Genomic DNA, 57,104 nt, shown 5'->3' with positions numbered 1-57,104 from the left:
GGGTCACCGTCCGGCGGCTGCCGCCGGGCTCGGGGGTCGTGTTCAAGGCGGGCCCGGGTGTCGGCACGGTCACCCGCCCGGGGCTGCCGCTCGATGTGGGCGAGCCCGCCGTCAATCCGGTGCCGCGCCAGATGATGCGCGAGCACATCGCCCGCGTCGCCGAGCGCCACGGCGCGGGCGCGGACGCCGAACTCACGGTCGCTGTCGACCACGGCGAGGAGATCGCCCGCTCCACCTGGAATCCCCGGCTGGGCATCCTGGGCGGCCTGTCCATCCTGGGGACGACGGGCGTTGTGGTGCCCTACTCCTGCTCGGCCTGGATCGACTCGATCCGGCGCGGCGTCGATGTGGCGCGGGCTGCCGGGCGTACGCATCTGGCCGGATGCACCGGGTCCACGTCGGAGCGGACCGTCGTCGCCGAGTACGGGCTCCCCGAGGACGCCCTGCTCGACATGGGGGACTTCGCGGGGGCCGTGCTCAAGTACGTGCGCCGCCACCCGGTGGACCGGCTCACCGTCTGCGGCGGTTTCGCCAAGCTCTCGAAACTGGCGGCCGGGCACCTCGATCTGCACTCGGCCCGCTCCCAGGTGGACAAGGGATTCCTGGCCGGTCTGGCGCGGCGGGGCGGCGCCGCCGAAGCGCTGGCCGCGGAGGTGGCCGGGGCCAACACCGGGCTGGCCGCGCTGCAGTTGTGCCGCGCGGCGGGGATCCCGCTGGGCGACCTGGTGGCGGTGGCCGCCCGTGACCAGGCGCTGTCGGTGCTGCGGGGCGCGCCGGTCGCGGTCGATGTCATCTGTATCGACCGCGCCGGCAACGTCGTGGGCCGCAGCGCCGTCGGGGCGTAGCACAGGGCGGGGCGTAGCACAGGGCGGGGCGTAGCACAGGGCGGGGCGCGGCACAGGTTGGTCCCGGCACAGCCCGGTCCGAACGCCGTCCGGTCCGGGCACCGCCGGGGCGCAGCACCGTCCGGCCGTCCTCAGGACACCAGGCCGCGGGCGAAGCCGAGCGAGGTGGTGAAGATGTCCTCCACCTGGTCCGCGGGCAGCCCCGCCCAGCCGTGGTCCGCTCCCGGTATCAGCCGCAGGTCGACGTGCGCCCCCGCCGTGTCCAGTGCCGCTGCGAGGTCTCTGCTGTGCGAGCAGCTGACCATGGTGTCCTCCTCGCCGTGGGCGATGAGGAAGGGCGGCGCGCCGGAGTGCACGCGGGAGAGCGGGCTTGCCGCGCTTGCCTGCTCGGGGAGCGCCGCCGGGGCGCCGCCCAGCAGCAGGGCCTCCGGGGTGGCCGGGTTGTCCGGGCCGTAGCCGCCGCGTGGGGTGGTGAGGTCGCTGGGCCCGTACCAGACGACCGCTCCGGCGAGGGGCGGACCGGTGTGGGTGAGGGCCAGGAGCGCGGCGAGGTGTGCCCCGGCGGACTCGCCCCACACCACGGTCCGGCCGCTGTCGACACCGAGCTCCGCCGAGCGGGTCGCCAGCCAGCGCAGTGCGGAACCCAGGTCGTCGAGCGGGGCGGGGAAGGCCGCCTCACCGCTGAGCCGGTAGTCGACGCAGGCGACGGCGAAGCCCTCGGCCGCGATACGGGCCTGCGGCCCCGGAGACCATTCACGGAACCGGAACCCCAGGTCGTCGCGGCGGCCCCGCATCCAGGCGCCACCGTGCACGAAGAGCACCAGGGGGGCCGCTCGCGAACCGGTGTTCCGGGGCAGCCACAGGTCCAGCTCCAGCGGGCGGGTGCCGTCGCGGAGGGCGTAGGGGACGCCGCGCAGCACCCGTGTGCCGGTTTCGAAGGGCACGGCATGCGGCAGCGGGGCGACATCCGGGTGCGGCGCGCGGAGCCGCTCGGGAAGGGACATCCCCGCGTTCACCGGTCCGCCCTCCACTGGTGGCCGGGGAGGAACCGCACGTCGTACTCCTGGGGGATGGTGGCGAACTTCTCCGGCGCGGGGACGACGGGCTCGTGCGGCAGGCCGAGCTGCTCGGTGGGCGCGCCGAAGTTCTCGAAGAACCGCTCGAAGGTACCGCCGGGGCCTGCGGCGACGCCGACGACCTGGCTGTGATGGCGCTCGATGCGATAGGCGTGCGGGCAGTTCTTGGGTACGAAGCCGAAGTCGCCCGGGATGAGGAGTCTCTCCTGCTGGTCGCCCCCGGTGTCCTCGACGAACACGCGGACGGCACCGGCCGTCACGTAGAAGACCTCGTAGGTGTCCGGGTGCAGATGGGCCGGGATGATGTCGCCCTTGGGGCCTTCGACAGTGAAGAAGTTGAAGGCGTTCTCGCTCTGCTCGCCGCCCGCGTAGACGGTGACCAGGTCGCCGAACAGGTGGGCGCGGTCCCCTTCCCCCTTCTCTATGAAATAGGGCCTGCCCGGCTCGGGCGGGATGCGTGAGGCCCGCCGGTAGGCGGTGGCGTACTCGATCGTCATGGATTCCTCCCGGGCTCGGATCGAATGTCAGGTAGCCTGACATGACAGTTCGCCGCAGGGCAACCCGCCGGTCCCGGACCATGGACCGCCCCGGCCCGACCTGCTGTGAGGAACAGAGGAACAGATGGACACCGCCGGCCGTACGCTCCCCCAACTGCTGACCGAGGCCCGGCGCTGGTTCGAGGAGGGTCTGCTGGCGGCCATGGAAGAGGCCGGTGCGGCACCGGTGTCCCCGGCCCAAGCCCAGCTCTTCGCCGTACTCGACGAGCGGGGCACCACGGTGTCCGAGCTGGCCCGGCGGATGGGGGTGACCCGGCAGACCACGCACCAGGCCGTCCACGGCCTGGTGGTCGCCGGGCTGCTGGAGCAGGTGCCCGACCCCGCCTCGGGCCGGCGGCGGCTGATCCGGCGCACCGCGCGGGGCGAGCAGACCCACCGGCAGGCGGAGCTCGTCCTCGAACGGGTCGAGGACGAGCTCGCCGCGCGGATCGGCCGCCCGGCCGTGGACGCCTTGCGTGCCGCCCTGGAGACGCCCTGGGGGCCACCGCCCCAGCTGCGGCCGTGAAGGGTGACCCGCCCCCGTCCGCCGCACGATGCACGAGAACGCAAGGGGCACGCGACGGACCGTGGCACGCCTGTCAGCAGGCGTGCCGCTCCCGCTCAGGTGAGTAGAGGTGGCTGTCGCCGAACTGTTCGGCGCCGAGTGTGCGGCCGACCATGATGACCGCCGTACGCAGGATGCCCGCCTCCGCGACCTGCCCCGCGATGGTGTCGAGGGTGCCCCGCAGGACGACCTCGCCGGGCCTGCTGGCCAGCGCCACGACAGCGGCCGGGCAGTCCGCGCCGTAGTGCGGCAGCAGCTCCGCCACGACCCGCTCGGCATGCTGCACCGCCAGGTGCAGCACCATCAGCGCGCCGCTGCGGCCGAGGGTGGCGAGGTCCTCGCCGTCCGGCATCGCGGTGGCGCGCTGGGCGACGCGGGTGAGGATCACGGTCTGGCCGACGGTGGGGACCGTCAGTTCGCGCTTCAGCGCGGCAGCCGCCGCGGCGAAGGCGGGAACGCCCGGCACCACCTCGTAGTTCACCCCTGCCGCGTCCAGCCGGCGCATCTGCTCGGCCACCGCGCTGAAGACCGAGGGGTCACCGGAGTGCAGACGGGCCACGTCCTGGCCGGCCCGGTCGGCACGTACCAGTTCGTCGGTGATCTCATCCAGGTCGAGCTGCGCCGTGTCGGTCAGCCGGGCGTCCGGCGGGCATTCGGCGAGCAGCTCACGCGGTACCAGGCTGCCCGCGTAGAGGCAGACACCGCAGGACGCGAGCAGCCGGGCGCCGCGCACCGTGATGAGGTCCGCGGCGCCGGGCCCGGCGCCGATGAAGTACACGGTCATCTGTCTTCTCCAGGAAGGGGTGGGAGCGGGTTCTTCTCGACGGCCCACTGCGTGACCGGCATGGCCTGCCGCCAGCCGGTGAAGCCTCCGACGGGCACGGCGTGCGCGACGGCGAGGCGCACCAGGTCGCCGCCGTGTCTGCGGTAGCGGTCGGCGAGGAGCGCCTCGGACTCCAGCGTCACGGTGTTGGCGACGAGCCTGCCGCCGTCGGGCAGTGCGTCCCAGCACGCGTCAAGGAGGCCCGGAGCGGTGAGCCCGCCCCCGACGAACACCGCGTCCGGCGTGGGCAGTCCGGCCAGGGCGTCCGGGGCGGCGCCCGTGACGACTCGGAGGGCGGGGACGCCGAGCCGGGCGGCATTGCGGGCGATGCGCTCGGCACGCACCGGGTCGCGCTCGACGGTGATGGCGCGGCAGGACGGGTGGGTGCGCATCCACTCGATGGCGATGGAGCCGGAGCCGCCCCCGATGTCCCAGAGCAGTTCGCCGGGGGCGGGGGCGAGCGCGCCCAGCGTCGCGGCGCGGACATGGCGCTTGGTGAGCTGGCCGTCGTGTTCGTACGCCTCGTCGGGCAGCCCGGGTGCGGCGCCGGTCCTCGGAGTGCCCGGGGTCCGGCGGCAGTCGACCGCGATCACGTTGAGCGGATCGCCGGGCGGGTGCGTCCAGTCGGCGGCGGTTCCCTCGGTGGTGTTCTCCCGCTCGCCGCCGAGCTGTTCGAGTACGCGCATCCGGCTCGGCCCGAATCCGTGGCCGGTCAGGTGCGCCGCCACCTCGGCGGGGGTCGCGGCGCCCGCGCTGAGGACCAGCACGCGCCGGCGGTCGTGCAGGGCGGCGGTCAGCCGGGCGGTGGGCCGGCCGACGAGGGTGACGACCTCGGTGTCCTCGACCGGCCAGCCCAGCCGGGCGCAGGCGTACGAGACCGACGAGGGATACGGCAGGACGACGAGCCGGCCCCCGCCCTCGCCGAGCACCTCGGTCAGCGCCCGCCCGATGCCGTGGAACATGGGGTCACCGCTGGCCAGTACGGAGATCCGGCGCCCGGCATGTGCCGCGAGGATTCCGGGGACGGCGGGGCGCAGCGGCGAGGGCCACGCCACCCGCTCGCCCGGGCACCGTGCGGGGAGCAGGGCCAGCTGGCGGGCGCCGCCGACGAGCACCTCGGCGGTCAGCAGGGCCTGCTGCGACGCGGCCGGAAGTCCGTCCCAGCCGTCGGCTCCGATTCCGACGACGGTGACGGGCGCCGGGGCGGGATGTGGGGGCGGTGCGGGGGCCACAGCCGGGTTCCTCACGGGTCGGATCGGTCCGAGTGTGTTCGGACCGGATCAGGTCAGATCGACATCAGGTCGGATCGAAATCGGGTCGGTCGGATTCGCATTCTGGCCGCACGCCTGTGACATGCACAAATTCCCGTCGGAAACCCCGCCGGTACGCACGCCGCCACACCCGTCGCGCCCCACCGCGCCGCGCCCCACCTGAACGCGCGGCGGCGGGGAGCCGCATGTATGTGCTCCCCGCCGCCGCGTCAGCGTCCCGCCGCGTCAGCGTCCCGCCGTGTCAGCGTCCCGCCGTGTCCGTATGCCCCGGGCGGCCCGGCCGCCGGCGCCCGCGTTCGAACGTCCTGAGTACATGCACGACCCGTACCAGCGCGAGCACTCCGCCGACCGCCGTCCCGGTCAGCAACAGCGCTGTGATGACGCGGTGCGGCAGATCCCACACGGCCGCAGGACCGGCGATCACGCCGAACACCACCGCACCGAGGAAGCCCGCACTGACCAGGGCGTAGCCGATCTCGACGGTCCTGGCGTCCCGGTCGGCCCGGCTTGCGCCGCCCATCAGCCGGCGCTCCTGCCCAGCGTGTAGTGGCCGGCCACCCGGGCGGCGCTGAGCACCCCGGGGTAGACCGCTGTCTCGTCCAGGTCCCCCTTGAAGAAGTCACTCGTGGGGCGCGAGGGCCAGCCGCTCAGGGCGTCGCCGCCCACCCGCCAGTAGCCGCTGGACGTCTCGCTCTTCGTCACGGTGTTGCTCTGCAGGAGGTGGCCGTCGACGTAGAGGCGCATTCCGGTCGGGCCCTGCGTGGCGACGGCCTGGTGCCATTTCCCGTCGTTGTACGCCTTCGGACTCACGAGCGTCTTGAACCCGCTGCCGCTCACTCCGAAGACGAGCTTGCCCGCATTGGTCATGTACACCTGCTTGTCGTACTTCTTGCTGGCGGCCGTCGTGTTGTCGCCGAACCCGATCAGTTTGCCGCCCGACGTGCTGGTGGTCCTGAACCAGGTCTCCAGGCTGTACTTGGCGGGTGCGGTGTACCGGCGGTCGCTGTATATCCACTGGTTGGTGCCGTTGAACCCGATCGCGGTGGACGGGCCGCCGACGGCTCCCGGAGTCCGGCGCAGCGAGGGGGCGTTGACGTCCACTCCGGAGCGGTTCGCGCTCGACGTGTCCGCCACGAACGGCGCTGTGTGGTCGTCGTAGCGCCAGTACAGCGAGGCGCCGTCGCCGAGGACCGCGGCCGGGTAGGGCTCCGCCGCGGCCGTCGCGGTGGCGCTGACGGCCGCCGACTTGGCGCTGGTGTTGCCCGCGGCGTCGGACGCGGTGATCCGGTAGCTGTAGCTCTTGCCCTTGGTGACCGAGGTGTCCGTGACGGACACCTGGGGCCGGGCCCACATCAGCGAATCGGCCTGCACGGTCGCCATGGGTGTGGTGGATCCGTCACGGTAGACCTTGTACGTCAGCTTCGAGTCGTCCGTGTCGAAGCTCGCGCGCCAGCTGACCCGCACCTGGCCCGGCTTCGCACTGGCAGCGGCGCCCACCGGAACGGTCGGTGCCCCCTTGTCGCCGGTGGATGCGAACCGGGTGAGGCTCTGCGCCGCCGAGCCGTTGACGGTGGTGAACTCGCCGCCCGACCAGAGGTACTGGGTGGAGCCTGCTGTCGCGATGGTCAGGGCGCGGGGGCCGATCCCCTCGCCGTTGCCGTCGTTGGTGTCCGGGGTCCAGCCGAGCTTCCCGGTGCCCGTGGTGGGCTCCGCCAGGAAGTGGTGGCGCGGCCCGTTGGGGAACTCGCCGACGCTGGAGCAGTCGTGGGCGTGCGAGGCGCTGTAGAGCACCCCCTTGTACGACTTCACGGACTGGGTGGCCCCGAGACAGGTGTCGCGCCAGCGCTGGTCGAGGCTGCTCGCGTCGAGGGCGATCCGGCCGTCGAACACGGCGAAGCCGGTGCCCTCGTTGCCGGTGTAGATCCCGGTGGCGTCCGTGTCGAGGGTCTTGACCACCGAGTTGGTCTCGATGAAGCCCGGGTAGGCCTTCGTCACCTTGCCCGACTTCGCGTCCACCACGGCCAGGGCGTGCGACGTCGTTCCGTTGACCTTGAAGAAGTCCCCGCCGAGCACCGCGTTCTTGCCGTCCGGGGTCAGCACGAGGGCACGGCCCGGCTCGTCCGCGTCGGCCGTGAAGGGCAGCACCGCCCCGTCGGACGCCTTGACCGCGGCGAAGCGCTGGCGCTTCTGCCCGCTGACGGTGCCGAAGTCACCCCCCGCGTACACCGTGTCCTTGGTCACCGTCAGCGCCCGGACGGTGGCGGCGAAGGCGGGCCGGAACGAGGTCTTCGGCTTGCAGGTGGCGATGTCGATCGCCGCCAGCGACGACACCTTGGTGCCGTTGACCGCGCCGAAGTAGCCGCCCGCGTAGAGCGTCTTCTTGTCGGGCGAGACCGCCAGGGCCCGCACGGTGGCGGTACCGCTGCCTACCGTGAAGGAGAGGGTGCAGCCGGCGGGCGCGCCGGTCGAGGCGTTGAACGCGGCGAAGTTCACCGCTGACCGCGCCTTGCCCGCGACACCGGCCGGCGGACGCAGCGCGGAGAACGTACCGCCCGCGAACACCACCCCGTCGCTCTGGGCGAGCGCCCAGACGATCCCGTTGGTCTGCCAGGTCGGCAGCGCGTCCGCCGTGAACGCCACCGGTGGCGTGATCGCGGATGCCCCGGGTGCCGCGATCACCCCCAGACCGGCCGTGGCGAACGACATGGCGAGAGCGACCGACAGCGTTCTTGATCTCTGCATGAACCCCCCAGAAGAAGAACCGGGCTCCTTCCGGAGGACCGCGGAACATCCTGAATACGACAGTTCGGGGACGAGTGGAACGGATCGCCCCACCCCAACCACCCCGTATCTCACCGTACTTGCCGAAAGGCCGTCGTACCCGCCACTCCCCCCGGGTGGCCGGAACCGGATGAGACGGGAGGCATCGGCAGTGAATGCTTTCAGCCATCGGAAGAACGGCCGTCCGGTTCGCCCGGCCAGGGCCTCGGCACACCATGGCGCCGGTTCGCCGGAGTTCGGTCAGAACTCTTGACAGCCCGGATGGGCGACCCTAGCTTCCCGGTTCGTGAAACGATTCATTGCCGAGTCGTGACGGAGCCGAACATGATCAGCAGAAGACGACTGCTCAGCACCACCGGCGCGGCCCTGGCGGCGGCCGCGGCAGCGGGAACGGCCCCGGCCGCCCGCGCCGCCGGCGCTTCCGGAGCCGCCGGGGACCGCAAGGGCGCGGCAGACGCCGTCCGCGTCACCGGGCCGACCGTGGAGTACGCCGGGCGGCCGCTCGGACTCGACGTGGCACGGCCGCGGCTGAGCTGGCCGCTCGCGTCCGGCGGTCACGACCGGGCACAGACCGCGTACCAGATCCGGGTCGCGACCGACCCGGGCCGGCTGGCCGATCCTGATGTGTGGGACAGCGCCAGAGTGACCTCGTCCGATTCGCTCCTGGTGCCGTACGCGGGGCCGCCGCTGCGCTCCCGTACGCGCTACCACTGGTCGGTACGCGTCTGGGACGACCAGGGCGAGGCCTCCGAGTGGAGTGAACCCTCCTGGTGGGAGACGGGGCTGACCGACGCGTCGGACTGGTCCGCACAGTGGATCGGCGCACCGGCCGCGCTCGTCGCTTCCCCCGCACTGGACGGCGCGTCCTGGATCTGGTTCCCCGAGGGCGACCCGGCGAACAGCGCCCCGGCGGGGACCCGTTGGTTCCGCGGCGGCGTGGACGTGGCGGCCGGTGTCACCCGGGCCCGTCTCGTCATGACCGCGGATGACGGGTTCACGGCGTATGTGAACGGCACTCAGGTCGCTCACACCGTGGCGTACGGTCCTGCGAACAACTGGAGCCGTCCCCTGGTCGTCGACGTCACGGAACTGCTGCGCCCGGGCGCCAATGTGGTGGCCGTCGCGGCGGTCAACGCGCTGGCGGGGCCCGCCGGGCTGCTGGGCCTGCTGGAGGCCACCGGCGAGGACGGCACCCGGACATCCGTGACCGGCGACGGCTGGCTGACGGCCGCTCAGGAGCCCGCGCCCGGCTGGAACGCGGCCGGTTTCGACGACAGTTCCTGGCAGGCCGCGCGGGTGCTCGGTGCGTGGGGTACGGGTCCCTGGGGCGAGGTGGCCGCCTCGGTGGCCCCGGCCGTCCAGCTGCGCCACGAGTTCCGGCTGCGGGGCAAGCCGGTCGCCCGCGCCCGGCTGTACTCCACGGCGCTGGGTGTCTACGAGGCCGCTCTCAACGGCGAGCGGGTGGGCGACGACCAGCTCGCGCCCGGCTGGACCGACTACCACCGGCGCGTCCAGTACCAGACGTACGACGTGACCGCACTGCTCGTCCCGGGTGCCAACGCGCTGGGGCTGACGGTCGCGTCCGGCTGGTACGCGGGGCACGTCGGCATGTTCGGTCCGCGCCAGTACGGCGAGATCCCCGCGGTACTGGCCCAGTTGGAGGTGGTCTACCAGGACGGGACGACCGATCGTGCCGGGTCGGGGGCCGGCTGGCGTGTCACGACCGGGCCGGTGACCGACGCCGATCTGCTGATGGGTGAGACGTACGACGCCCGCCGGGAGACCCCGGGGTGGACACGGGCCGGTTTCGACGACTCCCCCTGGGTGCCGGCCGCCGTCGTGGACAAGGTCACGGCCCGGCCGGTGGCGGAGGCCGACGCTCCGGCGCGCGTGGAGCGTGAGATCGCGGCCCGCGGGGTCACCGAGCCGGAGCCCGGTGTCTTCGTCTTCGACCTCGGCCAGAACATGGTCGGTTCGGTCCGCCTGCGGGTCTCCGGCAAGGCGGGCACCACGGTGCGGCTGCGCCACGGTGAGGTGCTCAACCCCGACGGCACGCTCTACACGGACAATCTGCGCACCGCCGCGGCGACGGACACCTACACCCTGGCGGGCCGGGGCACCGAGACCTACGCGCCGCGTTTCACCTTCCACGGATTCCGCTACGTCGAGGTGACCGGCTACCCGGGCCGGCCGCCGCTGAGCGCTGTGGTCGGCCGGGTCGTCCACACGTCGGCGCCGTTCACGATGGAGTTCAGGACGAACGTCCCGATGCTCAACCAGCTGCACAGCAACATCACCTGGGGCCAGCGCGGCAACTTCCTCTCGATCCCCACCGACACTCCGGCGCGTGACGAGCGCCTCGGCTGGACGGGCGACATCAACGTCTTCGCGCCCACCGCCACGTACACCATGGAGTCGGCGCGGTTCCTCACCAAGTGGCTGTCCGACCTGCGCGGCAACCAGACCGCGGAGGGCAGCTTCACCGATGTGGCTCCCGCCGTCGGCTCCGTCGGCAACGGTTCGGCGGGCTGGGGCGACGCCGGGGTCACCGTGCCCTGGGCGCTCTACCAGGCGTACGGGGACACCCGGGTCCTGGAGGAGTCGTGGGACTCCATGGTCCGGTGGATCGGCTGGCTGCGGCAGCACAGCGACGGACTGCTCCGCCCGGCGGAGGGGTACGGGGACTGGCTCAACGTGGACGACGAGACTCCCAAGGACGTCATCGGCACGGCCTGTTTCGCACACAGCGCCGACCTGGTCGCCCGGACCGCGGACGCGCTCGGCAAGGATCCGGCGCCCCACCGCGCCCTCTTCGAGCAGATACGCGCCGCCTTCCGCACCGCGTACGTCTCCGCGGAAGGACGGGTCAAGGGCGACACCCAGACCGGGTACGTCCTCGCCCTCTCCATGGACCTGCTGGCGGACAGGGAACGCGGACCGGCCGCCGGCCGGCTGGTCCAGCTGATCGAGGCCAAGGACTGGCACCTGTCGACGGGCTTCCTCGGTACGCCGCGGCTCCTGCCCGTCCTCACCGCCACCGGGCACACGGACGTCGCCTACCGGCTGCTGCTCCAGCGCACCTTCCCGAGCTGGGGCTACCAGATCGACCGGGGCTCCACGACCATGTGGGAGCGCTGGGACTCGATCAGGCCCGACGGCACCTTCCAGGACGCCGCGATGAACTCCTTCAACCACTACGCGTACGGCTCGGTCGGCGAGTGGATGTACGCGAACATCGCGGGCATCGCCCCTGGCGAACCCGGATTCCGCAGAACGGTCATCAGGCCGCGCCCCGGCGGCGGGGTGACGGAGGCCGAGGGCCGTTTCGACTCGCGCTACGGGCCGGTCACCACGCACTGGACGACCTCCGGAGGGTTCCGCCTCACCGTGTCGCTGCCCGCCAACACGACGGCGGAGGTGTGGGTTTCCGCCGGCCGGGCCGCCGATGTCGGCCACGGGGACGCGGAGTTCCTGCGGATGGAGGACGGCTGCGCCGTCTTCCACGCCGGATCGGGAACCCACCGGTTCGCCGTCCGGGCCCCCGGCTGAGTTCCCGGCCCCCGGAAGCGGGACCGGAGCGCCGCCGGACGGACGTGTTCCGGTCCCCCGGCGGCGCTCCACAGGTCGGCCGGGTACGTCAGCTGCGTACCGTGAAACCGTCCACGATCATGTACTGCCCGCTCTTCATCGTGCCGGTGAGGGTGTGCACCCCGGCCGGCAGGCCGCTGACCGAGTAGAGCTTCTGCTGGTACTGGCGGGAGCCGCTGGTGGCGTCGACGGTCTCCCGGTGGACCCCGTCGACGGCGATGTCGATCGTTCCCTCGTCCGCGTTCAGCTCGGTGAGGAAGTCGGCTCCGGTGCCGTTGAAGGTGAAGGTGAAGGAGTCGCCGGCGGCGGTGGTGGCGTCGATGTCGTTCTGGAACGAGCCCTGGCCGCCGGCCCCGGCGCCCCGCCACCCCCAGCCGCTCCCGGTGTAGGTCACGCCCGCCGTGTTGTTGTACTGCTGCGCACCGCCGGGCTTGACGACACTCACCGTGGTGGAGGCCTGCGCACGCCAGATGCCCAGGGTCACGGTGCTGCCGGGGGCGAGCGTGTTGTAGACGGTCCAGAAGCTGTCGCGGTCCGTCACGCCGGTCCCGTTCACGGACCGGATCACGTCGAGGGGGCGCAGCCCCTGCCCGTGGGCGTAGGAGGCGGAGGGGACGACCGGGAGGTACAGCCCGTCGAAGTCGCCGAGCCCGACGGCCGACTGGGTGGCCTTGTCGTACACCTGCCGGGCGGTGGCGCCCATGAGCGGCTCGGGCTGGGTCTCGATCACGGTGTCGGGCTGGGGGGCGGCCGGCCAGCCGACCGCGGGGGGCGTGGCCTCCCCCGGCCTTCCGGTACCGAAGCGGTTCATCGGGAAGTCGACGAATCCCAGGGCCTTCGCGGGCGAGTCCGCAGCCGGCGTGTAGTCGGTCATACCGGGCGAGTCCCACGGTGATCCGCCGGCGAACCGCGGATCCGCGGTCACCGAGTGGGTGTCCAGGTGGCCCGCGCCCCAGACGTCCGGCAGGGTGACCGGCCGGCCGTTGTCCCAGAACAGGTTGTTGTCGGCGGTGTACCGGGCCGCGGCGGGATCACTGCCGGTGAGCGAGTAGGGCGAGTCCGCCAGGATGATGTTCCTGGCGATGGAGTCGCCGTTGTCGCGGTGCGAGATCTGCTCGTAGACCGATCCGCCCACGACGATGTTGTTGGTGACCGTCCGCTTGAATCCGTCCCGCAGCTTGATGCCCGCGCCCAGCAGCAGGTTGTTCTTCACGACGTAGTTGCTCGAACCGTCGTCCAGGTCGACGGCCCATTCGCTGTTGTGCCAGATCCGGTTGTTGCTGATCGTGATCGGCCGGACGACGTCGAGCAGCGAGTAGCTCTTCTGCAGGGCGTCGGACTCCGCGCTGGGGTTGGTGCTGGGCCCGGCGATGGGCCAGTACCTGTCGCGTCCCCAGGCGTTGACGGGCCCGTGGTCCGACGTCTCCTTCACGCAGTCGAAGATGTCGTTGTACTGGATCCGGTGCCCGCCCCAGGTGCCGTCGTTGACGTTGACGCAGGAGCGCGGGCTGCCGTGGATGGTGTTGTGGGCGACGGTGACGCTGCTGCTCATCGAGATGTTGACCCCGGCGCTCTGCTTCTCGAACCGGCCCATGTCCGCCATGCTGTTGCCGCTGACGTCGATGTCGCGCGGATAGTCGTCGGTCCTGGGGCCGGGGGTCAGGTCCGTGGGCGGATCGACCATGTGCGCCCAGGTCGAGGGGTTCCGGACGGCCCGGGTGGAGCCCACCACCTGCACGTCGCTCGCGCCGGAACCCGTGAAGGTGTTCCCGGTGACGGCGTCGCCCTTGTTGTAGCCGTCGATGAAGACGCCGTTGCCGCCGGCCTGGACGAAGGCGGAGCGGGAGACGGTGATGTTCCGGGCGTTCTTGATGTGGACGGCCCCGGCCCGCGCCACCGCCCAGTCACCGAGCTGCAGCGGCTCGTACGGGGTGTCGAAGAGGGTCCGGTGCGTGGCGGTGAAGGTGAACCCGTCGAACGTGAGGTCGTGGACGGGGCGGGAGGCGGACGCGCCCTCGACCCGGACGAGTTCGTCCAGTTCGGCGGTGTCCACCGTGGTCCTCGACAGGTCGGTGCCGGCCGGCGGGATCATGTACAGCTTCCCGGCGTCCCTGTCGTAGAACCACTCGCCGGGCGCGTCGAGTTCCTCGAACACGCCCTCCGCGACGACGTGCGCGGTGTCCACGTCGCCGCCCCGGTTGTTGTCGCCGACCCATTTCAGCTTGAGGCCGGACGCGTCCCGCCCGGTGATCGTGTAGTCGTTGCCGCCCCAGTGGGCGGAGTGCAGGCCGCGGATGTCCCCGGTGGACGGGTTCTTCCACTGCGCCGACCGGGCGTTGAGGGCCGCCATGGTGGTCGAGCCGTTGAGTACGGCCGTGCCCGCGTCGAAGTTCGGGTAGCGGGCGAGCACTTGCCGGGTGCCGCCCACGAACAGCCCGTCGATCTTCCGGTGCGCCCCGATGTCCGCCACCCGGATCGCGCTGTCGTGCGGGTCGGTGGTCCACGCTGCCGTCACCCTGCGGCCCCCGCTGAGGACGGCCCGCTCGCCGGGGTACGAGGAGTAGGTCACCGGGGCGGACGCGCTGCCCGAGTCGGCGGCGCCGAACTTCAGGGTGGCTGCGGGGTGGTAGGTGCCGCCGCGGACCCACACATGGACCGGGTGCCCCGCCCCGGACGCCTTTCGCGCGGAGCTCTGCGCGGCCGCCAGGGTCAGCAGGGGGCTGCGCGTGGACTGCCCGGAGTTCCGGTCGCTGCCGGACGCCGATACGTAGATGTTCCTGGCCGCCGGGGCGTGGTCCGCCGCGGCCGCGGTGCCCGCGGTGAGGGCGGGGGCCGCGCCCACGGCGACGGCGGCGAGGAGCGCCGTCGTCGCGAGCCGCCGTTTCGGGGCGGCTCTGCCTCCTGGTCTGTCGTCTGAGCTGCGGTGCACGTCTGACTCCCTGACACGGTAGGGGGCGAACTGTCCAGCAGATGCGTCGATCGCGATGTTCTTTCATCCGATGTATTGATGGATTCGCGATCGGGCGGAACTCTGCTATCCACTTCATCCAGGTGTCAAGACAGCAGACAGAACCCGGCCAACTCAAGTCCGATCAGCTGGTGTACGGAGACACAACCCCCTTCGCGTTCTGTGCAGTTGTCCGATGTATCAGGGAGAGCGCGGAAGGGGGCGGTCATGTCGACCGCCCCCTTCCGTGGCACACCCCGGCCGAGGTCACTGCCGGCGCACGCCCCCCAGCTCCCGCGCGATGTCCCCCACGGCCGCCCAGCTGAAGGCCATGGCGGGGCCGATGGTCGCCCCCGGTCCGGGATAGGTCTCGCCCATCACCGCCGCGGACACGTTGCCCGAGGCGTACAGCCCCCTGATGGCGCTGCCGTCCTCGCGCAGGACCCGCGCGGACCCGTCGGCGACCAGTCCGCCCTTGGTGCCGATGTCCCCCGGGTGGACGGGAATGGCGTAGTACGGGGCCTTGTCGAGCGGGGCGAGGTTGGGATTGAGCAGCGTCGGGTCGCCGTAGTACCGGTCGTAGACGCTGTCGCCCCGCCGGAAGTCCTCGTCACGGCCCGCCCGCGCGAAGCCGTTGAAGCGGTCGACGGTGGCGCGCAGCCGCTCCGGTCCCGCTCCGATCAGGGCGGCCAGCTCCGGCAGTGTCCGCGCCTTCTTGACGAAGCCGCTCGCCAGCCAGTCCTTCGGGAAGGGCTGCCCCGGGAAGAGGCCCATGAAGATGTAGCGCGCCCTGGACCGGGCGTCGAGGATCAGCCAGGACGGCACGGTGGAGGCGCCGGGCCGGTCGTTGGCGTACATCTCGTCGACGAACTGGTGATACGGGGCAGCCTCGTTGGCGTACCGCTCCCCCGCGCCGTTGACGATGACCATGCTGGGGATGCCGCGGTCGGCGACCAGGAAGAACGGCTTCTCACCGGGGCCGGGCGGTACGACGGACGGCGCGCCCCACATCTTGTCGAGCAGGTCCGTCGCGGCCCCCGCCTCGACGCCGAGCCGCAGTGCGTCCCCGGTCTGCCCGTCCGATGCCGAGGTCCAGGCGGTCGAGGTGGGCGCGGGCAGGTACTTCTCGCGCAGCTCCTGGTCGTGCGAGAAGCCGCCGGAGGCGAGGACGACACCGCCGTGCGCCCTGATGGTGACGGCCGAGCCGTTGCGCTCGGCGCGCACACCGGCGATCCGGCCGTCCTCCTCCACCAGGCCGGTGAGCGGAGTGGAGAGCCACAGCTCACCGCCGAGCGCGTCGAGCGACTGGCGCATCCGGGCGATCAGCGCCTCACCGAGCGCGGTCGGCTTCGCGCCCGCGGCCAGCGCTCCGACCGCCTTCATACCGACCCTCAGCGAGGTCTTCCGGCCCTCCCAGGTGCGGGCGACCATATTGAGGAAGCGGAAGTCGTACGAGGTGATGGTGAGCCCGTACGTGGGCAGACCGGCCCGGCGCATGGTGGCGCGGCGGTCGGGCGGGAGCTTCTTGAGGTCGAAGACCAGCGGCTCGATGGAGCGGCCCTGCGGGTAGCCGCCGAGCGCCTCGGGAAAGTAGTCGGAGTAGCCGGGGGTGTAGGCGAACCGGACCGTGGTGCGGTCGTGGAACTCGCGGACCATGCGCGGTCCGTGCTCCAGATAGGCGTCCTTGCGCTCGGCGGGCACCCGGTCGCCGACCGTCGCGTCGAGGTAGGCGCGGGCCTTGGCGGGGGTGTCGCCGAGGCCGGCGGCGTCCAGGTGGAAGTTGCCCGGTACCCAGATCGCGCCGCCGGACAGGGCGGTGGAGCCGCCGTACAGCTCCGTCTTCTCGATCACCAGGGCGCTCAGGCCGCGCAGCCGTGCGGTGATGGCCGCCGCGAGTCCGGCGGCGCCGGATCCGACGACGACCACGTCGTAACTGTGGTCCCAGCGGGTGTTCATGGGGCGGTCCTCTCCGGCCGGGCGCCGGTCGGCGCCGGCGCCCGGTCACGTTTCACGGCTGTGGTCCGCGGCGGGCGGGGGCGGCTGTCCGGCCGCTCCGCGCCGCCGGACCACGCGCCGGGGTTCATCGGAAGTCACCTGCCGCGTAGGCGCTGCCGAAGTAGAGCAGGGGCGATCCGTCCGGCCTGGCGACGAGTTCGAGCACCTCGCCGGTGACGACCAGGTGGTCGCCCGCCTCCTGGACGCTGTGCAGCGCGCAGTCCACGGTGGCCAGGGCGCCGTCGATCCGTACGGTGCCGTGCTCCGACACCGTCCAGCCGACGCCGTCGAACTTGTCGCCCCCGCGTCCGCCGAGGGCGGCGCAGACCTCGCGCTGCTCCTCGGCGAGGACGCTGACGGCGAAACGCCCGGTGCGCGCGACCTGCGGCCAGCTGGTCGACGCCTTCCCGACGCAGAGCATGACCAGCGGCGGGTCGAGGGAGAGCGAGGCGAAGGACTGGCAGGCCAGGCCCACCGGCCTCCCCTCGCCGTCGGCGGACGCGACGACCGTGATGCCGCTCGCGAACCGGCCGAGCACCTCCCGGAAGCCGGCCGGGGCGACCTGCTCCGTCAGCCGTTCCACTGGTGGCCCCAGAAGCTGTCGGCGGTCATCTCCTTGGCGACCCAGGTGGCGTCGTCGACGAGGCGGCCCTCGGTGCCGTACTCGACCTGGAAGCCGCCGGGTGCCTGCGCGTAGAAGGACACCATCAGGTCGTTGGTGTGCCGGCCGAGGGTGGAGGCGACGGGGATGCCGGCCGCGTGGAGGCGGTCGTAACCACGCCCCACGTCGTCGAGCGTGGCCACCTCGACCATGAAGTGCACGATGCCGGGCGCCATCAGGCCCGGGTAGAGGCCCAGGCTGTGGTGGCGGGGGTTGCACCCCATGAAGTGCATCCAGTGGACGTCACGGTCGGGGGCGCCGCCCGGCACGATCGCGGCGGGCAGCCGCATCGAGTCGCGCAGGGTGAAACCGAGGAGCCCCTCGTAGAAGTCGTACGCCTCCTCGATGGCGGGGGCGGGGAGCACCACATGGCCGAGGCCCAGGTCGCCGGTGACGAAGCGGTTGCCGTACGGGGTGACGGCCGGGGTGTGGTCCTGTGCCTGGCCCCAGAAGATCTCCAGCTGGTTGCCCGCCGGGTCCTGGCAGTGGAACATGCCCCGCACCCGCCGGTCGGCGAGCTCGTCGGGCTTGGCGTCCTCGACCTCGACTCCGGCCGCCGTGAGCTCCGTGCGGGCGGCGGCGAGCGCTGCGGCGTCGCGCACCTCCCAGCCGGCGGCCAGCAGCCGGTCGGTGGCGCCGCGCACGATGGTGATGCGGTGCGCGCGGTCGTCGAGCCGCAGCCGCAGGGTGTCCTCGGTCGAGCCGGGCGCCTCGATCATGCCGAGGACGTCGAGCGTGAAGGCACGCCACTCATCGAACCCGGCGGTTTCCAGACGCAGATAGCCCAGAGCGCGTATATCCATGAACCAGGTGCCTCTCAGTGCGTGAAGAAGTCGACGGCGAGCCGGTTGAACTCGTCGGCCTGTTCGGTCTGCGCCCAGTGGCCGCAGTGCGGGAAGACATGGAGCCGGGCGTCGGGGATCGCCTTGAGCGCCACCAGTGCGCCGTCGAGCGGGTTGGCGCGGTCCTCGCGGCCCCAGGTGAGCAGCACGGGTGCGGTGATGCGGTGGGCCTCGCGCCACAGCATGGTGTCCTGCTGCCAGGCCGGGTTGGCGAAGGACGCGGCCATCCGTGCGTTGCCGAGCTTGGCGCCGGGGCCGGTGGCCTGGGCCCAGCGCTCCTCGATCAGTTCGTCGGTGACGATCGCCGGGTCGTAGGCGAGTGTGGTCAGGAAGGTGCGCAGCTGGTCCTTGGTCGGCTCGGCGGCCGCGCTGAACTCGAAGAGCCGCTTGATGCCTTCGGTGGGGTCGGCGGCGAAGAGGTTGAGGGAGATCCCGCCGGGCCCCATCAGCAGCAGCTTGTCCACCTTCTCCGGATGGTTGAGCGCCATCCGCACGGAGGTGCCGCCGCCGAGCGAGTTCCCGATGAAGTGGGCGCGGGCGATGCCCAGTTCATCCATCAGGGCGGCCACGGCGTCCGCGCTGTAGCTGAAGAAGTCCTGGTCGAGTTCGGGCTTGTCGGATGCGCCGAAGCAGGGCTGGTCGACGAGGAGCGTGCGGAAGTGCTCGGCGAAGACCGGCAGGTTGCCGCCGAAGTTGGACCAGCCGGAGGCGCCGGGGCCGCCGCCGTGCAGCATGATCACGACGGGTGCGCCGGGGTCGGCGGGCCCGGCCTCGTGGTAGTGGATGCTGAGTCCGGCGGCCTTGGCGGTGCGCGAGGTGGAGTCGTGGTCGATCACAGCATCGTGTCCTGGGGGTCGAGGCCGAGGGCTCCGCGGCCGAAGAGGACGAGCGCGCGCTCGGGGTCGTTGGCGGCGTGGCCGCGGGCGTTGTGGGCGTCGCGCCAGGCGCGCTGGATCGCGTTGCCGCCGGTGCGCATGGCGCTGCCGCCGGCGTTCTCCATCAGCAGGTCGACGGCGGCGACCGCGCGCTCGGTGGCGAGCACCTGGTCGCGGCGGGTGCGGGTGCGCAGCGCGGTCGGCAGTTCCTCGCCGCGTTCGGCGCACTCGTACAGCTCCGTGATGTTCCGGACGAGCTGCAGCCAGGAGGCGTCGATGTCGCTGGCGGCGCGGGCGATGCGCACCTGCGCGAAGGGGTCCTCGGCGACCTGCTGCCCGTACGAGACGCGTATCCGCTCGCGGGTGGCGGCGACGTAGCTGTCGTACGCGCCTTCGGCGATGCCGATCACCGGGGTGGAGATGGTGGTGGTGAAGACCGAGGCGTACGGCAGTTGGTAGAGCGGTTCGGGGTTGTGCCGGCGCCCGGGGGCCTCCAGGGCGGTGACCGGTCCGAAGCTCAGGGCGCGGTGGTCGGGGACGTACGCGTCCTCGATGATGATGTCGTTGCTGCCGCTGCCGCGGAGTCCGACGGTGTCCCAGACGTCGTCGATGCGGTACTCGGTGCGCGGCACCAGGAAGGTGCGCATGTCGACGGGTTTGCCGTCGGCGTCGTTGATGATGCCGCCGAGCAGCGCCCAGTCGGCGTGGTCGCAGCCGGAGGAGAAGCGCCAGCGCCCGGAGAGGCGGAAGCCGCCGTCGACGGGGGTGACCTTGCCGGTCGGGGCGTACGAGGAGCAGATGCGGACCCGGTCGTCCGGGCCCCACACCTCTTCCTGGGCGCGCCGGTCGTACAGCCCGACGTGCCAGGGGTGGACGCCGACGACGGAGGCGACCCAGCCGGTGGACCCGCAGGCCCTGGCGATCTCTCTGACGGCGTTGTAGAAGACGGCGGGGTGTGCGGCGTAGCCGCCGTACGCCTTGGGCTGGAGGAGCCGGAAGAAACCGGTCTCGGCGAGTTCCTTGATGGAGGTGTCCGGCACGCGGCGCAGCGCCTCGGTCTCGGCGGCGCGCTCGCGCAGGGTCGGGGCAAGGGCCCGCACTGCGGCGAGGACTTCGTCGGCACTCATGCGCATCCCCTCTCGGTCGTCCTGGATGGATGCGAGGAACCTACGCTTTTACTATTCCGAAACGAAATACCTTCTTCCCGCTGAGCGGGAACCGTGGAAGCCTCACGGCATGGCAGAGCAGCCGCCCTCACTGTTGGAGAAGGCCGCCCTGGTGCTGGGCGCGTTCGAAGGCCCGGCACCCCGGCTGACGCTGACCGATGTGATGCACCGCTCGGGTCTTCCGCGCTCGTCGGTGCACCGCATACTCGATCAGCTCGTCCGCCTGCGCTGGCTCGACCGGGAGGGCCGCGACTACCGGCTCGGCATGCGGATGCTGGAGCTCGGCGCCCTGGCCTCGCACCACAACCGGCTGCGCCGGGCGGCTCTGCCGCATCTGCACGCGCTGCACGAGTCCACCGGGCACGTGGCGCACCTCGCCGTGCTCGACGGGCCCGAGGTGGTGTACCTGGAGCGCATCGGCGGCGCCCAGGACGGGGGCGTGCCCTCGCGGGTGGGCGGCCGGCAGCCCGCGTACTGCACGGGGACCGGCAAGGCGATCCTCGCGTTCAGCGAGGAGGCGCTCGTCGCCGAGGCGGTGCGGGCGGGGCTGCGGCCGCGCACGGCCCGCACGATCACCCGGCCGGTGACGTTCCATCAGGAGCTGGCGCGGATCCGGGACCGGGGCGTGGCCTTCGACGTCGAGGAGGCGTTCCGGGGGGTGTCCTGCGTGGCGGCGCCGCTGCGGGGCGCGGGCCGGGCCATCGCCTCGGTGTCGCTCTGCGGCAACGGGACACACCGCGAGCTGGAGCGGCTGGCCCCCGTGGTGCTGGCCACGTCCCGGGCGGTGTGGCGCTCGCTCTTCGGGCCGGGGCGCGCCGAGGCGCGGCCGCGGACGTCCGCGGCCACCGCCCCCGTCCCCGCGCCGGCGGTGGCCACGCCCATCGACGCGGCCGAGATGGACAACATGATGTCGTGGCTGCGGTTCGCCGACTGGATGTGAGGCGGGACTTCCCCGGCCGCATCAGGAAGAGCGGGTCAGGAGCAGCAGGTCAGGAGTAGCTGATGCTGATCCGCTCACTGGCCGGCAGCGCCTGGCAGGCCAGGATGTAGCCGTCCGCACGGTCCTGGTCGTCCAGGACGTCGTCGCGGACCACGGTGACCTCCCCCTCGACCACCCGGCAGGCGCAGGCGGCGCAGGAGCCCTCCCGGCAGGAGTACGGGGCGTCGATCCCGGCGGCGAGCAGGGCGTCCAGCAGCGGGGTGGTGGCTCCCCACGCCACCTGGTGGGTCTCGCCGTCCAGCTCGACCACCGCCAGGGCGCCTTCGCCGTCCGGCCCGGCGGACTCCGCGGGCTCCACCGGGACCGTACGGAAGACGTCCCCGGTGAGGGAGAAGAACCGTTCCCGGTGGATGGCGGCGGGGGCGGCTCCAGCGGCGCGGAGGGCGGCGTCCACCGCGTCCATGAAGGGCGCGGGTCCGCAGAGGTACGCGCGGTGGCCGGCGTAGGGCTCCAGGAGCCCGGCGAGCCGGTCCGCGGCCGGCAGGCCGTCGAGCGTCTCCAGCCAGTGCAGGACCAGAAGCCGCCTTGGATGGGCCTCGGCGAGCCTCCGGAGTTCCTCCCGGAAGATCACCGAGGTCTCGTCGCGGTTGGCGTACAGGAGCACGACGCGTCCCCGGCCCCCGGCCAGTGCCGCCTTGGCGAGGGAGATCACCGGGGTGATGCCGCTGCCCGCGGCCGCCAGCAGCAGATCGCCGTCCAGCGGGCCGGAGCCGAAGGTGCCGGCCGGGGGCAGCACCTCCAGTTCGTCCCCCTCGCCGATGTGGTCGCAGAGCCAGTTGGAGCCGTGGCCGCCCGCCACCCGCTTCACCGTGATCTTCATCGGTTCGCCGGAGTGCGGGGAGCTGGCGAGGGAGTAGCACCGTGCGGCCACTCCCCCGCCGGGACCCGGCAGTCGCAGCGTCAGGAACTGGCCGGGACGGTAGGCGAGTACGCCGTCGGCCGGGTCCAGGACGAAGGAGTACGCGTCGGCCGTCTCGGCCACCACCGCGGTGACCCGGACCCGGTGCGTACGGGCCGAAGGCACCTGGGGCAGCTCAGGCATCGGCCACCGCCAGCCGTCCGTCGCCGACGGCGCGGTCGATGCTGTCGCGCAGGGACGCGCAGGTGCGCATCCGGTCCTGGTACTCGGCGCAGACCGCCGCCGCGTCGGCCGTCCACTGCACGGAGGTGTGGGCCATGGAGAACTTCTCGCACAGGACCTGGTTGCCGCAGGCCGCGCACTCGACCGGTGTCATGTCAGCCCTCGCTCCGGTGGCGCGCCACGTTCTCGTCGACCTCGCGCTGCCACGCGGCGGTGGCACGGGCGGTGTCGATCTCGAACTCGAAGCGCTGGGTCATCTCGTCCTTGACGTCGCCCGCGTTCACATAGAACTGCTCGTACCAGCGGCGCAGTTGGTAGACCGGGCCGTCCTCCTCCGAGAGGAGGGGGTTGTCGATGCGGGTCTTGTTCTTCCAGATGTGCACGTCCTGCTCGAAGCCGACGGCAAGGCCGTCCGACGTGAGCCGCGCCGCGTCCGCCGCCTGCTCGTCCGTCATCCCGGGCAGCTTCTTGACGATCGCTCCGTACATCAGCAGGAAGCTGTCCGAGTCGATCGGATAGTGGCAGTTGATCAGCACGCTCTCCATGTCCACGTCCGCGCCGACGTCGCTCCACATGTAGTCGATCATGTACGAGGGGCCGTGGTACGAGGCGTCGGAGCGGAGCACGCCCTCGGTGCTGAGGGTGCCGAGGTCGACGTCACCTCGGGGTGAACTCTCCATGTACTGGGTGGCGGTGTGGCCTTCGAAGACGTTCTTGAAGTACGTCGGGAAGCAGTAGTGCACGTAGAAGAAGTGCGCCATGTCGACGACGTTGTCCACGATCTCGCGGCAGTTGGAGTTCTCCACCCGCAGGACGTTCCAGCTCCAGTCGCTCCACTCGTCGCTGAAGACCCCTTCGATCCGGGGGATGCTGACGCCGGGCGGCGGCGGCTTCCCCTCGGGGTCGTGCCAGACGAAGAGCTGCTTGTTCTCCTCCACGGTGGTCCAGGCCCGGGTGCGGGCCCGCGGCGGCACCCGGCGCGCGTAGGGGATTCCCGCGCAGCGGCCGTTGCCCGACCAGCGCCAGTCGTGGAAGGGGCAGGCGACCGCGTCGCCCTTGACCGTGCCCTGGGCGAGGTTGCCGCCCATGTGCGGGCAGTACGCGTTGAGGACGTGCAGCTCACCGTCGTCCTGGCCCTGGAAGACCACGAGCCGGGTGCCGAACGCCTCGATCTCGTGCGGCTCCCCGTCCTTGAAGGAGTCGGCGAGGCCGAGGCAGTGCCAGCCCCGCGCGAAGCGGGTGGGCGGCGCGGCCGCCTCAATGACGCGGACCTCTTCGCTTGCTGCGGTCATCTTGTGCCTCCTTGGTGGTGGTGTCGCATCGGGGCCGGCTGCGGGGGGGGGATCCGTGTCAGCGTCCGGCCGAGAGTTCGAGGGCGATGTCGATGAGCTGGTCCTCCTGGCCGCCGACGAGCTTCCGCTCGCCCGCGCGCAGCAGGATCTCGGCGCCGGAGACGCCGTACCGCTCGGCCTGGCGGTAGGCGTGCTTGAGGAAGCTGGAGTAGACCCCCGCGTGCCCCATCAGCAGGGCGAGCCGGTCGAGCCGGCACTCGTCGTCCATCACGGGGCGGACGGCGTCCTCGGCCGCGTCGATGATCTTGAGGACGTCGATGCCGGTGCGGATGCCCATCTTGGCGCAGACGGCGACGAGCGCCTCCACGGCCGTGTTGCCCGCTCCGGCACCGAGCCGCCGTGTCGAGCCGTCGATCTGGAGCGCTCCGGCCCGGATCGCGGCGATCGAGTTGCCGGTGCCGAGTGCGAGGTTCTCGTGGCCGTGGAAGCCGACCTGTGCGTCGTCGCCGAGTTCGGCGACGAGTGCGGCGACCCGGTCGGTCACGTCGTCCATGACCATGGCGCCGGCCGAGTCGACCACGTACACGCACTGGCAGCCCGCGTCGGCCATGATGCGGCCCTGCCGGGCCAGCGCTTCGGGTGGAGTGGAGTGCGCCATCATCAGGAAGCCGACGGTCTCCAGGCCCATGTCGCGGGCCAGCCCGAAGTGCTGGACGGAGATGTCCGCCTCGGTGCAGTGCGTGGCGATGCGGCAGATGGCGGCGCCGTTGGCGTGGGCGGCGCGGATGTCGTCCTTGACGCCGAGTCCGGGGAGCATCAGGAAGGCGATCCGGGCCTGCCGCGCCGTTTCCACGGCGGCCTTGATGAGGTTCTGTTCGGGGGTGGCGGAGAAGCCGTAGGTGAAGGAGGATCCGCCGAGTCCGTCGCCGTGCGTGACCTCGATGACGGGAACCCCGGCGCCGTCGAGTGCGGTGACGACCGACCGTACGTGCTCCTCGGTGAACTGGTGGCGCATGGCGTGCGATCCGTCACGCAGCGAGGAGTCGGTGACGCGGATGTCGAGCGTGTCCGAGTAGGGCATCTGGTACTCCTCAGCGGCCGGGCGCGAGGAGCGCCTTGGCGAACTCCTCGCCGACCTTGGTGGCGGCGGCGGTCATGATGTCGAGGTTTCCGGCGTACGGCGGGAGGTAGTCGCCCGCACCCTCCACTTCCAGGAAGACCGCGACGCGGGCCATGCCGCCGCTCTCCGGGGTGGGGTCGTCGAACTGCGGCTCGGAGCGCAGCCGGTAGCCCGGCACGTACGAGGCGACGTCCTCGGCGACCTGCTTGACGGAGAGGGCGATGGCATCGCGGTCGGCGTCCTCGGGAATGGCGCAGAACACGGTGTCCCGCATGATCACGGGCGGGTCGGCGGGGTTCAGGATGATGATGGCCTTGCCGCGCTCCGCGCCGCCGATGTCCTCGATGCCGCGGGCGGTGGTCCGGGTGAACTCGTCGATGTTGGCCCGGGTTCCCGGCCCTGCCGACACCGAGGAGACGGACGCCACGATCTCCGCGTACCGGACGGGGACGATCCGCGAGACGGCGTAGACCATGGGGATCGTGGCCTGGCCGCCGCACGTGATCATGTTGACGTTCGGCTGGTCGAGATGGGCGCGCAGGTTCGCGGGCGGTACGACGGCGGGGCCGACCGCTGCCGGGGTGAGGTCGATGGCGCGGATGCCGAGTTCGGCGTAGCGGGGGGCGTTGGCCCGGTGCACGGCGGCGGAGGTCGCCTCGAAGACGAGGTCCGGGCGCTCGTCGCCGTCGAGGAGCGGTCCGACTCCGTCGGGGCTGGCCTCGATCCCTGCCGCGCGGGCCCGGGCGAGCCCTTCGCTGGCCGGATCGACGCCGATCATCCAGCGGGGTTCGATGTACGGGGACCGCAACAGCTTGTGGAGCAGGTCGGTCCCGATGTTGCCGGAGCCGACGATGGCGGCGGTCGCCTTGGTCCTGTTGGTCATCATCACCTCAGATGAAGGAGAGCGAGACCGGGCCGAGCCCGGTGAAATCGGCGGTGTAGGTCTGGCCCGCCTCGACGTCGACAGCCCTGGTGCACGACCCGGGCAGCACCAGATGGCCCTTCTTCAGCGGGACGCCGAAGCGCGCCACGGTGCGGGCCAGCCAGGCCACGGAGGCCGCGGGGTCGCCGAGTACGGCGTCGCTGCGGCCCGCGGCGATCTGCTCGGAGCCGCGGCGCAGCACGGCGTCGATGGCCTTGAGGTCCAGTTCGCGCGGGTCGCGGCCGTCGCCGGTGACGTATCCGGCGGACGAGGCGTTGTCGGCGACGGTGTCGGCGATGGCGATGCGCCAGTCGGCGATCCGGCTGTCGATCAGCTCGATGGCGGGGACGACGCGTTCGGTGGCGGCGAGTACGTCCGCCGTGGTGCAGCCCTCGCCCGGCAGGTCGTCGCCCAGCACGAAGCCGACCTCGACCTCGATACGCGGCGCGCAGTACCGGCCGACGGCGACCGGCCGGCCGGCCGGCAACCGCATGTCGTCCATGAGGTGGCCGTAGTCGGGCTCGTCGACGCCCATCATGCGCTGCATGACGGGCGAGGACAGCCCGACCTTGTGGCCGTGCACGGATGCCCCGGCGGCGACCCTGCGGCCGATGCCGAGCAGCTGGATCTCGTACGCGTCCTCCGTACCGATTCCCGGGAACAGCTCGGTCAGCGGGGCGATGGGCCGCCGGTCGCGCTCGGCCGCGCCGAGCGCGTCCGCTGCGGTCTGCCGTTCACTGGCCGTGAGCATGGGCGGTCCTCCGCGAAAAGGGTGGGGCTGACGGGTGGTGGGACTGAGAAGTGGGGCTGAGAGGGCGCCGGCCCACGAAGTGGTGCCGGGCCTACGAGGCAGTGCGAAACCGGTGGTGGGACTGTGTGCCGAGGCTAGGCCGCGGTCCCCGGCGCGGCCGAGCGGCTGCTCCCGCTCAGTGGGAAACCCGCGCAGGCCGGTCGGTTTCGCGCGGCGGCCCCAGCAGCCGGGGGCGCTGGTGTTCCCGCAGGCGGGGCGCGTGTGACGGCTGTGCGGGAGCTTGTGACGGCCCGGCCGGCTCAGGTCCCGGGCCGGGCCGCGCGACAACCCCGCCGGCGGCACCTCCCCGGGGAGCGGATCCGCTGCTACCTTCCCGTCCAGCATCCGTCCGCCGCACCGGGCGGAGCAGCGACGACGCCTGTCCACCCCGTACCGGGTGGACGCCGGTCACCGCTGCCCGAGCCGGATTCCACCGCTCGCCGGGTGGGGCCCCCGACCGCCGGCGCCAGGGAGCATCCCGCGCCGCTCCGGGGGCCGCTGCCCACAGCGGGACGGCCGGCCGCACTGCCCGCACCGCCCCGGTCCCCGGCCGGATCCCCCGCACGTCACCCTGCCACCGCCCCCTGGGAGTTGTTCCGATGCTCCGTACCCGAAACCCGAACCGAAACCGGGCCGCGGCCCGCACCACCGTGGCCCGCACCGCCATGGCCCGCGTCCTGACCGCCGCGCTCGGCACGGCCCTGGTGCTCACCGGGTGTTCCCACCCGTCGCATACGTCCCACCCGTCGCACAGCGCGCATCCGGACACCACGAAAGCCGCCGGCTCGCGGCCGACGGCGCCCGACGCCCGGCACATCGCGCTCAAGGGTGCGGTCAACGTCCGTGACCTGGGCGGATACCGGACCAGCGACGGCAAACAGCTGCGCTACGGAGTCGTGTTCCGCGGTGACGCACTCGGCAAGCTCACCCCGGCGGACCTCACCGTGGCATCGAAGCTCGGACTCAGGTCGGTGGTCGACTTCCGGCTTCCCGTCGAAGTGAGGACCGACGGCGCCGACCGGCTCCCGAAGGGCGCGTCCGCCGTCCCGCTGCCGATCGACGACACCGGGCTGTACGAACGGACGACGGCGGCCATCGGCAGCCGTGACCCCGCCGAGCAGCAGAAGGCGCTGGGCGGCGGGAAGGGCGCGGAGACGATGCGGCGGATCTACCGCACGTTCGTCACCGAGGCCGGGGCCCGCCGCCAGTTCGCCCGGGTCCTGGACACCCTCGCCGACGGCAAGGGGTTGCCGCTGCTCTTCCACTGCACCTCGGGCAAGGACCGTACCGGCTGGATGAGTTACGTCCTGCTGCGCGCGCTGGGAGTGCCGGCCGCCACGGCCGAGGCGGACTACCTGCTCTCCGACGACATCCGCAGGAGCGCCGACCTCAAAACCCGCGACGGTCTGAAGAAGTCGGGGATCATGCGGGACCCGCAGCTGATCGTCCCGTTGCAGGAGGTCCGCAAGGACTATCTCGGCGCCGCGCTCACCGAGGCCGACCGGCGGTACGGCAGTTTCGACGCCTACCTCTCGAAGGGGCTCGGCCTGGATGCCGGGACGCTGCGCAGGCTCCGCACGAGCCTGCTGACATGACCGGCTGCCCGTCGGCGCCCGGCACCCCAGCGCGGTCAGGCCCGGGCTTCCTTCGGCAGGCCGAGGACCCGCTCCGCGATGATGTTGCGCTGGATCTCGTTCGAACCGGCGTAGATGGTGTCGGCGCGGGAGAAGAGGAACAGCCGCTGCCAGTCGCCGAGATCGTACGGTGCGCCGTCCGCCAGCATGCCGTCCGCGCCGCAGACGTCCATCGCCAGTTCGCCGAGCTCCCGGTGCCAGGTCGCCCAGTAGATCTTGCTGATGGAGGCCTCGGGCCCGGGAGCCCCGGCGGCCGCGCCGTCGAGCATCCGCAGCGCGTTGAAGCGGATGATCTCCAGTCCGGTCCAGGCCCGGGCCAGCCGGTCGCGGATGAGCGGGTCCCCGGCGGCGCCGTTGCGGCGCGCCAGGGCGATCAGCTCCTCCAGCTCGCGCCGGAACCCGACCTGCTGGCCGAGGGTGGAGACACCGCGCTCGAAGCCGAGGGTGGCCATGGCCACCCTCCAGCCGTCGCCGGGTTCGCCGACGACGTTGTCCGCGCCGGTACGGGCCGCGTCGAAGAAGACCTCGTTGAATTCGCTGGTACCGGTCAGCTGGGTGATGGGCCGTACCTCAACGCCCGGCTGGTCCATGGGCACGAGCAGGTAGGAGAGGCCCTCGTGCCGGTGCGTGCCCGGCCCGGTGCGGGCGACCAGGAAGCACCACTGGGACTCATGGGCCAGCGACGTCCAGATCTTCTGTCCGGTGACCGACCATCCGTCGGCGTCCCGCTCGGCGCGGGTACGGACGTTGGCCAGGTCGGAACCCGCGTCGGGCTCGCTGTACCCCTGGCACCACAGCTCCTCCACGGACCTGATCCCCGGGAGGAAGCGGTCCCGCTGGCCGTCCGTGCCGAAGGCGATGAGGGTGGGACCGAGGAGCTGTTCGCCGATGTGACCCACCCGGGCCGGGGCGTCGGCGAGCGCGTACTCCTCGTGGAAGGCGACCTGCTCCTCCAGGGTGGCGCCGCGGCCGCCGTACTCCTGCGGCCAGCCGATGCAGGTCCAGCCCGCGGCGGCCATGTGCCGTTCCCAGGCGAGCCGTTCGGCGAAGGCCTCGTGCTCCCGGCCGGGCCCGCCGCGGCCCTTGAGCGCGGCGAACTCTCCGGTGAGCCCGGACCGCAGCCACGTACGGAACTCGGAGCGGAACTTCTCGGTACTGCTCATGACACCTACACCTGCCAAACGATCGCTGGGGAGAAGAGGGCCGGCCACCGGCCGGTGCCGCGCCCGCTCCCGGGCGGGCCGGCCGGCCGGGGTCAGGCAGGGCGCTCGGCGCCGGCCCCGCGTGGTCCGACGAGTACCTCGGCGATCCGGTCGCGGTGCCCGGCCGGTGAACCGAAGAGCTGGGCCGAGCCGTGCGCCCGCTTGAAGTAGCGGTGGGCGTCGTGCTCCCACGTGATGCCGATCCCGCCGTGCAGCTGGATCATGTCCCCGGCCACCGCCGAGAACGCCTCGGAGCAGGCGGACTTGGCGACGGCCGCGTACCTCGACAGGTCCGGTGAGCCGTCGGCCGCCGCCCACGAGGCGCCGAGGGCGGCGGAACGGGCGGACTCGACGCGCACGAAGGCATCGGCGAGCCGGTGCTTCACGGCCTGGAACGAACCGACCGGCCGGCCGAACTGCACCCGGTCCCGCACATGGGCGACGGTGAGTTCGAGGCAGCGCTCCGCCGCGCCGACCTGTTCCGCGGCGAGAGCCGTACAGGCCAGGTCCCGTACGTGTGCGAGGACCCGGTCGCCGTCCGCACCGACGGCCCGGGCCTCTGTCCCGTCGAACCGCAGCGTCGCCTGCGGTCTGGTCAGGTCCATCGTGGTGTGCGCCTCGCGCTCGACACCGGCGGCCCCCGACGGGACGTGGAACAGCGCGAGCCCGGTCTCGGTACGGGCGGCGACCAGCAGGACATCGGCGTCGGCCCCGTCCAGGACATGGTCCTTGACCCCGGTGATCCGCCAGCCGTCGGCACCGCACACGGCACGGGCCCGTACGGCTTCCGGGCGCCACGACCCGTTCTCCGCCCAGGCGAGCGCCCCGGTGGTCCTGCCCTCCGCCAGCGCGGGCAGCAGCCCGGTGTCGCCCGCGGCCAGCAGCGCCTGGGTGGCGAGGACCGCGGAGCCCAGGTACGGGACCGGGGCGAGCGCCCGTCCGAGCTCCTCCATGACCACATGGACCTCGACGGGGCCGCATCCCGCTCCGCCGTGCTCCTCCGGGACCGCGAGACCGGCCGCCCCGATCTGCCGGGTGAGCGGCCCCCAGGCGGCGGCCCCTTCGTGACGGGCCAGCAACGACCGTACGGCCGTGCGCAGTTCCTGGTGCTCCTCGCCGAATCTCATCGGCTCTCTCCTTCCGGCTGGGCGGTCTGTTCGCCTTGCCGCGCGCTGGCGGGTACGTCCCTCGGTCCGTCCTGCGGGAAGTCCTGCGGGGTGTACTCCTTGGCGGCGCGCCGCAGTTCGGCCTTGAGGATCTTGCCGCTGGCGTTGCGCGGCAGCTCCGCGACGACGTGGAAGCGGCGCGGGACCTTGAAGTTGGCGAGCCGCTCCCGTGTCCAGGCGGTGAGTTCGGCCGGGTCGGGGCCCCGGCCGTCCTCGGTGACGAGGTAGGCGACGCCGACCTCGCCCAGCCGTTCGTCGGGGGCGCCGACCACCGCGGCCTCACTGATGAGTTCGTGGCCGCGCAGGACGTTCTCGACTTCGGCCGGGTAGGCGTTGAAGCCGCCTACGACGTACATGTCCTTGAGCCGGTCGGTGATCGAGAGGTAGCCGCGTTCGTCCAGTACGCCGATGTCGCCGGTGTGGAGCCAGCCGTCGCCGTCCAGGATTCCGGCGGTGGCCTCGGGGTCGTCCAGGTATCCGAGCATGACCTGTGGGCCGCGTACGGCGATCTCCCCCGCGCTCCCCGGGGGCAGGGGTTCGCCGTCCCGGCCGCCGGGGCCGACGACGCGGATCTCGGTCCCGGGCAGCGGCAGGCCCACGGAGTGCGAGACGCTCCACGCGTCGGCGTCGACGGGGCAGACCGCGACGACGCCCATGCACTCGGTGAGGCCGTAGGCCGTGAACACGCCCGGCGCGCCCAGCCGTTCGCGGATCTCGTCGACGAGCGCGACCGGCACGACGGCGGCCCCGGTACCCGCGAGGCGCAGCGCGGCGAGGTCGTGGCGACCGAGGTGCGGATGGCGGACCAGTCCGTGGAAGACGGTCGGCGGGGCGAGGAGCACACTGATCCGCTCGTCCGCGATCCGGCGCAGTACCCGGTCCACGTCGTAGACCGCCTCGGGGACCATCGCGACGCCGCGCAGCAGGCAGGCGACGAAGCCGGCCTTGTAGCCGAAGGTGTGGAAGAAGGGGTTGACCAGGAGATAGCGGTCACCGGGGCGCAGCGTGACGGCCCGGGACCAGGCCTCGATTCCGGCGAGCACCTGCCGGTGGGTGCTCATGACGCCCTTGGGGCGGCCGGTGGTACCGGAGGTGTACAGGATGTCGGCGAGGTCGTCGGGTCCGACGGCCGCGGCACGGGCTGCCCGCCGGACCTCGGAGACGTCCCGCCCGCGCGCGAGGCAGTCGTCCCAGCTCACCGCCGTCCCGGTCGCCGTGCCGCGGAGTACGACGACGGATGCGAGAGCGCCGGTGTCCTCCCCCGATTCGCTCAGCATGGCCACGTAGTCGATGCCGAGGAAGCCGCGTTCGGTGAGCAGGGTGCGGGCTCCGCTGCGGCGGATGATGTCGGCGGCCTCGGCTGCTTTGTAGCGGGTGTTGAGGGGAACGAGCACAGCCCCGGCGGAGAGCGCGCCGAGAGCGGCCGCGATCCATTCGCGGCTGTTGGAGGCCCATAGCGCCACCCGGTCGCCCGGCTCCACGCCGTGGGCGATGACGGCGCGCGCCGCGGCGTGGACCGCGTCACTCAGCTGTCCGAAACTCCAGCGGACCTCTCCGTCGGCGAGGGCGTCGAGGCCCGCGTACGCGCGGGCCGCGAAGTCGGTGAGCTGCGCGAGGGTGGTGGGTGGTGGCACCTGGTGTGCGCTGATGATGACCCTCCCTACTTGACGTGCGAGCGTGGCCGGTATCCAATCACACGTGTTTCGGTTAGGCATATACCTAGTAGGAACATTGGAGGCAAGCATGCCGACCCTCACCCCTCACTCCACCCCGGGATTCGACGACTCCATGCGGGAGGTGCTCAGCAGTTTCTGCACCGGAGTCGCGGTCATCACCGCGATGCAGGCCGACGGCCGCCCGACGGGCATGGCCGTCCAGTCCTTCTCGTCGGTGTCACTGGAGCCGCCGCTGATCTGCTTCTGCCCGGCCCTCACCTCGACGACCTGGCCGCACATCCGCGAGGCGGGCCGCTTCGCGGTGAACATCCTGGCCGCCGAACAGCAGCCGCTGTGCAGGCAGTTCGCGGTGACCGGAAAGGAGAAGTTCCAGAACGCGGCCTGGCGTCCCGGCGCCAACGGCGCACCGCTGCTCGACGGGGCGCTGGCCACCATCGAGTGCGACCTCGCGGACACCTTCCCCGGCGGCGACCATCTGATCGCGCTCGGCCGGGTCACCGCGCTGGAGCGGCACGGCTGCGCCGGGCCGCTGCTGTACTTCCGGCGGGGCTACGGCCGCCTGCGCTCCAGCTCCTCCAGGTCGGCGAGCATCGAGTCGGCCAGGTCGCGCTCCGACGCGTAGTAGCGCTCGGCCCACTTGAGGGTGAGGGTGGGATACGCCCACGCCTCCTCGCCCCGCGCTCCGGCGATGTCGACCTCGGCGCGCTGCCGCATCTGCTCCGCGTACTCGCGGTGGGTGCCGAGCACATCGCGCACCTGCTGGGTCTCCAGCAGGTGGCCGAGCCAGATCCGCAGCATGACGCCGTGCTTGAGCACGGGCGGCTCGACAGGCGACTCACGCGCCCAGGTCCGCACGGCGTCCATCCCCTCACCGGTGATCGAGTAGACGCGCTTGTCCCGGTTGCCGGTCTCCTGGGCGACCATGCGGGAGGTCACGTAACCGACCTTCTCCAGCCGCTTCAGCTCACCGTAGATCTGCGAGAACGACGGGCTCCAGTAGAAGAACCGCAGCGACCAGTCCGACCACTTCTTGAGGTCGTAGCCGGACAGCTCCTCACCGAAGGAGAGCAGCCCGAGCACCGCCCAGCTGGTCGCCGGGAGCGCCGGCCTGCCGGGCTCAGCGCCCTCCTGACCGCCCCGTTCGCCGCCCTGTTCACCGCTCGTCCGCTTCTCCGCCACGCCCCGCAGTCTACGGTCCGGCCACGTCCGGCCGGACCGCGCCGACCCGCTGCGCGCCCGTCCCGCCCCGCCCCTTCCGTCCATTATTTATGCCTGATAGAAATATTCCTAATCGAAATACTCCGGAGGCATCCCGTGAAGTTCTCCATGATCTTCGAGGCACAGCTCTCGAACCCGACCCCCGAGCGCGAACGCCAGGTCATCAACGACTGCGTCGAACAGGCCGTGTACGCGGAGGAGATGGGCTTCGACCGGATCTGGGCCGTCGAGCACCACTCGCTCTCGCAGTACGCGCACATGAGTGCGTCCGAGATCTTCCTGACCTGGGTCGCCGCGCGGACCTCCCGCATCCGCATCGGCCACGGCGTCGTCACCATGCCCTTCGGCTACCAGCACCCGGTCCGGGTCGCCGAGCGCGCGGCCATGCTCGACGTGCTCTCCGGCGGGCGCGTCGACATCGGCTCCGGTCGGGGCGCGACGAAGCAGGAGATGTCCATGTACGGGGTGCGCCCCGAGGACACCTATCCGCAGATGGAGGAAGCGCTGCGGATCTTCTCCGCCGCCTGGCGTGAAGAGCGGTTCGAGTGGCACGGCTCGATCGACATCGGTCCGGGCGCCGTACTTCCCCGCCCCGTACAGGGCCCGCATCCGCCCCTCTTCATGGCGTGCAGCAAGCACGAGACCCTCAAGCTCGCCGCCGAACTGGGCATCGGCGCCCTGGTGATGGGATTCGCCGGGGCCGACGACGTCCGCACGATGCGTGCGGTGTACGACGAGGCCATCGCCACCAGGAGCGGCGAGCGGTGCGTGTCCACCGAGGTGAACGACCACTTCTCGGCGCTCTGCCCCACGATCGTCCTCGACGACGCGGAGCGCGCGCTGCGCATCGGCACCCGGGGCCAGCGCTTCTTCGCCGAGTCCATCGCGCACTGGTACGGGAACTCGCCCGCGCCCACCGGCGACGACGAGGACGAGGACCACGTGGCGGTGATGGCGCGCGAGCGGGACGAGCTGGTCGCCAGGCTGCACGACGCCAACATCCCGGCCCGCCCGGTCGACACCGGCACCTACAACGCGGACCACGCCTACGGCACCGCCGGGACGGCCATCGCCTATGTCGAGAAGCTGCGCGAGATCGGGGTGGACGAGGTGATGTGCCTCATTCAGATGGGCACGGTTCCGCAGGAGGCGTGCATGGAGACCATCCGCCAGTGGGGCGAGACGGTCATCCCGCACTTCCGGGCGCTGGACGGCGAGAAGTGACCGCCCCCTCGGCCGCGGACGCGGCGGCGGACGGCGTACGGCTGGACGGCAAGGTGGCGCTGATCACCGGGGCCGGCCGGGGCCAGGGGGCCGTGGAAGCACGGCTGTTCGTGGCATCGGGCGCGCGCGTCGTGATCACCGACGTCCGGGAGGAGGAGGGCCGCGAGGTCGCCGCCGCCCTGGGCGGTGCGGCGGTGTTCGTCCCGCACGACGTGACGGACGCGGCGAGCTGGGAGACGGCGGTCGCGACGGCCGTACGGAGTTTCGGACGGCTGGACGTCCTCGTCAACAACGCCGCTCTGTGGCGGACGGCCCCGGTCGACACGGAGACGCAGGAGAACTTCGAGCTGCTGTTCCGCGTCAATCTGCTGGGCCCCTTCCTGGGCATCAAGGCCGCACTGCCCGCCCTGCGGAGTGCGGGCGGCGGGTCCATCGTCAACATCTCGTCGACGGCGGGCCTGGTGGGCATCGCCCAGCACGCGGCCTACGGATCGAGCAAGTTCGGGCTGCGCGGACTCAGCAAGCACGTCGCGCTCGATCTCGCGGCCGACGGCATCCGGGTCAACTCGGTGCACCCCGGGATGGTCGACACCCCGATGGTCGCGGGGGCGCTGGGCGAGGACGCCGGGCAGCGGGAGCACCCGCGCGTGCCGCTGCGGCGCATGGGACGGCCGGACGAGGTCGCCGAGCTCGTCCGCTTTCTGGCCTCCGACGCCGCCTCCTACATCACCGGAGCGGAATTCACCGTGGACGGGGGGCTGACCACCGGATGAGCCTGACCCCCGCGGCACGCCGCTTCGCCGACGCGCTCACCCACGGTTTCCCCGACCCGGCGGACGGCCCCCTGGAGGCCGCCGCCCTGCGCAGAGCCTCCTCGGCAGGGCCGCCACGCGGGCTGCCGGAGGTCGCCCGGGTGACGGACGCGTCCGCACCGGGCCCGCCGGGCGTCCCGCCCGTGCCCGTACGGATCTATGACCCCGACCCGCACGGCACGGACGGCGACCGGCCGGTCGTCGTCTTCTGCCACGGTGGCGGCTGGGTGATGTGCGGCCTGGACACGCACGACGGCCTCTGCCGCGAACTGGCTTCGCGTACGGGCGCGTTGGTGGTGTCCGTCGACTACCGTCGCGCACCGGAGCACCGGTTCCCCTGCGCGCTGCTCGACGCGTACGCCGTCACCGGCTGGGCGGCCGGGCGCGCCCGTGAGCTCCGCTTCGACCCGTCCCGGCTGGTCGTCGCGGGAGACTCCAGCGGCGGCAACCTGGCGGCGGCCGTCGCCCTGATGGCGCGGGACGACGGCAACGGGCCCGCCATCGCCGCCCAGCTCCTGGTCTACCCGGCGCTCGACGAGCGCCTGGAGACGGCTTCGGCCACCGAGTACGCCACCGGGTTCTTCCACACCACCGCCCATATGCGCTGGTACTGGCAGCAGTACCTCGGGCCGGACTGCGACGGCGCGGACCCCCGCGCCTCACCGGTGTGCGCCGGCGACCTGGGCGGGCTTCCCCCCGCACTGCTGATCCTGCCCGAGTGCGACCCGCTGCGGGACGAGGGGCAGGTCTACGCGGAGCGGCTGCGCGCGGCGGGCGGGTCGGCCGAAGTGCGGGTGGAACGGGGGATGTTCCACGGCTTCCTCGGCGGTGCCGGTGTGCTCCCCGAGGCGGACGCGGCGCTCGGCGCGGCGGCCCGGTGGCTGCTGGACATCTGACGGGCCGCGGCGCCTCCCTCTCCGTGTTCCGGAAGGGGAGGCGCGTCGGCGGCCCCGGCGGCCGGAAGCCCGCTGCGGGCCCCGCCCGCCTCCGGCTCTCAGCCCCCGGCCCTATGGCCGTGGGCCGATGAGCTTCTCCCCGTCGTGGACCGTGATGGCCATCGCCGGGCAGATGTCCGCCGCGTCCAGGGCCCGCTCGTCCTCGGCGATGTCGCCGTTGAGCGCGCGGGCACGGTCGTGGTCGAGGGCGAAGAGGTCGGGGGCGGCTCCCGCGCACATCCCCGACGCCATGCACTGCGTCCGGTCCACCTCCACGTGCCAGGTCATCGGCTCACCACCCCACGGGCATGACACGGGGACCGCGGACCAGCATCTCGCCCTTCCAGACGATGTCGCCCGCGAGCCTGAGATCCGGGAAGCGGGCGGTGAGCGCGCCGAGGGCCTCCTGGAGTTCGAGCCGGGCCAGCGGGGCACCCAGGCAGTGGTGGACGCCATGGCCGAAACCCAGGTGCTGGTTGGTGGCGCGGGAGAGGTCCAGCTTGCCCGGGGCCGAGAAACGCAGCGCGTCCCGGTTCGCCGCGCCCACCGCGACCAGGACGGGAGAGCCGGCGCGCACGAGTGTGCCGCCCACCTCGATGTCCTCCTTCGCGTACCGGGGCTGGCCCGCACCGCTGCCGAGCGGCACGAAGCGGAGCAGTTCCTCCACGGCGCTGTCGATGAGCCCGGGCTCCGACCCCAGCCGCTGCCACTCCCCCGGGTGGTCGAGGAGCGTGTGGACGAAGTTGGGGATCTGACTCGCGGTGGTCTCGTGCCCGGCGACCAGGATGCCGACGCAGAGGTCCACCAGTTCGAGCTCGGACAGCCGGTCACCGCCGTCCCTCGCCTCGATGAGCGCCGTCATCAGGTCGTCGCGCGGCTCGGCGCGGTGCTGGGCGATCAACCCGGCCATATAGGCGCGGAGTTCATCACGGTTGGCCTCGAACTCCTCGGCCGTGAGCGAACTCGTCGAGAGCGCGGCGTCACTCCAGACCCGGAACTTCGGCCGGTCCTCCTCCGGCACGCCCAGCATCCGGCAGATCACGGCGACGGGGATCGGCAGTGCGTACTCCTCGACCAGGTCGACCGGCGGTCCGGCGGCCTCCATCCGGTCGAGCAGCCCTGCGGTCAGCTCCCGCACCTGGGGGCGGAGCTTCTCGACCTGGCGGACGGTGAACGCCTTGGCCACCAGCGAGCGCAGCCGGGTGTGGTCGGGCGGGTCCATGCCCAGGATGCCGCTGTCCCTGCGCCCCTCGCCCTGGCGGGGTTCGTCGTGGTTGTACCCCTCGGCCCGGCTGAAGCGCAGGTCGCCCAGGACGAAGCGCGCCTCCTCGTAGCGGGTGACGAGCCAGGCCGGTTCGCCGTAGGCCATCCGGACCTTCAGCAGTCCCGGCCGGTTGCGCACCTGTTCGTACTCCTCGGCCAGGGCGAGGCCCTCGGCCGCGTTGAAGGGATAGGCGAGAGGTTCCGTGCTGGCTGTGGTCACACTGCTCTCCTCTTTTGTAAGCACCTGCTTACATACGCTAGGTGGGCGGCCGGGAGCCGTCAACGGCGGTATATGGCCGTTATGCTGACGCCTCATCGACGAGGAGCCCGATCATGGAGGAACACCCCAGCAGCGGGTCGGCCGAGCGGCGGCGTGACGCCCGGGGAACCCGGCGGCTGCTCCTCGACGCGGCGGCGAAACTGTTCGCCGAGCGGGGGTACGAGGCCGCGACGGTGCGCGACATCGCGGCGTTGGCGGGGGTCAACCAGGCCCTGTTGTTCCGGTACTTCGGCTCGAAGCAGGCCCTGCTCACCGAAGTGATGGCGTCCGGGGGCCAGGAGCAGGTGCGTACGACGGCGCCGGAGCAGCTGTTCGCCACCGCTCTGCGCGGGATGCTCACCGGTGGCGGGAAAGAGGGGGCGGACCTCCCGCTGGCCGTCTACCTGCGGTCGATCGGGACCGGTGGCGCAGCAGGCGACATGGTCAAGGCGCTGGGAGACGAGTACTCCGCGGCGCTCTCCACGCTGTCAGGGGAGGAGGACAGCCTCCTGCGCGCGGACCTCGCCATGGCGTGGCTGCTGGGGATCGGCCTGATGCGGGTCGTCGTGGCCAAGGAGCCGCTGGCCGGTGCCAGTCCGGACGAGATCTCCCGGCTGGTGCTCGGCGCGCTGGGGAGTCTGCTGGAGGACCTGCCGCCCGCCGGGGAGTGAGACCCGGCCACCCTGGTGCCGTGTGCGGACAGCCTCGCGGGGCGGTCCGCAAGGAACCGCCCCGCGAGGAGTCGACGCAACGGACGTCAGCCGGTGAAGGCCGCGGTTCCGTTCGGCGTGCCCAGGCCGCTCGGGCCGTCATAGCCCGCCTTGCCGGTGCACAGGTACGACGAGCCACAGCTGCCGTTCGAGCCGCTGGTGACGTCGTTGAGCGAGCCGGTGTGCGCGTACGGGAACGACGCCGGGGTGGAGCCCGACGACGGGGTGCCCGCGAGTGCGTAGACCGCCGCGATCAGGGGCGACGAGGCGCTGGTGCCACCGAAGACCATCCAGCCGGTGCCCGGGCTGTACGAGTCGTAGACGGCGACGCCGGTGTTGGGGTCGGCGACGGCCGACACATCGGCGACCGTGCGCTTGGCGCACCCGGTGTCCTTCTGCCACGTCGGCTTGGCGTCGTAGCCCGAGCAGCCCGAACCGGCGCCGCTCCACACCGTGTCCACCCAACCGCGGGTGGAGGAAGCGGTCTTGAGCGACGTACCGCCGACGGCGGTGACGTAGCGCGAAGCGGCCGGGTACTCGGCGCCGTAGCCGTCGTCACCGGAGCTCACCGTGATGGCCACACCGGGGTGGTTGAAGTACTTGGTGTCGTACGAGCTGTCGGAGGAGGACTCACCGCCGCCGTAGCTGTTCGAGACGTACTTGGCGCCGAGCTTGACGGCCGAGTTCACCGCGGTGCCCAGGTTGTCCATCGTCGGCGTCGTGGCCTCCACCAGGAGGATCTTGCAGCTGGGGCAGGCCGCGCTGACCATGTCGAGGTCGAGCGATATCTCCTCGGCCCAGCCGCCGTCGGCCGAGGGCAGGGTGGAGGTACCGGACTGGCCGACCTTCTTGAAGCAGCCGTTGGCCGTGGTGCACGCCGAAAGCCCGTACTGCTTGCGGTAGGTCGCGAGGTCGGACTCGGCCTTCGGGTCGTCATAGGCGTCGACGATCGCCACGGTCGCACCCGAACCCGCGGTGGCGGAAGGGAGCTTGTAGGCCGCCTGGAGCGAGGACGGGCCGAGGCCCGACGGCGCGGCGGCGGCGGTGAGGTTGCGCTCGGTGTTGGCCGACGCGGGGGTGCCGGACGTGACATGGAGTGCGTTGCACGCCATGTAGTCCTTCTTCGTCGGCTGTGCACACGACCGGGCCACCTTGACGCCCTGGGCCGATGAACCCGAATGGGCGGGCGCCGCCTGGCCGATGGGTGCGGCCAGCGCGAGCGCGGCGGCGGCCATACCGGCCACCGCCGTGAGGGAAAGGGATCTGCGCAACAACGTTCTGCCTCCGTCTTGTGGGGGAACGAGGAGCTGTGCGGGTGCGCTTGCAGCCCGGGCCGACGGGGTTACGCAGCCGGGGCGGCCACAACCTACGGTCGCCAGGAACACGTCAACAAGATGGGCAGGGGCGTCTGTACCCGCGTTTTACTCTTGGGGACGGCCGATGGGGATCCCATGGCCAAAGGCTTGCCTGCTGGGGAGAGTGAGCAGACGTGATACGGGGGTGGCACCGAACGGCGCCTGTGTGAACGGATGTTGGGGAGGCGCGGGCGGCTCGGGCCCGCCTCGCCCCCTGCGGCACCGGCCCACCGCGGAGCAGGGCGTCATCGCTCGCGGAGGCGAGAGGCGGACCGCGGTGGGGCATCCCGGACGGCCCCCGGCGGCGGTCGTGCGACCTCGGAGGGCGGGTCGGCTCCTCCTCGGAGGGTCCACCGGTCACGTCCCGGCGACGCCGGCCGGGTCATGACGACCGGACCGCGCCCGGGAACCGCTGAGGCCGAACAGGCCCTGCGGCGCCTCACCCCCAGCGGGCCCAAGCATCCGGCGTACCGGGCGAATCAGCGGACACTCAACGCGAGCGAGGCCCGAACAGGTCCTCGACAAGGGTGGCCAGCAGAGCAGCGGAAATGCCCGATCGCGTCAGGGCCCCGCGGCGGACACGCAGCAGACGACCGGGCCGGCAAGGGCGTCAACCGTGGCGTCGGGGCAGCCGGCTCGGGGGTGTCCCTTCGGTGCAGCGACCGGAGGCCCTACTCCGCAGGCCCCGGCGACAGCCGGGCGCCCACGTCCCCGGGATGCAGCGGGGTCACGGTGAACAGACCGCCGTCCGGGTCGCGCAGTGTCGCCTCCGCGCCGGAGGGCGTCGCCTGGCGGGCCACCACGGCGCCGCCGTGCGCGAGCGCCGCCTCCACACAGGCCGGCACATCGGCCACCGGGAAGTGCACCTGCCAGTGGGGCCGGATCGCCGGGTCACTCGCCGCCTCCAGCGCGCCGGAGCTGAGGCGCGCGACCACATGGCCGCCACTGCGCAGCACGACCTCGTCCTGCTCGTACTCGACCTCGCAGCTCCCCGGAAGTCCGCTGGCCCAGTCCAGCACTCCCCCGTAGAAGATCGCCGCGTCGAAGGCGTTGCGGGTACGCAGCCGCAGCCAGGCGGGTGCGCTGTCGCGCCACGCCTCCCAGCCGGTGAGGAGCTGACCTTCCCAGATGCCGAAGACCGCGCCGTCCCGGTCCGCGGCCAGTGCGCCGCGCCCCGAGACGAGGGACACCGGCCCGATGGCCACCGTGCCACTGCGCTCCCTGATCCGGGCGGCGGCCACATCCGCGTCGGCGACCGCGAAGAACGGCGTCCAGGCCACGGCGACCTGGAGGGCGGGGGCGAGTGCGCCGATACCGGCGACCGGCGATCCGTCCAGGAGGGCGACGCTGAATTCCTCGCCGAGTTTCGCCGGCCGGAACTCCCAGGACATCACGGCTCCGTAGAAGTCCTGGGCCGCCACCAGATCCCGTGCGGTCAGGTTGACCCAACAAGGGGCCCCGGAGACCGCGTCGCTCCATTCCACGCCTGCGGCATCCACCGGGATCTCCTCCTCGTCCGCCGGGAACCGTCCGCTTTCACCGCCCCACGCGAGCCGCGTGTCGTAACGGCGGCGCTCGAAGGGCAGGGCGCCGCGACGGCGCCTCGTCCGGTCCCTCCAGTCTGCCCACACAGAGCAGCCACCGCTCGTCGATCACCGGGCGGAGCTGCTCCGCGGGGGCGATCGGCGAGCGGTGGCTGCCCCAGTGGCGGGCAGGGGCGGGCAGGGGCGGGTCAGGCGTGCGTACCGCCGTCGATGCGGAGCTCGGTGCCCGTGACGAAGGCACCGTCGTCGGACGCGAGCATGGCGATCACGCCCGCCACCGTCTCCGGGCCGGCGAAGCCCTGGCCGATGGCCGGGGAGAGCTTGGCGAGCAGACTGAGGTCGGCATCCGCGGGCAGACCCGGGTCACTGGTCATACCCGAGGCGATCGAGCCCGGCGCGACACACACGGCGCGCAGCCCCTGCTTGGCGTACTCGATGGCGATGGCGTGCGTGAACGACTGTATGCCGCCCTTCGTGGCCGCGTAGGCCGCCATGTACGGGTGCGCGAAGGTCGCGGAGGTGGAGCTGAAGTTGACCACCACGCCCTTGCCGGTGTCCAGCAGTGCGGGCAGCGCCTCGCGTGTGACCAGGAAGGTGCCGGTGAGGTTCACCGCGAGCATCCTGTTCCAGAATTCCAGGGTCGTGTCGGCGGTGTGCGAGGACCGCAGGATGCCCGCCGCGTTGACCAGCGCGTCCAGACCGCCCAGATCGCTGATGGCGCCCCCGATGGCGGAGCGCACCGACGCCTCGTCGGAGATGTCGGCCACGACGGTCGTGAGCCGGCTCTCTGTTCCTGCCGCGCGCGCCTGCTCACGGGTGGCGTCGAGGCCCGCCTCCACGATGTCGGCGGCGACGACGGTGCCGCCCTCGGCGAGGATGCGGGCCACGGTGGCCTGGCCGATGCCCGAGCCACCACCGGTGACCAGTACGCGGCGTCCGTCAAAGCGGTTCATTGTCCTGTCTCCGTTCCGGGCTCGCCTTCGAGCCCTTCCCCTGCACGGTACGCCTTGATGGCACGATGTGCCACATAGGCAGAAAGAGCGGCCAGGGGGCATCGGGACATACCCTTTGGACATGCCAGACACGTCCCGGACAGCCCCCGCCCGGCCCTCACTCACCGAGCGCCGCAAGGCGGCGACCCAGCTGGAGATCGCCCGCACCGCCGCCGCGCTCTTCGCCGAACACGGGGCGGACAGCACCACGGCCGAGGACATCGCCCGCGCTTCCGGGATCGCGCTGCGCACCTTCTACCGGTACTTCCGCACGAAGGAGGACGCGGTCGCCCCGCTGCTGTCCAGCGGGGTGAAGCAGTGGATCGCCGATCTGCGTGACAGCCCCGGCGACCTGCCCGCGCCCCGGGCGCTCGAACGGGCCGCGCTGCGGGCGCTCACCCCCACCGACGAGGCCGAGACCCAGGCGCTGCACTGGACGCGGGGGCTGATCCGGGCGATGGACACCCACCCGGGCCTGCTCTCCGTCTGGCTGCGGGTGACACACGACGCCGAGGAGGAACTGACCCCGGTCCTGGCCGCGCTGGCGGGCCGTGAAGCGGACCCGCTGGAGATCAGGCTGGCCTCGGCCGCCGCCAACACCGCGATGCGCGTCGCCGTCGAGGTCTGGGCCACCACGGACGCGGCGGATCACGGTCCCGGTGGACCCGCCGAACTCGCGGCACGCTGTGTCCACGGGCTGACCGCGGGACTGAGGCTCTGGGACGGGGGCGACGGGGTGACGTCCGGGGACTGACCCGGGGGCGGGTCGCCGGCCCGTCCCTCGCCGGGGCCCGGCCGGTCGCCTTCTCCGGCCGCTCCGTACGGGCACACTCCCAACTCCCCGCGTACGCGCACCTTGACCGGCTGCCGGCACCTGCGCCAGGATCCCCGGCCAGTGATCCGGTCCGCCCCACCGCCGCAAGGGAGTCGCCCCATGGACATCGGCCGACGCACGGTCATCACCGCTCTCGGCGCCACCGCCGCGCTCGCCGCCGCGCACGGCACCGCGTCGGCGGCGCAGCGCCCGGCGGCCTCCCGGGCGCTGGCGCGGCTCCTCCCCCGCCACTGCGACCAGGTCACCTTCCGCACCGTCCCGGCCAGGGACGGGGCCGACGCCTTCCGGGTGTCCGGGACGACCGGCCGGATCGTGGTCGAGGGCACCACCCCGGCGGTACAGCTCACCGGGGTGCACCACTACCTGAGGTCGACGGCGCACGCCCACTTCTCGTGGAACGGTGAGCAGACCGCTCTCCCCCGGCGCCTGCCCGGCCTGCGGAAGCCGCTGGTCAAGTCCGCGAACGTCGCTCACCGCTTCGTCTTCAACGACACCAACGACGGCTACACGGGCCCGTACAGCGGCTGGGACTACTGGGAGCACGAACTCGACGTGCTGGCCCTGCACGGCTTCAACGAGGTCCTGGTCTACGGCGGCGCGGACACCGTCTACCACCGCACCTTCCAGGAGTTCGGCTACGGCGACGCCGAACTGCGGGCCTGGATACCGGGGCCGGCCCATCAGCCGTGGTGGCTCCTGCAGAACATGTCGGGCTTCGGCGGACCGGTGTCCCGGCAGCTGCTGGACCGGCGGGTACGCCTCGCCCAGCGGATCGTGGAGCGGGTGCGCGAACTGGGCATGACCCCGGTGCTCCCCGGCTACTTCGGTACGGTCCCGCCCGGCTTCGCCGACCGCAACCCGGGCGCCCGTGTCGTACCGCAGGGCGACTGGTCCGGCTTCGGCCGCCCGGACTGGCTTGACCCGCGCACCGAGGTCTTCGGGCGGGTCGCCGAGACCTTCTACCGGATCCAGAGCGGACTCCTCGGCGACTCGGACATGTACAAGGCCGACCTTCTGCACGAGGGCGGGAACCCGGGGGACGTACCCGTGGGCGAGGCCGCGAAGGCCGTCGAGAAGGCCCTGCGCACCGCACATCCCGGGGCCGTCTGGAACGTACTGGGCTGGCAGACCAATCCCCGCAGCGAGATCATCGACGCCGTCGACAGGTCGAAGATGTTCATCGTGGACGGTCTCTCGGACCGCTTCCCGACCGTCACCGACCGCGAGAAGGACTGGGGCGGAACACCGTACGCCTTCGGATCCATCTGGAACTTCGGCGGACACACCACCATGGGGGCCAACACCCCCGACTGGACGGCCCTGTACGAGCAGTGGCGCACCAAGCAGAACAGCGCCCTCAGCGGTATCGCGCTGATGCCCGAAGGCTCGGACAACAACCCCGCCGCCTTCGCGCTCTTCAGCGATCTGCCCTGGAGCACGGGACCCGTCTCCCTCACCGCCTGGTTCGACCAGTGGTCGGCCGAACGGTACGGGGCGCCCGACCGGCACGCGGCCGCGGCCTGGGACATCCTGCGCCGCACCGCGTACGGAACCACCCGGCAGGACAGCTGGAGCGAGGCACCGGACGGCCTCTTCGGCGCCCGCCCCTCGCTGACGGCGAAGAGCGGCGCGGCCTGGTCGCCGGACGGACTGCGCTACGACACCGTCGAGTTCGCCCGGGCCCTGCCCGAACTCCTCGCGGTACCGGCCGCGTTGCGGCGCAGCAGCGCCTACCGGTACGACCTGCTCGACGTCACCCGTCAGACCCTCTCCCACCACAGCCGCACGCTGCTCCCCCGGATCAGGGCCGCGTACGACGGGGGCGACCGGGCAGCGTTCGGGCGGCTCACCGCGGAGTGGTTCGCGTGGATGGGGCTGCTGGAGGAGACCGTCGCCACCGACCGCCGCTTCCTGCTGGGCCGCTGGGTGTCCGACGCCCGGTCCTGGGGCGCGGACAGCTCCGAGAAGGACCGGCTCGCCCACGACGCGGTGTCACTCCTCACCGTCTGGGGCGACCGCGGGGCGGCGGACGACGGCGGGCTGCGCGACTACGCGAACCGCGAGTGGGCCGGGCTGGTCGGCGGTCTCTACACGCTGCGCTGGAAGACCTACTTCCGGGAGCTGGACACGGCACTCGCCGAGAACCGCGCACCCCGGGACATCGACTGGTACGCCATCGAGGACGGCTGGATCCGCGACCACCCCCCGTACCGCACGGAGCCGGCCGGCGACATCGTGCGCATCGCCCGCCGGGTCGCCGCCGCCGGCGGGCACTGACGCTCCCCTGCGGCGGCCCCCAGCGCGCACACGGAGGTCCAAGTGCCCTGCACGTATGTCCATGGCCGGGGCAGCAGGGCGCTGGCTACCGTCCGGCCATGCTCAGAGAACTGCTGCGAACGAAGGCCGTACTGACCGCGCTGGCGGCCGCCGTCGCCGGACTGGCGCCCACCGCTGCCGCCGCCCAGCACCACACGGGCACCACCTACTACGTGGACTGCCGCGACGGCAGCGACAGTTCCCCGGGCACCAGCGAGGCCGGCGCCTGGCGCAGCCTCGCCAAGGCCTCGCGGGCCTACGCCCCCGGCGACCGGCTGCTGCTGCGGCGCGGGAGCAGCTGCACGGGAACGCTCGCCCCCACCGGCTCCGGAACCGCCGCCGAGCCCATCCGGCTCGGGGCCTACGGCAGCGGGGCCAAACCGCACATCGAGGGCGCCGGCGCCCGCGCCGCCGTCCTGCTGCGCGACTCCGAGGGCTGGGAGGTGCGCGACCTGGACCTCTCCGACACGGGCCCGGCCACGACAACGGACCGCCGGGCCGGACTGCTCGTCCTGCTGCGGGACTTCGGCGTCGGCCACCACTACGTCGTCGACGGCGTGGACGTCCATGACGTCAACGGCTCGGACAGCAAGGATCCCGACCCCAGCGGTGGCATCCTCTTCGTGGTGCAGGGCTCCGGCGTGCCGACCCGCTTCGACGGCGTACGGATCACGGACTCGACCGTCCGGCACACGGACCGCACCGGCATCGGGACCGCCTCGACGTGGAGCCACCGGACCGAGAACCCCGACGGGACCGGCAGCAGCTGGCAGGCCATCACCGGACTGGTCATCGACCGCAACACGGTCTCCGACGCGGGCGGCGACGGGATCGTCGTGCAGAACGCGCGCGGCGCGCTGGTCGAGCACAACCGCGTCGACGGCTTCAACATGCGCTCCGCCGCCTACAACGCCGGTGTGTGGGCCTGGAACTCGGATGACGTGCTCTACCAGTACAACGAAGTGAGCGGGGGTCACGGGACCCGGGACTCCATGGCGTACGACATCGACGGTGCCAACACCCGCAACGTCTACCGCTACAACTACAGCCATGACAACGAGGGCGGCTTCCTGCTGGTCTGCAACGGCGCGACCACGACCACGGACGGCAACCGCGTGCACGACAACGTCAGCATCAACGACCGCAACACCTCGGCTCCCTACGGGGTGATCTCGGTGGTCTGCGGCAGCACCACGGACACCCGTGTCTACCGCAACACCGTCGTCACCGACCACCCGGACACCGCGATGGTCTCCGACAACGGCCAGAGCGGGGTGACGTTCTCGGACAACGTCTTCGTCGGCGCCGCGGGCGGTTCGCCGGTCACGGACACCCTCAGCACGTACTCCGGCAACCTGTACTGGAACACCGGTCAGCCCCATGATGCGGGCGCCGTCGACGCGGACCCGCTGCTGCGCTCCGCGCACCCCACGGCGCCGGACGGTGTCAGGCTGCGCCCCGGATCCCCCGCACTCGGCGCGGGCACCGCGGTGGACGACGGTACGGTCCTCGACTACTTCGGACACCGGATCCCGGCCCGGCCCAATCTGGGCGCGGACCAGGGGCGGTGAAAATTCCGGGGCGGTGCCGCCCGCGACCTGGCACGGTGCCCGTATGAACGACGTACGCACCCCCGCACCCGTGGAGGTCCGGCTCACGGCGGCCGGCTCCGACGACAAGCCCGTCCTGGCCAATCTGCTCCAGCTGTATCTGCACGACTTCTCCGAGTTCCAGCCGCTGGAGCTGTCCGCGCACGGCACCTTCGACTACCGCTGGCTCGACAGCTACTTCATCGGCTCGGACGACCGGGAGGCGTATCTGATCACCGCGGCGGGCCGCACGGCGGACTTCGCCCTGGCCCGCTGCGATGTCGAGGGGGACGAAGGGGCCTGGAACATCAGCGAGTTCTTCGTCGCGCGCCGCTACCGCCGCCGGGGCGTCGGACGCGAGGCCGCACGACTGCTGTTCCAGTGCCATCCGGGCACCTGGACCCTCTCCTACTTCCATGACAACGCCCCCGCGGCGAGGCTGTGGCCCGGCGTCGCAGACGCGGAGTCCGACGGTCCGGTGGGCCGTGGCGAGGGGCAGCCGCCCGCCGACAGCACCGGGCTGCGCTTCCACGTCCCGGCACGGTAGCCGGTCCGGACCCCGCGCGTACGATGACCTGCGGCGACCGGCGCTCCGCGCGTCTGCCGCCGACCGGAACCGGCAGCGCGGGCCGGCCCTCCTTACGGACAGGAGAAGTGAGTCGTGAGCGCAGCGCCGGGGAGCGGCCGGGAACAGGATGCGTACGTCGTCGGTGTGGACTTCGGCACCCTGTCCGGGCGTGCGGTGGTGGTCCGCGTACGGGACGGGGCCGAGCTGGGCGCGGCCGAACACCTCTACCCGCACGGTGTGCTCGACGAGGCACTCCCCCACGGCGGCCCGCGGCTGCCGCCCGAGTGGGCGCTCCAGGTTCCCTCCGACTATCTCGGGGTGCTGCGCCAAGCGGTGCCACGGGCGCTGGAGGCGAGCGGGGTTCCGGTAGACCGGGTGATCGGGGTGGGGACCGACTTCACGTCGTGCACCATGATCCCGGTGACGGCCGACGGCACCCCGCTCTGCGAGCTGCCGCAGTACACGGAGCGGCCGCACGCGTACGTGAAGCTCTGGAAGCACCACTCGGCGCAGCCGCAGGCCGACCGGATCAACGCCCTGGCGGCCGAGCGGGCCGAGCCGTGGCTGGACCGCTACGGGGGCCGGGTCTCGTCGGAGGGCCAGTTCGCCAAGGGGCTCCAGCTGCTGGAGGAGGACCCGGAGCTGTACGCCCTGACCGACCACTGGGTCGAGGCGACGGACTGGATCGTCTGGCAGCTGTGCGGCCGCTATGTCCGCAGCGCCTGCGCCGCCGGTTACAAGGGCCTGCTGCAGGACGGCGTCCACCCGTCCGACGGGTTCCTCGCCGCGCTCAACCCCGGATTCCGGGACTTCGTGCGCGACAAGGTCGAGCACCCGACCGGCGCGCTCGGGACCCGGGCGGGCGGTCTGACCGCACGGGCGGCGGCCTGGACCGGGCTGCCCGAGGGGATCGCGGTGTGTGTCGGGAACATCGACGCGCATGTGACCGTGCCCGCGACGGGCGCGGCCGGGTCCGGCCGGATGGTTCTGATCATGGGGACATCCGCCTGCCACATGGTGAGCTCTCCGGACCCGAGCCCGGTTCCGGGCGTGTCCGGAGTGGTCGACGGCGGCATCGTCCCCGGTCTGTGGGGTTACGAGGCCGGGCAGAGCGGCGTCGGCGACATCTTCGGCTGGTTCGTACGGACCGCGGTCCCGGAGGCCTGCGCCCAGGAGGCACGGCGGCTGGGCCGCACCCTCCACGACCATCTGACCCGGCTCGGCGCCGCGCAGGCCGTCGGGGAGCACGGTCTGGTGGCCCTGGACTGGCACAGCGGCAACCGGTCGGTGCTCGTCGATCATGAACTCAGCGGCACCGTCGTGGGGCTGACACTGGCCACCAGACCCGAGGACGTCTACCGCGCCCTGCTGGAGGCGACGGCCTTCGGTACCCGCCGGATCATCGAGGCCTTCGAGGAGGCCGGGGTGCCGGTCACCGGCATCACCCTCGCCGGCGGTCTGCTGGAGAACACCTTCCTGACCCAGCTGTACGCCGACGTCACCCGGCGGCCGCTGAGTCTGATCCATTCGTCCCGGGGTCCGGCGCTCGGCTCGGCGATGCACGCCGCGGTCGCCGCGGGCGCGTATCCGGACATCCACGCAGCGGCATCGGCGATGGGCGGGACCCGCCCGGCCGTGCACAAGCCGGATCCGGACAGGTCGGCGGCGTACGACCGGCTGTACGCCGAGTACTGCCTGCTGCACGACTATTTCGGCCGGGGCGCCAACGACGTGATGCACCGGCTGAGGCAGCTCCGCCGGGCGGCGGTGACGGCCTCGGCACAGTCCGTGGCCGACCGTGCGGCACCCGTGTCTCCGCAGGCCTGATCAGCCTCTGGCGCTCCCCGTACTGCTCACTCGTACTGCCCCCACCGAGCCCCGGCGGTCCCTACATGCCGGTGGCGCCGTGGAGCATGTACTGATCGAGCAGTTTCGTACGGGCGACCTCAAGGCGGGTGGCGAGGACCTCGGCGACGGAGCGGGCCAGGGCCAGGCCCAGCTCGTGGTCGCTCTCGCACACTTCCCGGGCGGCGACCGCGTCGAACTCGTGCGCCCGGACCGGACTGAACGCCTCGGCGCCGAAATGCCACCGGTGCGGCGGGAAGAGCCAGGACCAGCCGAGCAGGTCCCCGACCTCCAGGGTGTCGACCATCACCCTGCCCCTCTGCGGTACGTGCAGGTCGAGTGCCACGGTCCCGGTATGGATGATCCAGAACTTGTCCGCGGGCGACTCCTCCTCGAAGATCCTCGCGTCCTGGGGGAAGAAGACATCGCGGGCCAGGTCCATCAGGCGTTCGCGGTGGAATGCGGGAAGTACGGTCATCAGCCGTGCGGTGGAAGTCATCGTGGGGAACCTCCTCGCTGAATGTCCCGCGCGCCACGGCCGTCATATCGCCGGATGACGGGCGGGGATTCCCTTGATTCGAGGGTAGCTCCGGTACCGCCATCCGTTCCGGCTCGCGCCCCGCCGGCTCGGCCCCTCCCCCCTCTGGCACCCCCTTCCGGCTCGGCTCCCCTCTCCCTCTCCCTCTTCCTCCGGCTCCGGCTCCGGCACCGGCACCGGCACCGGCACCGGCACCGGCTGAGCGTCGTCCTTCCGGTCGGCGGGCGCCGCCGGTGGACAGGTCCCCGTGCCCGCACGGCCGAAAGCCCGGACATCCCGCCCGACGGCGGTGGCGCCGCCGTGTACCCGCCCAAGCGGCACTGAATCACCGGAAATCGCCCCAACCCTGTGACCCACACAACTTTTTGGGCATTTTCGGGCGCTTCGCGAGGTGACACCAGCCACAGGACCTAGGTCACCTACGACCGGTGATAGTCGGCCCCCACCCCTGCCTTGCCCGGCAGAACAGCCATGATTTCGGGCATTTCATCTCATCTCACGATGAGGAGTAGTACAGGGGGTCATTGCCACCACCGAAGACGGGCGCTAACCATGGTTCCCGGCAAGCACCGAGAACGAGCCAGCGACCCACGCCAGTCGGCGAACGCGGCCAAAGACCCTCGGTTCACATCCACTGCGCCGCCGAAGGCCGCACGTCACGTCCCCCATCTGGAAGAGGCCAGCATGCCCCGCATCTCCCTGCCCCGCACCACCCGTACGCACAAGATCGCCGCCGCTGTCCTCGTGACCGTGGGAGCCAGCACCGCCCTGGCCGCCACCACCGAGACGAGCAGCGCCCAGATACCCGCGGCGCACACGGCCGCCTCGGTCAAGCCCGTCTCCCTCAACGGCCTTCCCGCGAAGGACGCGCCGAAGAAGGACTCGGCGAAGAAGGCCGCGGCCAAGCCCGCCAAGAAGAGCGAGAAGGACGAGAAGGCAGCGAAGGCCGCCAAGGCGAAGGCTGCGAAGGCGAAGGCGGCAAAGGCCAAGGCCGCCGTGAAGAAGAGCGCTGCGAAGCACAAGGCAGCCGCGCCCAAGATCTACAAGAACAACCTCGACGGCTGGATCAAGGAGTCGCTGGCCATCATGAAGGCCAAGCACATCCCCGGCACCTACGAGGGCCTGCACCGCAACATCATGCGCGAGTCCAGCGGAAACCCGAACGCCGTCAACAACTGGGACATCAACGCCCGGAACGGCGTCCCCTCCAAGGGCCTGCTCCAGGTGATCCAGCCCACCTTCGACATCTACCACGTCTCCGGAACCGCGGACAAGCTGACCGACCCGGTCGCGAACCTGACGGCCGCCGCCAACTACGCGGCTCACCGCTACGGCTCCATCGACAACGTCAACTCGGCGTACTGAGCCGGAGATCCACGACGTGGACCGGCCTGACGCGGGTGAGCGAACACCCCGGAGGGACGGCGGACACGAGCCCCGGTGACAGCGGATCCCCAGCGGACCGCGATCACCGGCGGGCTCGTGCCGTCCCGCCCCTGCGCTGTTCGTCGGCAGTCGGCAGTCGGCAGCAGCGAAGTCGGCCGGAACACCCGGCCGGTGAGCCCGACCGGCCCCGAACCAACGTGACCCGCACGCCCGTTGGGCTGTGACAACCACCCGGAACCGGCCCTGCCGTTCCGCCCGGCTCGCAGCCCGCACGGTCGCCACCGCGCACGGTTTCCCCAGACCCACGGTGGCGGCGGACCTGTCGTCCACGCGCATGTGGTCAGCACCAGCACTGCCCCGCACGGCTCATGGCGGGCGGCCTTCACGGCCGCCCGCCATGAGCCGTCTGTGGCCGTCTTCAGCGGCTGCCGGAAAGCGACGCCCGTCCAACACTCCATCAGGGTTGAGCGGTCTCAGGGGCCTCAGGCGACAGACTCAGGGAGGTAACACCCCATCCGTCGTGCTGAAAGGTGCATCTCCGTGGATAGCTCCGGTGTCGACAACGCCGCTGTCGCAGGCGTCGTACGGGTTTCGCCGCTCACCCGCCCGCTCACCGCCGTATGAGAGCCCTGCCCGAAGGCCGGCGCCGCCACCCGTCGCGCCGTGCGCCGGTCGCACTGGCCGTAGTCGCCTCCCTCCTGGCCGGGGCGGTGGCGTGCAGCGCCGGGACCGAGCGCCGTACAGCGGGTTCGCCGACCGCCGCGATGTCCGGTGGATCCGCTCTGAGGTGGGGCCCCTGCCCGGCGGCGGACGCCGGTACGGGCGGCGCCGCCCCCGTCAGGCGTGATCCGCGCCAGCGGTGCACGGCCGTCCACGTACCCCTCGACTACCGCGCCCCGAGTGGCCGCCGGCTGACCATCGAGGTGTCCCGGATCCGCTCCGGAGCGCCCCGTCCGCAGTCCCTCATGACAGGCCAGGGCGGCCCCGGCGGCAGCGGGCTCGATCTGCCGTCGCAGGCCGTGTCGGCGCTGCCGGTCCGCGTCACCCGGACCACCGACCTGTACGGACTCGACTACCGGGGCATCGGCCACAGCGACCCGCTGCACTGCGGTATCGCACACGCCGACCGCACCGCGGCCACCGGTTTCTCCTATCCGGCGGCCGACGGCAGCATCGATGCCAATGTCGCGTGGGCCCGGCGCACCGCGGGCGCCTGCACTCAGCACGCCGGCTCCACGCTGCCCTTCTTCAACACGGTGAACATCGCCCGCGACATCAACCGGATCCGGATCGCCCTGGGGCTGCCGACGCTGTCCTACACGGGCACCTCGTACGGGACGTTCGTCGGACAGGTCTACGCCTCCCTGTACCCCGCGACCTCGGGGCGGGTACTCCTGGACAGCACCGTCCCGCCGGGCGGTGTGCGGGCGGCCATCCAGAACAAGGGTCGCGGGGTCGAGGACGCCTTCGGCGGCTTCGCACGGTGGGCCGCGGACCGGGACAGCACCTATCACCTGGGCGGTTCGGCCCCGGACGTGCGGCGGACGGTCCTGTCCACCGTGCGGGAACTCAACAGGACCCCGCTGCCACTGATGACCGGCAAGGGCCTCACCGGGAACCTGCTGCTGGAAGCGGAGGAGGCGCTGCTCGAACAGCAGGGCTACTTCCCGGGACTCGCGGAGTTGCTCGGAGCGGCACACGCGGGCTCGATCCCGGCCGATGTCACGTCGAAGCTCCAGTTCGGCAGCGTTTTCCCGGACAACTTCTTCAGCGCGCAGGACGCCATCGTCTGCAACGACAGCGTCTGGCCGAAGGATGTCGCGGAATACCGGCGGAGGGTCACCCGCAGCGCCGCGCAGTACCCGCTGACAGCAGGATCGCCGGCGAACATCTGGCCCTGTGCCTTCTGGCCCGTGGCCGGTTCCGACCAACCGCCGAAGCCGGTCCCGCACGGTCCGCACAACATCCTCATGGCTCAGAACACCGAGGACCCCTCGACTCCGCTGAGTGAGGCCCGCCGGACGCTGCGCGCCTTCGGCGGGCGGGCCGCCATGGTCACCGTCGAGGCGACCGGCCACGGTGTGGCCATGGCGAAGGGGTGCGCCGCCGATGCGGTGGCGGACTTCCTGCTGAGCGAGTCGCCCGCGCGGTCGCGCCGCTGCCCGGCGGCACAGTGAGAAGCGGGACGGCGGCCGCCGGTCGTCCAGGTGCGCGATCGGATGCGATATCAGGCGATTCGCACGGAACAGTTCTACCGTGGGCTGGTCAGCGATCCGCACCACCGCACGAGGAGCAGCAATGGGTGACGACAGCGCCATGGACAAGATCAAGGGCAAGGCCAAGGAGGCGGCCGGCAAGGCCACCGGGGACAAGCGCCAGGAGGCCGAGGGCAAGACCGACCAGGCCAAGGGCAAGAGCAAGGGCGCTCTCGGTGACGCGAAGGACCGCGCCCAGGGCATGAAGGACTCGCTCGGGGACTGACCCCCCGCGCGTTCGGCGGGCCCCGGCCGGAAGGCAGGGGCCCGCCGCATGTACACAACCCGGCCGAAGCCGTCAGGAACCGGATACGGGCCGCCAGGCACAGGACGTCAGATCCCGGCCACGGTCATGCGAAAGTTTTCACATGACCCCTGCGCGCCTCATCCACTTCACCTCCGCCCTCCGCCGCACCACCCGGTTCGGCGCGGCAGCGGCCTTCTGCGCGCTCACCTTGGCGGCCTGCGATTCCGGTTCGGGCGGGGGCAGTTCGGACGGGGGCGGCCGGGCGGCGGGCAGCGACGGAATCACCGCGGTGGCGAAGGCAGACCGCGCCGCGGCTCCCCGGCTGTCGGGAAAGACCCTGCGGGGCAGCGCGCTCGATGTGCGCTCCGCGTACCGGGGAAAGGTCGTCGTACTGAACGTATGGAGTTCCTGGTGCGGTCCCTGCCGCGGCGAGGCCGGGAACCTGGCGAAGGTCTCCCGCCAACTCCGCTCCCGGGGCGTCCAGTTCGTCGGGATCAATACCGGCGACCCCTCCACCGGCCCGGCCCGGGCGTTCGAGAGGGACCGGGGCGTGCCGTATCCGAGCCTGTACGACCCGGCGGGCAAGCTTCTTCTGCGCTTCCCCCGGGGCAGCGTCAACCCTCAGGCCATCCCCTCCACGGTGGTGGTCGACCGCGCCGGGAGGATCGCCGCCAGGAGTTCCGGCGGCGTCAGCGTGGAGCAACTGCACGCGATGATCGACCCGTTGACCGCGGAGAAGTAGCCGGGCCGGGCCGCGAGGAGCACGGCCCGGCCTGAACGGGACGAGAGGCGATCCGGGAGACGCTATGCCCGGTGACGGGCCTCGAAGGCGGCGCGCTCGGTCTCGTAGCGCCACTGGAGCGTCGCCTTGGGACTGGCGTTCAGCAGCGCGCGGCAGCTCTCGGTGGTCCTGCCGGTACGGGGGTCGCTGGTGGCGCAGGCGGCGGTGGGCCGGTGATCGCCCACGGCGCGCCAGAGGCTGCGGCCCTGGATGAAGGCGTGCTCCAGTGACGTACGGGCGCTCTCACGCAGCTGACGGTACGACAGGTGGTGCTCGATGACGGCACGGGCGTACTCGACGGTGATGTCGATCCCCGATACGCCCTGATCGTCGGTGGACAGCGCCACCGGCACACCGGCGGCCAGATAGCGGTCGATCGGGTGGCCGGCGCCGCAGACTTCGAGGATCTGGCAGTTGCTGGTCAGCGGCACCTCCACCGCGATGTGCCGGCGCGCCATGGTCCGCAGGAGCTCTTGCGGCCGGTCCTCGCCCATGATGTCCACACCGTGGCCGATACGCTCGGCGCCCGCGGTCTCGACCGCGTCGCGGACGTGGAACCTGAGGTCGTCGCGCGGGGCGACCTTGCTGGTCAGCTCACCGGCATGCAGCGTGACGCGCGCCGTGTGGTAGATGGACCGCAGGTACTTGATCATGCGCATCTGCAGGTGGTAGTCGCGCAGGGCGATGGGGGCGTCCTCCGCCTGCACCAGGTTGACCCCCACGTAGCGGGGGTCCTTGTCGGCCATCTCGAATCCGGCGAGAAGCTGGGTGAAGACGTACTGCGGCTCGGACGCGCGGCCGACCTGGAAGTCGAAACGCACCTGCACCTTGCACGCGGGCTGCGGGTCGGAGCCGTCGCAGCCGAGAGTGGCACGCTGCTCCGCCATCTCCCGGGCGGTCTCCGCCTTCGCGTCGTCCAGGACTCGGTTCAGCTTGCCGTCGGCGCGCAGCGAGTCCCGCATCCGGTCGAAGTCACCGGTCCAGCGGAGGCCCCCTCCCAGATTCCACAGGGCGTCGCCCTGCGGGGTGAAGAGCGGTTCCACGTAGTCCTGGTGGTTGGCGGCGGCCACCTTCGTGACCTCGGCGACGAGCCTGCCGCGGTGCTTTCCGGTGACGGCCCTGAACTTTCCGAAGGTGGCGAAGAAGTGGTCGTGTCCGCTCTCGGCGGGCGTCTCCTTGAAGTCCTCCATGGACCAGGCGTGGATGACGTCCTGCCTGAAGTCGTGGTCGGTCACGGCGTCCTGGGCGGGCCGTTTACCGGGCCCGCACGGCGGCGCGGACGCCGTCAGCGTGGTCTCGTCGATGCACAGCCCGTCGTCGGCAGCGAAGCCGATCAGCGCTTCGACCGGCACCGCGCCCGCCAGGTGGGTGTGCAGGTCCCCGCCCTTCGGCATCGGGCGCAGAAAGGCCCTGAGCCGGTCCGGGTTGTCCTTCACCGTGTCGAGGTACCGCTGGGTCCCGGCCGAGCTGTCCTGCCAAGGGCGTTCCGCGGCGGGCCTGTTCGCGGGCGCGGCCGCCGATGCGCCGGGCACGGTAGCGGCCAGTACGGCCGTGGCGGCGGCGAGCAGTGCGGCGCCCGCGCGCAGGCCGGAGCGGGAACGGGTCCGGCCTGCACGGCCGGGAATGCGGGAGTGATCGGATCGGGCGGTTCGGTCTCTGTCCATGCGCACAGGAATACCGGATCTTGATCCACTTTACGGTGAGATCTGCCTGATCATACCGGTAAGAGTGTTGTACAGCCCGTCCCAACCCCCGGCCGGGAGGCGGGTGTCCGGCCGCGTGCGGTGCTCCGGACCGTCAGCGATGATCGTGTCGGTGCCCTTCACCATGCCTGTCAGCGGCCAGTCGGCCGAGATCTCACCGCGCCTGATGGCGTTCCAGCCGTGCCGGTCCTTGCTGAAGCGCGGATCGGCCAGCCTGTCGTTCAGCAGGGGTGGTCGGTCACCGACCACGCCAGGACGTCTCCGGGGAGCCGCACCCTGACCACGGGCCCGAGTTCGCGAGGGGAATGTCCGGTCACGGGGATGTGCTGTCGCCGGTGCCCGCTCCGTACCGCGCGGAGAAGTCGACGGGCAGCGAGACGGGGACGCGGGTCCAGGGCGAGGGACGCCAGGCCACGTCACCGGCGGGGATGCTGAGCCGCATGTCGGGCAGCAGGTGCAGGACGGTGTTGACCGCGGTACGGGTGATCAGCCGGGCCGGCACCTGGGCGGGGCACACATGCGCGCCGGCCGAGAAGGCGAGATGCGCGCGGTTGCCCGGCTCCACCCCGCCGTCGGACGCGCGGACCGCGGGGTCGTCGTTGGCGGCGCTGATCCCCAGGACGAGGACGTCGCCCCGCCTGATCTGCTGTCCGCCCAGTTCGGTGTCGCGCAATGCGTAGCGGGCGGGCACGTTGTTCATCGGCGGGTCGCGCCACAGCGCCTCGTCGAGTGCGTCGTCCACGCCGAGCCGCCCGCCGTGCATACGGGCCGCGAACCGCGGGTCGGTGAGCATCAGCCGCAGGGTGTGCGAGATCCAGGCGGTGACGGTCTCGTTGCCCGCGGAGACCATCACGACCATCGACTGGAGCTGCTCC

The 57,104-nt window shown here is 71.9% G+C and carries 50 protein-coding genes (2 of these 50 cut by a window edge); 19 read left to right on the top strand and 31 right to left on the bottom strand.

Annotated features, from left to right (window positions below; all coding sequences use genetic code 11):
• On the top strand, positions 1-845 hold the 3' portion of the coding sequence (locus OG285_RS35260; protein ID WP_371793365.1) for a cobalt-precorrin-5B (C(1))-methyltransferase. Its footprint begins 274 nt before the window's first position; 845 of the gene's 1,119 nt are visible here — the last part of the coding sequence; its start codon lies beyond the left edge, outside the window; the stop codon is at positions 843-845.
• Between the two features lie 131 nt (positions 846-976).
• On the opposite strand, the gene OG285_RS35255 is transcribed toward OG285_RS35260, so the two are convergent.
• Both OG285_RS35255 and OG285_RS35250 read right to left on the bottom strand, forming a co-directional pair.
• Entirely contained in the window at positions 977-1,861 is an 885-nt protein-coding gene (locus OG285_RS35255) for an alpha/beta hydrolase (protein ID WP_356834578.1), read from the bottom strand.
• A complete protein-coding gene (locus tag OG285_RS35250) occupies positions 1,858-2,418 on the bottom strand; it encodes a quercetin 2,3-dioxygenase (protein ID WP_371793364.1) in 561 nt (186 codons plus the stop codon). The genes OG285_RS35255 and OG285_RS35250 overlap by 4 nt, the downstream gene beginning before the upstream one ends.
• Before the next feature lie 124 nt (positions 2,419-2,542).
• Here OG285_RS35250 and OG285_RS35245 point away from each other — a divergent pair, with 124 nt between their 5' ends.
• Positions 2,543-2,983, top strand: a complete 441-nt coding sequence (locus tag OG285_RS35245) for a MarR family winged helix-turn-helix transcriptional regulator (RefSeq protein ID WP_371793363.1) — start codon at positions 2,543-2,545, stop codon at positions 2,981-2,983.
• 73 nt (positions 2,984-3,056) lie between these two features.
• Here the strand turns inward: OG285_RS35245 and cobM are convergent, their stop codons facing one another.
• From cobM to OG285_RS35225, 4 genes are all read right to left on the bottom strand, one after another.
• Positions 3,057-3,806: a precorrin-4 C(11)-methyltransferase gene (cobM, locus tag OG285_RS35240; protein ID WP_356834572.1), complete on the bottom strand. Its 750-nt coding sequence runs from the start codon at positions 3,804-3,806 to the stop codon at positions 3,057-3,059.
• Entirely contained in the window at positions 3,803-5,077 is a 1,275-nt protein-coding gene (gene cbiE, locus OG285_RS35235) for a precorrin-6y C5,15-methyltransferase (decarboxylating) subunit CbiE (RefSeq protein WP_371793362.1), read from the bottom strand. The genes cobM and cbiE overlap by 4 nt, the downstream gene beginning before the upstream one ends.
• 280 nt (positions 5,078-5,357) lie before the next feature.
• Positions 5,358-5,636, bottom strand: coding sequence for a DUF6332 family protein (locus tag OG285_RS35230; RefSeq protein ID WP_356834568.1), 279 nt, complete (start codon positions 5,634-5,636; stop codon positions 5,358-5,360).
• Complete coding sequence (locus tag OG285_RS35225) at positions 5,636-7,858, bottom strand: LamG domain-containing protein (protein WP_356834566.1); 2,223 nt, start codon at positions 7,856-7,858, stop codon at positions 5,636-5,638. The genes OG285_RS35230 and OG285_RS35225 overlap by 1 nt, the downstream gene beginning before the upstream one ends.
• A gap of 363 nt (positions 7,859-8,221) precedes the next feature.
• On the opposite strand from OG285_RS35225, the gene OG285_RS35220 reads away from it, so the two are divergent.
• Positions 8,222-11,446 carry an alpha-L-rhamnosidase gene (locus tag OG285_RS35220; protein ID WP_371793361.1) on the top strand — a complete coding sequence of 1,075 codons (3,225 nt, stop codon included), beginning with the start codon at positions 8,222-8,224 and terminating at the stop codon, positions 11,444-11,446.
• Between the two features lie 88 nt (positions 11,447-11,534).
• Here the strand turns inward: OG285_RS35220 and OG285_RS35215 are convergent, their stop codons facing one another.
• From OG285_RS35215 to hsaA, 6 genes are all read right to left on the bottom strand, one after another.
• The gene (locus OG285_RS35215; RefSeq protein WP_371793360.1) at positions 11,535-14,414 is read right to left on the bottom strand and encodes a PDZ domain-containing protein; all 2,880 of its coding nucleotides are present in this window, start codon (positions 14,412-14,414) and stop codon (positions 11,535-11,537) included.
• A gap of 285 nt (positions 14,415-14,699) precedes the next feature.
• A complete protein-coding gene (locus OG285_RS35210; protein ID WP_371793359.1) occupies positions 14,700-16,388 on the bottom strand; it encodes an FAD-dependent oxidoreductase in 1,689 nt (562 codons plus the stop codon).
• Positions 16,389-16,512: 124 nt separating this feature from the next.
• Positions 16,513-17,010 carry a flavin reductase family protein gene (locus tag OG285_RS35205; protein ID WP_356834558.1) on the bottom strand — a complete coding sequence of 166 codons (498 nt, stop codon included), beginning with the start codon at positions 17,008-17,010 and terminating at the stop codon, positions 16,513-16,515.
• A complete protein-coding gene (locus OG285_RS35200; protein WP_371793358.1) occupies positions 16,998-17,891 on the bottom strand; it encodes a VOC family protein in 894 nt (297 codons plus the stop codon). The genes OG285_RS35205 and OG285_RS35200 overlap by 13 nt, the downstream gene beginning before the upstream one ends.
• Positions 17,892-17,905: 14 nt before the next feature.
• Positions 17,906-18,766: a 4,5:9,10-diseco-3-hydroxy-5,9,17-trioxoandrosta-1(10),2-diene-4-oate hydrolase gene (hsaD, locus tag OG285_RS35195; RefSeq protein WP_371793357.1), complete on the bottom strand. Its 861-nt coding sequence runs from the start codon at positions 18,764-18,766 to the stop codon at positions 17,906-17,908.
• Entirely contained in the window at positions 18,763-19,932 is a 1,170-nt protein-coding gene (gene hsaA, locus OG285_RS35190) for a 3-hydroxy-9,10-secoandrosta-1,3,5(10)-triene-9,17-dione monooxygenase oxygenase subunit (RefSeq protein ID WP_371793356.1), read from the bottom strand. The genes hsaD and hsaA overlap by 4 nt, the downstream gene beginning before the upstream one ends.
• A gap of 109 nt (positions 19,933-20,041) precedes the next feature.
• Between hsaA and OG285_RS35185 the strand changes: the two genes are divergently transcribed.
• Complete coding sequence (locus tag OG285_RS35185; protein ID WP_371793355.1) at positions 20,042-20,911, top strand: IclR family transcriptional regulator; 870 nt, start codon at positions 20,042-20,044, stop codon at positions 20,909-20,911.
• Between the two features lie 49 nt (positions 20,912-20,960).
• Here OG285_RS35185 and OG285_RS35180 read toward each other — a convergent pair whose 3' ends face one another.
• Genes OG285_RS35180 through OG285_RS35155 form a run of 6 tightly spaced genes read right to left on the bottom strand, consistent with a single transcriptional unit; the run spans position 20,961 to position 26,137 of the window.
• A complete protein-coding gene (locus OG285_RS35180; protein WP_371793354.1) occupies positions 20,961-22,013 on the bottom strand; it encodes a 2Fe-2S iron-sulfur cluster-binding protein in 1,053 nt (350 codons plus the stop codon).
• On the bottom strand, positions 22,006-22,206 hold the full coding sequence (locus OG285_RS35175) for a hypothetical protein (protein WP_356834546.1): 201 nt from the start codon (positions 22,204-22,206) through the stop codon (positions 22,006-22,008). The genes OG285_RS35180 and OG285_RS35175 overlap by 8 nt, the downstream gene beginning before the upstream one ends.
• A gap of 1 nt (position 22,207) precedes the next feature.
• Entirely contained in the window at positions 22,208-23,344 is a 1,137-nt protein-coding gene (locus OG285_RS35170) for a Rieske 2Fe-2S domain-containing protein (protein WP_356834544.1), read from the bottom strand.
• Positions 23,345-23,402: 58 nt separating this feature from the next.
• Entirely contained in the window at positions 23,403-24,425 is a 1,023-nt protein-coding gene (gene dmpG / locus OG285_RS35165; RefSeq protein WP_371793353.1) for a 4-hydroxy-2-oxovalerate aldolase, read from the bottom strand.
• 10 nt (positions 24,426-24,435) lie between these two features.
• Positions 24,436-25,347 carry an acetaldehyde dehydrogenase (acetylating) gene (locus tag OG285_RS35160; protein ID WP_356834638.1) on the bottom strand — a complete coding sequence of 304 codons (912 nt, stop codon included), beginning with the start codon at positions 25,345-25,347 and terminating at the stop codon, positions 24,436-24,438.
• 7 nt (positions 25,348-25,354) lie between these two features.
• The gene (locus tag OG285_RS35155) at positions 25,355-26,137 is read right to left on the bottom strand and encodes a 2-keto-4-pentenoate hydratase (RefSeq protein WP_356834540.1); all 783 of its coding nucleotides are present in this window, start codon (positions 26,135-26,137) and stop codon (positions 25,355-25,357) included.
• 638 nt (positions 26,138-26,775) lie between these two features.
• Here OG285_RS35155 and OG285_RS35150 point away from each other — a divergent pair.
• A complete protein-coding gene (locus OG285_RS35150; RefSeq protein WP_371793352.1) occupies positions 26,776-27,771 on the top strand; it encodes a tyrosine-protein phosphatase in 996 nt (331 codons plus the stop codon).
• 35 nt (positions 27,772-27,806) lie between these two features.
• Here the strand turns inward: OG285_RS35150 and OG285_RS35145 are convergent, their stop codons facing one another.
• The 3 genes from OG285_RS35145 to OG285_RS35135 form a co-directional block, all read right to left on the bottom strand.
• A complete protein-coding gene (locus OG285_RS35145; RefSeq protein WP_371793351.1) occupies positions 27,807-28,973 on the bottom strand; it encodes an acyl-CoA dehydrogenase family protein in 1,167 nt (388 codons plus the stop codon).
• A 92-nt stretch (positions 28,974-29,065) separates the two neighbouring features.
• Positions 29,066-30,139 carry an acyl-CoA dehydrogenase family protein gene (locus OG285_RS35140; protein WP_371793350.1) on the bottom strand — a complete coding sequence of 358 codons (1,074 nt, stop codon included), beginning with the start codon at positions 30,137-30,139 and terminating at the stop codon, positions 29,066-29,068.
• Positions 30,136-31,812 carry a FadD3 family acyl-CoA ligase gene (locus tag OG285_RS35135; protein ID WP_371793349.1) on the bottom strand — a complete coding sequence of 559 codons (1,677 nt, stop codon included), beginning with the start codon at positions 31,810-31,812 and terminating at the stop codon, positions 30,136-30,138. Before OG285_RS35135 ends, OG285_RS35140 begins: the two co-directional genes overlap by 4 nt.
• A gap of 109 nt (positions 31,813-31,921) precedes the next feature.
• Here OG285_RS35135 and OG285_RS35130 point away from each other — a divergent pair, with 109 nt between their 5' ends.
• Positions 31,922-32,476: a flavin reductase family protein gene (locus OG285_RS35130; RefSeq protein ID WP_356834530.1), complete on the top strand. Its 555-nt coding sequence runs from the start codon at positions 31,922-31,924 to the stop codon at positions 32,474-32,476.
• Here the strand turns inward: OG285_RS35130 and OG285_RS35125 are convergent.
• Positions 32,404-32,934, bottom strand: a complete 531-nt coding sequence (locus tag OG285_RS35125; protein WP_371793682.1) for a PadR family transcriptional regulator — start codon at positions 32,932-32,934, stop codon at positions 32,404-32,406. The two genes, OG285_RS35130 and OG285_RS35125, sit on opposite strands and share 73 nt — an antisense overlap.
• A gap of 234 nt (positions 32,935-33,168) precedes the next feature.
• Between OG285_RS35125 and OG285_RS35120 the strand changes: the two genes are divergently transcribed.
• From OG285_RS35120 to OG285_RS35110, 3 genes are read left to right on the top strand one after another with little or no spacing between them, the layout of a single operon-like run.
• Positions 33,169-34,296, top strand: coding sequence for an LLM class flavin-dependent oxidoreductase (locus tag OG285_RS35120; protein ID WP_356834528.1), 1,128 nt, complete (start codon positions 33,169-33,171; stop codon positions 34,294-34,296).
• Positions 34,293-35,069 (top strand): glucose 1-dehydrogenase, encoded by a 777-nt coding sequence (locus OG285_RS35115; protein ID WP_356834526.1) that lies wholly within the window; start codon positions 34,293-34,295, stop codon positions 35,067-35,069. Before OG285_RS35120 ends, OG285_RS35115 begins: the two co-directional genes overlap by 4 nt.
• The gene (locus OG285_RS35110) at positions 35,066-36,004 is read left to right on the top strand and encodes an alpha/beta hydrolase (protein ID WP_371793348.1); all 939 of its coding nucleotides are present in this window, start codon (positions 35,066-35,068) and stop codon (positions 36,002-36,004) included. The genes OG285_RS35115 and OG285_RS35110 overlap by 4 nt, the downstream gene beginning before the upstream one ends.
• Positions 36,005-36,115: 111 nt before the next feature.
• On the opposite strand, the gene OG285_RS35105 is transcribed toward OG285_RS35110, so the two are convergent.
• Both OG285_RS35105 and OG285_RS35100 read right to left on the bottom strand, forming a co-directional pair.
• A complete protein-coding gene (locus tag OG285_RS35105) occupies positions 36,116-36,331 on the bottom strand; it encodes a ferredoxin (RefSeq protein ID WP_371793347.1) in 216 nt (71 codons plus the stop codon).
• Positions 36,332-36,335: 4 nt separating this feature from the next.
• Positions 36,336-37,526, bottom strand: a complete 1,191-nt coding sequence (locus OG285_RS35100) for a cytochrome P450 (RefSeq protein ID WP_356834520.1) — start codon at positions 37,524-37,526, stop codon at positions 36,336-36,338.
• Positions 37,527-37,639: 113 nt separating this feature from the next.
• On the opposite strand from OG285_RS35100, the gene OG285_RS35095 reads away from it, so the two are divergent.
• On the top strand, positions 37,640-38,236 hold the full coding sequence (locus OG285_RS35095; protein WP_356834518.1) for a TetR family transcriptional regulator: 597 nt from the start codon (positions 37,640-37,642) through the stop codon (positions 38,234-38,236).
• Between the two features lie 86 nt (positions 38,237-38,322).
• On the opposite strand, the gene OG285_RS35090 is transcribed toward OG285_RS35095, so the two are convergent.
• The 3 genes from OG285_RS35090 to OG285_RS35080 form a co-directional block, all read right to left on the bottom strand.
• Positions 38,323-39,510, bottom strand: a complete 1,188-nt coding sequence (locus OG285_RS35090) for a peptidase S8 (protein ID WP_356834634.1) — start codon at positions 39,508-39,510, stop codon at positions 38,323-38,325.
• A gap of 791 nt (positions 39,511-40,301) precedes the next feature.
• A complete protein-coding gene (locus OG285_RS35085; RefSeq protein ID WP_371793681.1) occupies positions 40,302-41,135 on the bottom strand; it encodes a VOC family protein in 834 nt (277 codons plus the stop codon).
• Between the two features lie 227 nt (positions 41,136-41,362).
• Positions 41,363-42,127 (bottom strand): SDR family NAD(P)-dependent oxidoreductase, encoded by a 765-nt coding sequence (locus tag OG285_RS35080; RefSeq protein WP_356834514.1) that lies wholly within the window; start codon positions 42,125-42,127, stop codon positions 41,363-41,365.
• A 121-nt stretch (positions 42,128-42,248) separates the two neighbouring features.
• Here OG285_RS35080 and OG285_RS35075 point away from each other — a divergent pair, with 121 nt between their 5' ends.
• The 5 genes from OG285_RS35075 (at position 42,249) to araB (ending at position 49,301) form a co-directional block, all read left to right on the top strand.
• Positions 42,249-42,920, top strand: coding sequence for a TetR family transcriptional regulator (locus OG285_RS35075; RefSeq protein WP_371793346.1), 672 nt, complete (start codon positions 42,249-42,251; stop codon positions 42,918-42,920).
• A gap of 180 nt (positions 42,921-43,100) precedes the next feature.
• Complete coding sequence (locus OG285_RS35070) at positions 43,101-45,278, top strand: alpha-N-acetylglucosaminidase (RefSeq protein WP_371793345.1); 2,178 nt, start codon at positions 43,101-43,103, stop codon at positions 45,276-45,278.
• Between the two features lie 98 nt (positions 45,279-45,376).
• Positions 45,377-46,888: a right-handed parallel beta-helix repeat-containing protein gene (locus OG285_RS35065; protein ID WP_371793344.1), complete on the top strand. Its 1,512-nt coding sequence runs from the start codon at positions 45,377-45,379 to the stop codon at positions 46,886-46,888.
• Positions 46,889-46,931: 43 nt separating this feature from the next.
• Entirely contained in the window at positions 46,932-47,453 is a 522-nt protein-coding gene (locus OG285_RS35060) for a hypothetical protein (protein ID WP_371793343.1), read from the top strand.
• A gap of 114 nt (positions 47,454-47,567) precedes the next feature.
• Positions 47,568-49,301, top strand: a complete 1,734-nt coding sequence (gene araB, locus OG285_RS35055) for a ribulokinase (RefSeq protein ID WP_371793342.1) — start codon at positions 47,568-47,570, stop codon at positions 49,299-49,301.
• 61 nt (positions 49,302-49,362) lie between these two features.
• On the opposite strand, the gene OG285_RS35050 is transcribed toward araB, so the two are convergent.
• The gene (locus OG285_RS35050; RefSeq protein ID WP_356834502.1) at positions 49,363-49,818 is read right to left on the bottom strand and encodes a cyclic nucleotide-binding domain-containing protein; all 456 of its coding nucleotides are present in this window, start codon (positions 49,816-49,818) and stop codon (positions 49,363-49,365) included.
• 723 nt (positions 49,819-50,541) lie between these two features.
• Between OG285_RS35050 and OG285_RS35045 the strand changes: the two genes are divergently transcribed.
• From OG285_RS35045 to OG285_RS35030, 4 genes are all read left to right on the top strand, one after another.
• Complete coding sequence (locus tag OG285_RS35045; RefSeq protein WP_356834500.1) at positions 50,542-51,222, top strand: transglycosylase SLT domain-containing protein; 681 nt, start codon at positions 50,542-50,544, stop codon at positions 51,220-51,222.
• A gap of 641 nt (positions 51,223-51,863) precedes the next feature.
• Positions 51,864-53,420: an alpha/beta hydrolase gene (locus OG285_RS35040; RefSeq protein ID WP_371793341.1), complete on the top strand. Its 1,557-nt coding sequence runs from the start codon at positions 51,864-51,866 to the stop codon at positions 53,418-53,420.
• 121 nt (positions 53,421-53,541) lie between these two features.
• Complete coding sequence (locus OG285_RS35035; RefSeq protein WP_356834496.1) at positions 53,542-53,724, top strand: CsbD family protein; 183 nt, start codon at positions 53,542-53,544, stop codon at positions 53,722-53,724.
• Between the two features lie 142 nt (positions 53,725-53,866).
• Positions 53,867-54,487, top strand: coding sequence for a TlpA family protein disulfide reductase (locus OG285_RS35030; RefSeq protein ID WP_371793340.1), 621 nt, complete (start codon positions 53,867-53,869; stop codon positions 54,485-54,487).
• A gap of 62 nt (positions 54,488-54,549) precedes the next feature.
• Here the strand turns inward: OG285_RS35030 and OG285_RS35025 are convergent, their stop codons facing one another.
• The 3 genes from OG285_RS35025 to OG285_RS35015 all read right to left on the bottom strand — a co-directional run.
• Positions 54,550-56,190: an adenosine deaminase gene (locus OG285_RS35025; protein ID WP_371793339.1), complete on the bottom strand. Its 1,641-nt coding sequence runs from the start codon at positions 56,188-56,190 to the stop codon at positions 54,550-54,552.
• A gap of 30 nt (positions 56,191-56,220) precedes the next feature.
• On the bottom strand, positions 56,221-56,478 hold the full coding sequence (locus tag OG285_RS35020) for a hypothetical protein (RefSeq protein WP_371793338.1): 258 nt from the start codon (positions 56,476-56,478) through the stop codon (positions 56,221-56,223).
• Between the two features lie 64 nt (positions 56,479-56,542).
• Positions 56,543-57,104 carry the end of a cytochrome P450 gene (locus tag OG285_RS35015; RefSeq protein WP_371793337.1) on the bottom strand. 713 nt of this gene lie beyond the right edge of the window, so 562 of the gene's 1,275 nt are visible here — the last part of the coding sequence; the start codon falls outside the window, past its right edge; it ends in the stop codon at positions 56,543-56,545.

The sequence above is a fragment of the Streptomyces sp. NBC_01471 genome, assembly GCF_041438865.1.
Taxonomy (GTDB): Bacteria; Actinomycetota; Actinomycetes; order Streptomycetales; family Streptomycetaceae; genus Streptomyces.
The sequence above is the reverse complement of the archived record's forward strand: the minus strand, read 5'-3'. Positions and strand labels throughout refer to the sequence as shown.

Excerpts from the sequence above, each read along its gene's own strand:
- OG285_RS35250 (WP_371793364.1), bottom strand. The coding sequence starts at position 2,418 with ATGACGATCGAGTACGCCACCGCCTACCGGCGGGCCTCACGCATCCCG.
- OG285_RS35245 (WP_371793363.1), top strand. The coding sequence starts at position 2,543 with ATGGACACCGCCGGCCGTACGCTCCCCCAACTGCTGACCGAGGCCCGG.
- cobM (WP_356834572.1), bottom strand. The coding sequence starts at position 3,806 with ATGACCGTGTACTTCATCGGCGCCGGGCCCGGCGCCGCGGACCTCATC.
- OG285_RS35230 (WP_356834568.1), bottom strand. The coding sequence starts at position 5,636 with ATGGGCGGCGCAAGCCGGGCCGACCGGGACGCCAGGACCGTCGAGATC.
- OG285_RS35225 (WP_356834566.1), bottom strand. The coding sequence starts at position 7,858 with ATGCAGAGATCAAGAACGCTGTCGGTCGCTCTCGCCATGTCGTTCGCC.
- OG285_RS35220 (WP_371793361.1), top strand. The coding sequence starts at position 8,222 with ATGATCAGCAGAAGACGACTGCTCAGCACCACCGGCGCGGCCCTGGCG.
- OG285_RS35210 (WP_371793359.1), bottom strand. The coding sequence starts at position 16,388 with ATGAACACCCGCTGGGACCACAGTTACGACGTGGTCGTCGTCGGATCC.
- OG285_RS35200 (WP_371793358.1), bottom strand. The coding sequence starts at position 17,891 with ATGGATATACGCGCTCTGGGCTATCTGCGTCTGGAAACCGCCGGGTTC.
- hsaA (WP_371793356.1), bottom strand. The coding sequence starts at position 19,932 with ATGAGTGCCGACGAAGTCCTCGCCGCAGTGCGGGCCCTTGCCCCGACC.
- OG285_RS35185 (WP_371793355.1), top strand. The coding sequence starts at position 20,042 with ATGGCAGAGCAGCCGCCCTCACTGTTGGAGAAGGCCGCCCTGGTGCTG.
- OG285_RS35180 (WP_371793354.1), bottom strand. The coding sequence starts at position 22,013 with ATGCCTGAGCTGCCCCAGGTGCCTTCGGCCCGTACGCACCGGGTCCGG.
- OG285_RS35175 (WP_356834546.1), bottom strand. The coding sequence starts at position 22,206 with ATGACACCGGTCGAGTGCGCGGCCTGCGGCAACCAGGTCCTGTGCGAG.
- OG285_RS35170 (WP_356834544.1), bottom strand. The coding sequence starts at position 23,344 with ATGACCGCAGCAAGCGAAGAGGTCCGCGTCATTGAGGCGGCCGCGCCG.
- dmpG (WP_371793353.1), bottom strand. The coding sequence starts at position 24,425 with ATGCCCTACTCGGACACGCTCGACATCCGCGTCACCGACTCCTCGCTG.
- OG285_RS35160 (WP_356834638.1), bottom strand. The coding sequence starts at position 25,347 with ATGACCAACAGGACCAAGGCGACCGCCGCCATCGTCGGCTCCGGCAAC.
- OG285_RS35155 (WP_356834540.1), bottom strand. The coding sequence starts at position 26,137 with ATGCTCACGGCCAGTGAACGGCAGACCGCAGCGGACGCGCTCGGCGCG.
- OG285_RS35150 (WP_371793352.1), top strand. The coding sequence starts at position 26,776 with ATGCTCCGTACCCGAAACCCGAACCGAAACCGGGCCGCGGCCCGCACC.
- OG285_RS35145 (WP_371793351.1), bottom strand. The coding sequence starts at position 28,973 with ATGAGCAGTACCGAGAAGTTCCGCTCCGAGTTCCGTACGTGGCTGCGG.
- OG285_RS35140 (WP_371793350.1), bottom strand. The coding sequence starts at position 30,139 with ATGAGATTCGGCGAGGAGCACCAGGAACTGCGCACGGCCGTACGGTCG.
- OG285_RS35130 (WP_356834530.1), top strand. The coding sequence starts at position 31,922 with ATGCCGACCCTCACCCCTCACTCCACCCCGGGATTCGACGACTCCATG.
- OG285_RS35110 (WP_371793348.1), top strand. The coding sequence starts at position 35,066 with ATGAGCCTGACCCCCGCGGCACGCCGCTTCGCCGACGCGCTCACCCAC.
- OG285_RS35105 (WP_371793347.1), bottom strand. The coding sequence starts at position 36,331 with ATGACCTGGCACGTGGAGGTGGACCGGACGCAGTGCATGGCGTCGGGG.
- OG285_RS35095 (WP_356834518.1), top strand. The coding sequence starts at position 37,640 with ATGGAGGAACACCCCAGCAGCGGGTCGGCCGAGCGGCGGCGTGACGCC.
- OG285_RS35090 (WP_356834634.1), bottom strand. The coding sequence starts at position 39,510 with ATGGCCGCCGCCGCGCTCGCGCTGGCCGCACCCATCGGCCAGGCGGCG.
- OG285_RS35080 (WP_356834514.1), bottom strand. The coding sequence starts at position 42,127 with ATGAACCGCTTTGACGGACGCCGCGTACTGGTCACCGGTGGTGGCTCG.
- OG285_RS35075 (WP_371793346.1), top strand. The coding sequence starts at position 42,249 with ATGCCAGACACGTCCCGGACAGCCCCCGCCCGGCCCTCACTCACCGAG.
- OG285_RS35070 (WP_371793345.1), top strand. The coding sequence starts at position 43,101 with ATGGACATCGGCCGACGCACGGTCATCACCGCTCTCGGCGCCACCGCC.
- OG285_RS35065 (WP_371793344.1), top strand. The coding sequence starts at position 45,377 with ATGCTCAGAGAACTGCTGCGAACGAAGGCCGTACTGACCGCGCTGGCG.
- OG285_RS35060 (WP_371793343.1), top strand. The coding sequence starts at position 46,932 with ATGAACGACGTACGCACCCCCGCACCCGTGGAGGTCCGGCTCACGGCG.
- OG285_RS35050 (WP_356834502.1), bottom strand. The coding sequence starts at position 49,818 with ATGACTTCCACCGCACGGCTGATGACCGTACTTCCCGCATTCCACCGC.
- OG285_RS35045 (WP_356834500.1), top strand. The coding sequence starts at position 50,542 with ATGCCCCGCATCTCCCTGCCCCGCACCACCCGTACGCACAAGATCGCC.
- OG285_RS35040 (WP_371793341.1), top strand. The coding sequence starts at position 51,864 with ATGAGAGCCCTGCCCGAAGGCCGGCGCCGCCACCCGTCGCGCCGTGCG.
- OG285_RS35035 (WP_356834496.1), top strand. The coding sequence starts at position 53,542 with ATGGGTGACGACAGCGCCATGGACAAGATCAAGGGCAAGGCCAAGGAG.
- OG285_RS35030 (WP_371793340.1), top strand. The coding sequence starts at position 53,867 with ATGACCCCTGCGCGCCTCATCCACTTCACCTCCGCCCTCCGCCGCACC.
- OG285_RS35025 (WP_371793339.1), bottom strand. The coding sequence starts at position 56,190 with ATGGACAGAGACCGAACCGCCCGATCCGATCACTCCCGCATTCCCGGC.